The organism is Chryseobacterium sp. FW101-FHT12H09, assembly GCF_058790395.1.
Genome location: NZ_JBYTCP010000002.1, coordinates 173,015 through 230,685, shown reverse-complemented (window position 1 = coordinate 230,685; position 57,671 = coordinate 173,015). Strand labels below are relative to the sequence as shown.

The window sequence follows — 57,671 nt, the reverse complement described above, 5'->3', positions numbered from 1 at the left end:
TGTTTTCAGTAAGAACTTTAAATCTTTCACAACTTCTTGCTTCTATCATAGCCGCAAAAAGCATTTTGTCAACAATAAGATCTTCTCTTTTCCCCTGAACAATAAATTTGGCAAGCTCATTTACATAATCATCCTTTCTGGCTCTTCCGAAAGAATATCCTTTTTTCTTAATAATCTCATGAACCTGATTGAAATGATCAAGCTCTTCCTGAGCAATAGCAAGAAGTCCGGTTACAATTTCAGTTTGTTCAGGCATCATCGTGATAAGAGAGATAGCGTTTGTTGCTGCTTTCTGCTCACACCATGCATGATCCGTTAAAATTTCTTCAATGTTTTCCTCTGCAATATTTGCCCACCTTGGATCAGTAGGAAGTTTCAACTTAAACATGTTTTAAATTTTTTGTAAATTTAAAATAAATTGACATAACAAATCTTCTTTTATTTCAGTTATTTAAGAAGCTGTGTTTCTTCGAAGGAATTCCAGAATATTCCATCCCAGGCTATCTATTTTCTTCAGGCCTTTTGCTATTATTGTTGCTAAAGCGATATTAATGATATAGATGATGATCATTAAACTCCACCACGGTATTTTTTCATTTAAAGAAACCACCAGAAAATACACCAGAGAAGAACTTATTCCTTGAGCAAAATAAAAGAAAATGGCATTCTTACCGATATAGGTGATGAAATTCTCCTTTGTGATTTTTAACCGGTTATAGAAGACAAATAATGTTACTAAAGAGAATAATGTCCATATAATATAAGGGACTTGAGGTGGAAATTTATTTTTATTGATCTTATAAAATATTTCGGATCCGTAATACCAGAACATCCATAATAGTAAGGCTGCAACTATTGCATAAAGAATGGGGATTATTTTAGTCGGAATTTTTTTTCCTCTCATTCTATTGGCAATTAAAAATACGGCAAAATAAAATGCCACATAACCGACCTGTCCCGTTGGATAAAGCCAGGGAAAGAGATTAAATATTAATGTTAAAGCAATACATAATCCGATAAACCAATTGATGTGTTTTGGAAAAAATCTTAAAGTTAAAACTCCAAAAACGGTTAATATAAAATACACTTTTAAGTACCAGAAGCTTCCCATAACTACAGGAAACGTATCAGCATTAGTATACTGATGAAGATACCAGTTACCTAGATTTTGCCATTGAGGTTCCATTGATATACTCGTTGTTGCGTATTTTGAACCAAATGTTGAATAAAATTTTTGTAACCATTCCATGGAGAAGAAGGTTAGCCCGAAAACCTTAAAGAAGTAGTCGAGAAAGAAAAGAAACGTTACAAAAATCATGTAGGTGATCTGTAATTTCAGTAACCGATACAACGTTTTTTCAATATTAGCTCCTGAAGTAATCCCACTTAATGCGTAGAATAAGGCAACATCAAATACCAATGAAAAGACTCTTACTTCGGCAGGAATATAAAATTGGCCTGACCAGAAAGCAGTGTGAATAAATATAATTGAAATGGTTGCTAATCCTTTTGCAAAATCAATATAGAGATCCCTATTCATTGTATTGTATGATAAAGTTCAAAAGTAAATAAAGTTTATTAATTATTCTGAGTAAATAAAAAAGAGGTAAAGAATAACTTTACCTCCTTTCTAAATATGCAAAAATGAGTGTTTATAGATTTTTAAATTCTTCAGCAGAGATTTCTCCGGTTTGAATTTTTCTTAATTCATCCATATATTGACTCATATAAGCGTCAATTTCAGGATTTCTTGAATTTTTCCCCATTTTGTAGGTTCCGTTTAAAACACCTTGATAATAATAGAAGAAGTTATAATCGAAATCAGCTGCAGAAAGACTGTATTGTCCTAAAAGGAAACCTAAACGTACAGCAGATCTTCTTTGTGGTGGAGTTCCGTGGTGATTAGGACTGTTCGTCTGATTGTCTCCAATACTTTGTGCAAACTCGTAAGCAGAAGCGATTTCTGCGAAGGTGGTTTTGTTATACCCATTTGGTCTTCTTAAATAGTAACCTGCAAATCCATCTGCTTCTAATTCGTTAGGTCTCGCAGTAGATTCATTTACAGAAGGTAAATTAAAGATATACTGTAATTGATGACCATATTCATGAGCTAAAATCATCGCATTGACAATGTCTCCACCTTTATTTTTTGCATCAGCATAAATAGCATAGCCGTAATAAATTTTTCCGCTTGAATATGAAATTGCATTGTAAGTGGAATTGAAATTCGAAGGATCATTTACAAATCGTAGGGTAGGATTACTTCTTCCCCACATGCTTGCGATTTTGGTCATTTGACCATTCATGAAATTCGTATCAGCAGTGGTTTGTAAGCCAGTCATTAAAACGGATGATGAACTCCAGTTTTGATCTACATAGTAACAAATTTTTTCTTTGTCCCCCGGTTGCTCAATTTTTGCGTTTTCCGATTGTGATTTTGGTAAGACATTGTCTTCCATTTTGTCATCATTACATGCAGTTAAAGAGAATACAGCAACTGCTCCTGCTAGAAAGCAGAATTTAAAGTTTTTCATATAAAATATTTTTTTGGTGAAAACGAAGATATAAATTATTTTTTATTTACTAATACATAAATAGTTAAAATTATTCCTTATATAGTGAAAAAGCTTTTAAGTAAAAAAGATTGTTTTGATTGTAAGGTAATTAGAAAATAATTCTTATATTTGCACCTCGAAATAACTAAAAATTTATAAACAATGTTTGCAATTGTAGAAATAGCAGGGCTTCAATATAAAGTTGAGCAAGACCAGAAGTTGTTTGTACACCGTTTAAAAGGAGATAAAGGAGGGAAAGTTTCTTTCGATAAAGTTCTTCTTACTGTAAACGGTACAATCACTGTAGGCGCCCCAGCTGTAAGCGGGATCACTGTAGATGCAGAGATCTTAGACCATGTTAAAGCTGATAAAGTAATCGTTTTCAAAAAGAAAAGAAGAAAAGGTTACGAAGTTAAAAACGGTCACAGACAATCTTTAACTCAGATTAAAATTACAGGAATCACTGGATTTGAAGCTGGAGCAAAAAAGACTGCTAAAAAAGAAACAGTAAAGGCTGAAGTTCTTTCAGACAACGCAACTGTTAACTTTGGTGAAGATCATGAACTGAACTATCACTTAAAGAAAAACAACTTGTCTCAGTCTAAAGAAAACAGAGAAACTTTAATTACTTTAGGAAAAGCTGTTAAAGTTGAATTAGAGAAGAAAGTTCTTACTCACGAAGAAGTTGATGCTGCTATCGTTAAGAACATTGATCAATTTAAAGCTCTTAATAAATAATAATAATCTACAAATAAAATGGCACACAAGAAAGGAGTCGGTAGTTCCAAAAACGGTAGAGAATCTCACTCTAAGAGATTAGGTGTAAAGATTTTCGGTGGACAAGAAGCTATTGCCGGTAATATTATTATCAGACAGAGAGGTACTCAACATCACCCAGGTGAAAACGTGGGAATGGGTAAAGACCATACTTTGTTTGCATTAGTAGACGGTAAAGTAGTTTTCAGAAAGAAAGCAAATAACAGATCTTTTGTATCTGTAGAACCAAACGCTTAATCTAAGCGTTCTATAAAAATTAAAAGCCTCAACAGTGTTGAGGCTTTTTTTTGGCAAAATATTTTATAATATTCCAATTTTTGTGAAATATTTTTATATTTGTTAGCGTTCATATACAAATGATTGCGAAAGCCGAAAAGCATAAAGAGTAGGCAACAAACTAAAACTATTTATTATGAAAAATTTAAAAAAACTGACAAAAAGAGAGTTAAAAACGATTGATGGTGGCGCTGAAAGATGTCCGGTACCAGCTTCATGGTGTGCAGAATGGTGCTCATGGACAGCTTGGCAAAAAGCACATTGTATCAATGCTGTTATTGATACACCATGTGATTGTTAATTGAAAAGAATGAGTACAAATTTTTAAAACAAACTATTTTATGAAAAACCTAAAAAAACTTACGAAAAGAGAATTGAAATCAATTGATGGTGGTGCGGCAGCTTGTCCTCCTCCAGCAACTACCTGTTCAGCATGGTGCTCATGGACGCCACAACAAAGGCTTAGATGCCCAAATATGATTATAGATCCAGATCCATGTCCATGCTAGTCTGAATTTTATACTTACATATAGTGCCTCAACAATGTTGGGGCTTTTTTGGCAAATATTTTTTATAATATTCCAATTTTCGTGAAATATTTTATATTTATCATCGTTTATTTATTAAATAAAATGCGAATGCCGAAAAGCATAAAGAGTAGGCAACAAACTAAAACTATTTATTATGAAAAATTTGAAAAAATTGGGAAAGAAGGATTTGAAAAACATTAACGGAGGACTTGGTTCAGATTGTCCCGTACCGGCCACATGGTGTGCAGAGTGGTGCCAATGGACAGAACAGCAGAAGAGAAAATGTGTTAATATGGTTATCGATTTCTGTGAAACTTGCTAAATAATATAATAAAGAGGTCTCAATTATTTGAGACCTCTTTATGTTTATAATTAAAATGTATAAACAATTTTTTCGTTTTAGTTAATCTAAATTAAAAACCAACCTGGAAACCAGCTTTTATTCCAAATGTAGAAATATCAGGTCTGTTTAGATAGTTGCCCCGCCAGTTAAAATCTACTCTGAAGATCCTTAAATTTCCAAATCCTATATTCTCAATCCCAAATCCATATTCATAGTAGATGTGATCACTTGGTGCGGAGTATTTGAATCCTTCTACATTAATGTTCTTGGAAGCATCGCTTAATGTTCCGTATGCACTTCTTATAAATGCAATCTCTCTTAATTTCAGCTTCTTGATCAACGGAATATAAGAAAGGATTTTACCGTTAAAATGGTGTTCCAAATGCAAGGTAGTGTAGGTATCTGCTACAAATTCATAGTAATTAAGTTGAGCAAATGTGTTCCCTACTAAACTGTAGGATTGGTTTCCTGGGATCACATTTTGTAAAGCCAATGGAACTGTGTTGAAATTTTTTCCAGCTTCAAAATTGATTAATGTTTTTCCCCAGCTTCCAATTAAAACAGGTTTATAAAATAAGAATTGCAATTTATTGTAATTGAAATCTGCATTAAATAAACCTTCAAGTCCTCGGGTATATTTTAAGACAATTGTGGGTGCCAATGTTCCATGTTCATGCCTGTCAACTCCGGTTTGTGAAAATTTAGCTCCTGGTCTCGCTATTAAGCTAACAGTAACATGTGAGTCGTTAAGCGTTTGTCTTAAGTTTCCATTTCTATAGTACATAAGACTGAATCCATCAGGATTGGCAGATTTAATGCTTTGCATGGTTCCGTCAATTCTAACCTGAAAATTTTTCCAAGGCTCAATAGCCGCAAAAACATTGGTTTGATTTAAAGAACTTAAAGAGGCATTATCTCCCCTTGCGAAAACGGTTGAAGACGCAAATGATCTGGACATGATTCCATCGTCAGTTGTTAGCTGAACTCCCAGCTGCATAATGTCTCTTCTCGTCCCAGCTCCGATCATAAATCGGTTAACTCTGTTGAACATGTATTTTGCTTCGACACCATATTTAAATTGTTGATCTTTAAAACCATAAGCAGTGTAGAATTGTATTCTCCAAGGGTCGTTCATGGTAAAATAGCTTCTGGCTCCCAATCTTATTCTATCCCCTTCTACTTCGTTTACTCCATATACTGAGAATATGGGACCTAGATCTATCCCTTTTGTGACGTTGTAATATCCTGAGCCAAGGGTTTCATACAATTTTACAATTCGATTGAATTTTGGAACCTGTTGAAGCTTGTCAAGCATATCATACACACCTTGTTCAGATTTAGACAACGAGTCGGGTCTTGCTTTGGTCCAATAAGCTTCGTCTTTATCTACGAACTTATTATCATATTCTTCCTCTCTACGGGTGAAAACTGATGCAGCAAGAGGCTTGTTAAATACATAGTCTGAATAATCAACAGATCTTTTGGCAATTATGCTTTTAGAGGTTTTCTTTTTTGAAAATGGTGTTATTTCTACTTCTGTTACAAACTTTTTAGGCAAAAAAGTATTTTCGTCAGGATTATCATATTCTAATTCAGTGGAAATTCCATTCACGAAATTAACGTTCATTTTCTGTGTTGATTTCAATGTAGCTCCTATTACGGCATAGGTATCGGTGTCAATATAGAGGTAGCCCTGGAAAGCTAAAATATCTGTTCTTTTGGGTTGATATCTGATCTTATAAGCGTTCTCCCCACGTACACTGAGGGTGTCAACTAAATTGTAATCATATGTACTAAATCCGTCCGTTCCTACCGGGCTTGGAAAACCAATATCAAAATAATTCAATGTGTTATCATAAATATTAATATCCCGATAAAGGTTTTTTGCTGTTAAAGTAACGATTTGATTATCTTGAAATCCAGAAGTTTTTTGAGCAATTAATAGTCTCTTTGTTTTCTTTCCGGGTTTATTTTCTCCATAATTTTCATAAACTGCTTCATTTAAAAAAACGGGAAGTGCCATTTTACCACTCGCGGTTGAATCTGCATAATCAAAAATGAAATCCAGCTTGTTAAAGATCTTCCTCTTCATAAAGGCACTATCAAGATTGTTGGCGTCAAACTGGATCTTTTCGTATTCTTTATAAGTATATGTGTCAAACTTATTCAGTCCGTTGTTTCTTTTTCTTTTCCAGACTTCCTGCATAATAGCATAAGCAGGGTTTTCTTTTTTGTTTTTGTATTTTGTTTTTTCGTTGTGAATGACAACTTCCTGAATACTTTCTACTTTTTCTTTAGAAAGTTTTACAAAAATATTGTTGGCATTTTCAGGTGTTATATCAACGCTCTCTAATGCATAGCTTTTTCTTAGAAACTTTAGTTTATAAATAATGCTGTCCGACTGAACACTGAAATCCCCATTAGTTGTTGTTAAAAGGGGCTGGTTACTGTCATTGATAAAGATATCCACTCCGGTAACTTCTTTGTTGGTCTTAGCATCAACGATTTTGCCACTTGCTGTATTTTGTGCGCAGACAATGCCGGAAAATAAGAGGAAAAGGTAGAGGTAGTGGTATTTGGGGTTATTAATTAACATTCGTAGTTTCTTCAAGCATTTAGCATAAACAAAAAGTATGCTGTTTATTTTTAAAACGGATAAGATTATAAAAAATTTCGTGTTTATTTACAAAAGATGCAAATGTACCAAAAAATAATACCATCTCAATATGATATTTGGGGAGTTTCAATTTACTAACGAAGCAGTAATAGCTTGTTTAAGTATCATATAGGAATAGTTTTATGCAAAAAATAGCTGTATTGTTCTTCATTAAAATAAATAACTTATTTATGTATGAATACAAATTATAAAATTTTGCAAAATGAACTTATTGAGAAAAGAGTTTAAAGTTGAATAATACGGAATGTTAAGTTAAGGCAGATGTTTATTTAATAAATGATGAAAATACAAATAGAATGTAGAGTTTGGATTTAGTCAAATAAAAAAGAGTTACAAAATTGTAACTCTTTTTAAGCTCCTCCTGCTGGGCTCGAACCAGCGACCCTCTGATTAACAGTCAGATGCTCTAACCAACTGAGCTAAGGAGGAATTTTCCTTTGTTTTAAGTGGTGCAAATATAATATGAATATTAATATGAAGCAAATTTTTTTAGGGCAATTACCATAAAAAATTAAGAAAATTCAAAATTTGAGTAAAAGCAGGTTTATTCAGGTTTGATGCATGATAGAGAAGATTTTTTTATCAGTCTCTATTTCAATATTTTGGAATTGAAAATTACGAATAAGTCTATCTATTTAGTTGGAATTAGAAATTTAAAAAAATAGAATTGAAAGGTAGAAATAAAAAAAGAGTTGCAAAATTTGCAACTCTTTTTGGCTCCTCCTGCTGGGCTCGAACCAGCGACCCTCTGATTAACAGTTAGAGGCGATTTTATTTTTTATTATGTGTTTGTTTATCTAATGTCTTTATTTTGTTTGTTTTATATGTAGTTTTCAAATATTCTATTCCTTCTGTTAGAAAATTATAGTATTGATGTACTGAATTTTCAATATAAGCAGTGTGGGAATGAACCACATAGACCATTGAACCTATTTCTCCTTTAATGGGATAATATGAAGCATTTGAATTGTCATTTTTGCAAATCTGGGAAATAAATTAGAATATTCCTTTTGGAAAAGAGATTTTGGTTCTGATGCTAAAGAATTATATTAAGACTAAAAAGTTGGATAAAACCTTTATTTACCTTAAAAATATGATTATCCAAAAGTTTGATGAATTGTTTAAAGATTGTGATGAAAATTATCCAATTATTGTTGGGAATTAAATAAGAGTGGTTGGTTTTACTGTAGTGTAGTTGTAGTAAAACCAATCATTTTGTTATTGACTATTAGTATCTTGAATAAGCCTTACTTTAGAAGGAAATAGTGTATTTGAATTAAATATAATTTTTAATCATTTGTTTTTTTAAGTCTCTCTTTTATGGGAGGCTTTTTGTATAAGTTGTAATAAAAAACCTTTACCAAAATTGATAAAGGTTGATTTATAATTTGTTGATTTTATTGTTTAGTAAATATCAAACCTTTTGTTTCAGGCAAGTAGATATTTATGTCTGTTCCTTGAGGGCACTTACTGCTGTCAAGTATGATGTCATTAGGTTTGTATTCCCATGATAGCTGAGTAGTACTAATCTTTTTTAATTCAATAGCTCCCCAACCAACTCTGCAATTTGTTCCCCCATAATTGAACCATACAATATTCTGATTAGGATAAGTCCCATGACTGTAAATAGTATGTTCAAATTGATTTGGTTGAAAAGTCATGCTTTGTGTGTCTTGAAGAATAGCTCCTGCTGAATTTTTTACAACATATCTTATTGACAATGCGTCTTGATAAACCTTTAAGGCTTTAAAAAACTTTTGTACTTCTTTTGTAATATAGATTGTGATTTCCCTATTTTGAAAAGAAGATTTGTAGGTTCCTATATAAGGAGTTAATTCATTATTGGAATCCTTTAAATAGGAATTCTGAGGGACTTCATCAAAGTCTGTATTCAATGGATAAACTTGTTGTGAATAGCATGAACTTGAGAAAAGGAATACTGTTAAGAATAATATAATTTTCATTTTTTCGATTTAATTTAAAGATTATAGACATGGTATAGCTGTTGTTGTACCATTATCATTTTTAGTTACTGTTTTTATTGTTCCATCACTTTCTATTCTTTGTAGGGTTACTTTTCCATTTAGCCCCATATCATTAAGAGATTTAAAAAATAACTTTTCATACCCTTCAGAAGTTGATGGTTTGAACATTCCATACCTAGTTTGGTACCTAGTTACATGGTCATCTAAATCTTGTTGCGAAAAAGTTACTAATGCATCATTATAAGTTCCATTGAATAATATTACATAATGCATGCCATTTGGTGCTACCATTCCTAGGTAAGCATTACTTGCATTTGTAGGGTTTCCATTTCCTTGTGCTAATGCAAATTGCAAAAGCTGGTCAATATCTGGTGGGGAAAGCATTGGTATACCCGTTGGTGTATGATTATGATAACCTCCTTGATATCCAGTTTTATCACCAAAATTAACACTATGTGCACCACCGCTTATTGTTGGAGAAGGAGTACCATCTGCTTTAAACATTACCCCTTTTTCTCCTCCTTGTGTGGATTGGTTTTTAAGCTCATTAATTTTTGCTTGTATTTTCGGATTTACTAAACGTTCTTTAGCTTTATCGCAGGGATTCTCATATGAACCTTCTCCTCCACCTCCACCTCCAGAATTAGGATCAATACAATTTTGAAATTTAGAGCAACCACCACCAGGACCACCGCCTCCAGGACCACCTGCGCCACCGCCACTATTACTACCATTACCAGGATTTGGAATATTAATAATAACTTCGTCTATATCACAAGGGTTATTTAAATCAAAACCACAATCATTTCCTCCTTTATTAGAGGCTCGAGCTTTACGAGTACTCTTTTCATATTGTAACTTGAAAAGATCTATTATTTTCAAGTAATAGTTAGAGTTAGAATCCATTGGCAAGTATTCGACAAATGTTTCTTTATCTTTAAGAACAGCAATAGTGAGTCCAGATACGCTATTATTTTTAATTATTGGATAAATAATCCAATGATCTCCATTTTCAAGGATAATATCCTGAGAATGTACATTGAACTCAACATATTCATCATTAAGTTTGTTAACTCTTTTCTGACTAAAGAATCCTTCCTTACTTAATCCAGTATTATTAATACCATCGTAATTTTCTAAAAGCTTTTTAAAACCAGCCGAATAATTTACAGCCTCTCCATTTTTAGAAGTAAAGACTTGAAATTTTTTAGAGTACTTTTCCTCTTTGTTATTAAGGAGATCTCCTTCAGAACTACAGGAGTTCATCCAAGTAATTAATGCTATCATAAGCACAAGTCGAATAATTAAATTTTTCCTCATTGATTGTTTGTAATTTTTAGATTGCTAATTTATAAATATTTTTTAATTCACAGCTTGGAGGTTTACGTATTGTTTTGAATCAACTTTCTCATAGACAAATTTACTTTTGATAGGCGACAAAATATGTCGTATTTTATTTAGATACAAATAGTTACTTAATTTTTATTGGTCCAATTTTGAGCAAACTCCTTATTATCGAAGGCTTCAATAGGTTTAATTGCATAATAAAGGTTTTTGGAGTAATGTTATCTATTTCCAGATGGGGCTATATAATAAGTGTAATTCTCTCCAATTGCTAAGCTGCCCGTAAAAAATTCAACATACTTTAAATCTTCATGAACAAATACTCCTCCCCATGATGATGAATATTGATAACCTTTTTTTTGTTCATTATATACCTTATCTTTTAAATCTCTGTAAGATAATTCCCCATTAGCTTTTTTAAATTCAATGTGGTCATCAAAAATAATCAGATAGGAATTATTTAATATGGTTTCGTCTCTTACTCGTTTATTGTTATGGTCGAAAATAGCAATATTGTAGACAGGTAAAGTTTTACCATAATTAGCTTTTATTTTACTATCACTGCTGTAATCATTTGTGGAATTGGAACTAGAGGCTGTGATATTTTAATAATAGTGTTCAAGGAATCATATAACCATTGTATTAGACGATTAGTCTCATTTGCGGATGAGTAATTGATTGTTGTTTGATTTATCATGCTAATACAGTTCTTTTGAAAAGTATCAGAGATAAGTTTTCTTTGTTCATTGGTTACATCTAAATTATTTATTTGATTAGATATAGTATTTACTGCATTTTGAACCTGCTGGGCATTATTGTTATATCTATTTTGTAGAATACTTGTAGCATTTCCTAAACCTGAAATATCCAATTGCTGTGGATCACGGTATTGTGTAGGCTGACGTGTTTGTGAAGATTGTGTCAAACTGTAATATTCCCATTGTCTTGTCATGCTGTTATAAATCTCATAACCTGTCATGTTTCCCCTTGAATCAAAATATTCATATCTCCGATTCATTGAGTTGCATTTTTTTGTAGCGGTTTGGGAAAAGCAAGAAATTCCAAATAATAAGAATGCAGAAAAGATAATTTTTTTCATAAGTGATTTTGTTATATCACTCAGTCCCAAAGTGAAAGGTTTAATTAAACAGAAAGCGTGGGACTAAACTCAATCTGCAATAGGGGGCTCTGGTAAGCCTGTAACACAAACAAGAATAGCCCACGCCATATGACGTGAGCATCAACTGTTTATTCCGTGTTACATTTTGAATTTACCAGATTCCCTATAACAGAATAAAAGCTAACGCTTTATATTTTTTTTCGATAAAATTTGAAATGCTAAGATATGAATTTTTGTAATTGTGTTTGGTAGTTTGACTCTCCTCCCTCGATAATTTTTAAAAATATCAAATACAGTTGGAGAGGAAGTAGTGAATATATATCTGCCTAATTACCCCACACAAAAAGTTTGAAAAATCAAAGCAATCCCTTTATAGAAGAATTTACAGCAATTCCACACCAAAATTTTATTTATAGATGTAAAGACTGTACCTACTTTCTGCTTACCTCCTATGGGTTAGAATGTTTTTTTTCTCTCCGCCCCCTTTTTTCTATACAACTTTTTCAGACAGTTGTTTTTGATTTTGTGTGGTCTTGTGTGGTCGTTTGTATTTTGATCAGTGGTTATTTATGGGTTTTATTCTTACTTCTATCTAGGTTTGATGTAAGTTAGAGTTGTGGTGGTGTTTAAAGGTGTTTTTAGGCGGCTTGTGTTTGTTGTCTTGATGTTTTAAATTGATTTATAAGCCTTATTGCGCCTAGTGTTATGTCTGATATATTTTAATTCTTTTATTTTTTCAGGCGGAAATTTGGAGTTTGTGCAAGGTTTATGCAAATAGAATATTGAAAAAGATATTAAAATGCTGAATTTTTATGCAAATTTTGTGCAAATAAAAAAGAGTTACAATAAATGAATATCGTAACTCCTTGATAATATGGCTCCTCCTGCTGGGCTCGAACCAGCGACCCTCTGATTAACAGTCAGATGCTCTAACCAACTGAGCTAAGGAGGAATGTCCTTTGTTTTTTAAGTGGTGCAAATATAGGACGAATATTTATACCAGACAAATTTTTCTTTTGAAAATTTGAAAAATCTTATAATTTCCCTGTAAATATTTTAAAGATATCACTTCCGAAAATCAGTAACATCAAGCCTAACAGGAAGATAACGCCAATCATCTGTGCATTTTCTAATACTTTTTGAGGGACTGGTTTCCCGAAAATGATTTCATATAATGTGAAAATAACGTGTCCACCATCAAGTCCCGGGATTGGAATAAGGTTCAGGAATGCCAACCAGATCGAGAACATTGCCGTAAAACTCCAGAAAGCAGGCCAATTGATAGCAAAGCTACCATCTGCAGCCTTGTTTACAGGCATAGATTTCACGATTGCAATAGGACCACCTACATTTTTATATCCTTGAATTTTAGAGTTAAACATGATCTTGAATTGCTTAACCTGCATGGTCAAAGCTTCAATCGTTCTTTCTAAACCTCTGGGAATAGATTCTCCAAAAGAATATTTTTTATCAGTAACTACATTCGCAAGGCTTTTTTGGTCAACTGCAATTCCCAGTTTACCATTTTTGTCAACAGGTGCAGAAATTGTTTGTCTTTCAGCGCCACGGGTTACATCAATGCTAACTGTTTTTCCTTTGTTTTCTGCTAATGTTGAGCTTACTTCATCAAAGAAAGGAGTGGATTTACCATTAATCGCTACAATTCGGTCTCCTTTAGCCAATCCTGATGCTTTAGAGGAAGGTGTTGCCAAAGAATCAATGATCATAGGAATTCTTGGTGTGATATACAGTTTTGCTTCTCTTTGTTTGATAACATCTGCTACGCCATCTTCATTCACTTTAAATGTAGCCTCTTTCCCATTTCTTAAAACAGTAACCTGATCACTGAAAAGGATATTAATAGCTGAATTTTCTAATCTTTCTGCAGGTTTTCCATCAATGCTGATAATTTTGTCACCACTTTGGAATCCCATTTTTTTTCCAGCTTCCGTTACACCGATACCATTATCAAATTTTGTAAGGTCAGTGTACATTTCACCATTAAAAAGAGAAAGGCAGCTGTAAATTAACCAAGCCAGAAAAAAGTTAACTGTAACACCACCTAACATGATGATTAATCTCTGCCAAGCTGGTTTAGCGCGGAACTCCCACGGTTGTGCCGGTTGTTTTAGCTGTTCCGTATCCATGCTTTCATCCACCATTCCGGCAATTTTTACATATCCTCCAAAAGGAAGCCATCCAATACCGTATTCTGTTTCACCGATTTTTTTCTTAGCGATAGAAAACCAAGGATCGAAAAATAAGTAAAATTTTTCTACTTTGGTTTTAAACCATTTGGCTGGTAAAAAGTGACCAAGTTCATGAAGAACTACTAAAATAGAAATGCTTAATATAAATTGAAAAATTTTGATTGCTAATTCCATTAATGATTTTTAGATTTAATTTGCAAAGGTAACAATTATCAAAACTATGCCAAATAAAAAAGCTCCTCATATAGAGAAGCTTTGTCATATAATAAGACTTGTTTTATAAATTTAGAGAAACACCCAGACTGCCATTGTTTCCTACTTCGGCAAATACCCCGATTTTCTCAGTGAAAAAGTATCGCGCACCAATATGAGCCCCTATTCCAAAATCCTTTCCAAGAACACCCAGATCAACACCAGGATAGATGTCCAGTTTTTCAGGTAGCTGTAGAGCTTCTTTTAAATGGAAATTGACTCTTCCAAAAATGAAAACCCTGTTATCATTGTCATTGTTTTTATATCCGCTAAAGTAACCATTTAAACCCGCTCCTACTGATACAAGCTTATTAAGCCCATAATCATAGGTTCCGGTAATTCCTGTTCCATATCCCCAGGCACTGAAACCAAGCTGTATCTTTTGGTCTCCCTTTCCTGTCCATGCCTGAGCATTTACAGCAGTTCCCAAAAAGACAAGCATAAACATAAAAATCAATTTCTTCATAAATTCTAAACTTTTAATTGTGACTAATAAGAATTATCCGCTGCAAAAATAGAACCGAAATTAATTAAAAATCGTATTTTTATACAAGATTTTGAATGATTTTTATGAAAGTTATAGGGTTAAATTTAGATATTATCTGGAAAAATAAGAAAAGTAATTTTCAATTAATAGAAGAGCAGCTAAACAATCAGGAAGCCGATATTTTTTTATTGCCTGAAATGTTTTCAACTGGTTTTTGTATGGATGCTTCTGAAGTTTCAGATCGTAATGAAGAGTCATTAGAGTTTTTGAAAAAGATTTCGAAAGAAAAAAATTCTGCGTTTTGTGGAAGTGCTCCGGTAGAGCAGGGTGGAAATTTTTATAATAGAATGTTTTTTGTGCAGCCGGATTCATCCGTCATTTTTTATGATAAAAGGCATTTGTTCTCTTTCTCAGGGGAAGACAAAGTATACTCGCCAGGAAAAGAAAGGGTAATTGTTGAGTATAAGGGGATTCGATTTTTGTTACAGGTTTGTTATGATCTTCGTTTTCCTGTTTTTGCAAGAAATAATAATGATTATGATGCGATCTTATATGTTGCCAATTGGCCGGAAAAAAGAGTGGGTGCTTGGGAGCATCTTTTAAAAGCCCGTGCAATAGAGAATTTATCTTATGTTTTTGGTTTGAATAGAATTGGAACAGACGGGAATGATCTGTTTTATAAGGAAAGTTCACATTGTTTTTTTGCTGACGGAAAAGAGATTTCTCAAAAAAATGGTAACATTGTTTCTGCGGAATTAAATATAGAAGAACTAAAGGATTTTAGAAATCATTTCCAGTTTTTAAATGATAGGGATGATTTTTCAATTCAAATCTAATTTGTTAAATAAAAAAACTGTGAGGTTATCACAGTTTTATTCATATTGTTTTAAAAGTTGGGTCAATGTATTGACATCGTGAACGCCACTTTCTTTCCAAAGAAGCTCTCCTTCTTTAAATATGGCTAAAGTGGGAACACCACGCACTCCGTATTGCGAAGCAATAGCAGGATATTGATCTACATCTACTTTGATGATTCTTGCTCCTTCACCTACATTTTCTTTTACTGTGGTTAAGACCGAAGACTGCACTTTACAAGGCTGACACCATGTAGCGAAAAAATCAATCAATACGGGTCTTTCGGAATTAATGAGTTCTTGAAATTTTTGTGACATAGTTTTGGTTTTTAATTTTAAACTAATAATATGTTTGAAGGCATATAGCTCTTCATGATTCTATTCAAATTTATTATTTTGCGGTTGATTTCTCATCCTGAATAGCTTTTACATTTTTCCAGCTTGTTCCATCATATGCATCCACACCATTTTTCTTTAAAATTTCAATGGCCTGATCAGCCTGTATTCCTTTATTACAAAAGACAACTACTTTTTTACCTTTTAAAGAATCAATATTATTCTGAATTTCAGTTAATGGAATATTGATTGCATTTCTTGCCGTGCCTTCTTTATATTGTTCGGGAACTCTCACATCCACTAAAGTAACATCTGTACTGTTAATAACTTCTTTAATGTTGATAGTAGAGTTGTTTTGTGTAAGAGTAGCTGTTTTACATGAACTTACGATCAGTGATACAGCCATGGCATATCCCAAAAACTTACTTCTCATTCCCTTCTTTATAATGTTTAGACTGACAAACGAAATCTGAAGTAGGTAATTTTTCAGTTTTTTTAATTCCATTAAAGCCCCCTTCTATTTCTGTGAAGTTTCTGATTCCGTGTGAGTTGAGAATGCTTGCGGCAATCATGCTTCTGTATCCTCCTGCGCAATGAAGGAAAAAATGTTCGGAATCATCAATTGAGCTTACCCAGTCACTTATGTTATCTAATGGTTTACTAAACGCGTTATCTATATGTTCTGCTGAATATTCAGTCAGTTTTCTAACATCAATTACAGTAGACTCCTCATTAAATTGTTCTACAAATTCAGAAGGTGAAATTCTTTTAATTTCATCGGTTTCTTTATTTGCATTCTGCCATGATTTAAAACCTCCTTCTAAGTATCCTAAGACATTATCAAATCCAACTCTGCTTAATCTGGTGATCACCTCCTCTTCAGTCCCTTCATCGGTAATCAGTAATAACGGATGTTTTACATCTACGATCAGAGTTCCTACCCAAGGAGCAAAATCTCCTTTCAAACCTATGTTTATTGAATTTGGAATAAATCCCTTGTGAAAATCAGCAGCACCTCTGGTGTCTAAAATTAAGGCTCCTGAATCTTCTGCGAAAGTTTCGAAATCTTCTACAGGAATAGGATTGAGGCCTTTATCCATAACGGTATCGATGCTTTCATAGCCCTTTTTGTTTAAGGCAACATTCATCCCGAAATATTTTGGTGGTGCAGTTAAACCATCCAGAACTTCTTTAATGAAAGATTCTTTATCAGGCTGATTTAAAGCATAATTTGTTCTTTTTTGATTTCCAAGAGTATCCACTGTTTCTTTCTGCATATTTTTACCACAGGCAGAACCTGCTCCATGTGCCGGATAAACAGTAATAGAGTCATCTAAAGGAATGATTTTACTATGAAGGCTTTCATATAGAATTCCTGCAAGATCTTCCTGGGTAAGATTGGTTGCCTTTTGAGCAAGATCAGGTCTGCCAACATCTCCTAAAAATAAGGTGTCACCAGTAAAAATTGCTTTTTCAGTACCCTCTTCATCTATTAAAAGATAGGTCGTGCTTTCCATGGTATGACCAGGAGTATGTAAAACCTTTATTTTTATTTTTCCAATTTCAAAAATCTGATGGTCTTCAGCTATTAATGCTTCGAATTCAGGATTGGCAGTAGGTCCGTAAATAATAGGAGCACCCGTCTTTTTACTTAAATCTAAATGTCCCGAAACAAAATCTGCATGGAAATGAGTTTCAAAAATATATTTTAAAGTAACATCGTCTTTTTCAAGGCGATCCAAGTATGGTTTTACCTCTCGTAGAGGATCTATAATTGCAGCTTCGTTTTCTGATACAATATAATAGGCTCCCTGAGCCAGACAGCCCGTATATATTTGTTCAACTTTCATTGGCTCTGTTTTAAATTTTAGATAAAGATACAAAGTATTAGATGAATTGTAAACGAAATGTTAAATCTGAATGATAGTTTCTTTCAATTTAAATGGTTTCAGGTGCTGGTAGAGAACGAAAGTTGTTTATTTTCAAACAGAAAGGATTCAGTATAAAAATACCAAATTAGTAGACTGTTTTTTGTCATGTTTAAATTTAAAAAACAAAAATAATTACGTAGGAGAATTTGATTGTAAGGATCTTATGTTTATAAAGGACAATTATAATTGTATTGATTAAAAATAGTATGGATAAAGAAGTTCTTAAGAATACAATAATAATGACTCAATATTTTGCAAAAAATTTTATATTTATAAGTTAAAAAAAATCAAATGGCAGATAAAAAACAATTTATTGACGAATTAAGTGCAAGATACACTCCGAAAGGAGATCATATAATATTAGGAAAAGGAATGTTAGATGGGGAAGTGGTTACAGAAGTTAATGTGACAATTCCTCTGAAAACAATAAACCGACATGGGCTTATTGCTGGAGCGACAGGAACAGGAAAGACCAAAACGCTGCAGGTTTTTGCTGAACAGCTATCTCATGCAGGAATCCCATCTTTAGTTTTAGATATTAAGGGTGATTTTTCTGGAATAGCGGAAGCTGGTGAAATGAATTCTATTATAGAAGAAAGATACGCAAAAACTCAACTTCCTTACAATCCGCAGGCATTCCCGGTAGAACTGATGAGTATTTCTGGTGGCCAAGGGGTGAAATTAAGGGCAACAGTAACTGAATTTGGACCGGTATTATTAAGCAAGATTTTAGAATTAAATGATACACAACAGAGTATCATGTCGATTGTATTTAAATATTGTGATGATAAAGGACTTCCTTTAATTGATCTTAATGACCTGAAGAAAGTTTTACAATATGTGACTGATAATGCTCAAGGTAAAGCAGAAATGTCAGCAAATTATGGTTCGATAGCATCGGCATCTTTGGGTACTATTCTACGATCGATAGTTGCTTTGGAACAGCAAGGAGCAGCAAGTTTTTTTGGAGAATTGAGTTTTGATGTTCAGGATCTGCTTGAAACAAGGGATGGAAAAGGAGTAGTAAATATTTTAAGAGTTGCAGATATTCAAAACAAACCACAACTGTTTTCAACCTTCATGCTTTCTCTTTTTGCGGAGATCTATATGACGTTTCCTGAAGAAGGGGATAGTGGTAAGCCAAAATTGGTTTTATTTATTGATGAAGCCCATTTAATTTTCAATGAAGCTTCTAAAGCATTGCTTTCACAAATTGAAACAATGGTAAAATTAATTCGTTCAAAAGGTGTGGGAATTTATTTTATCACACAAATTCCGGGAGATGTTCCTGAAAATGTTCTTTCTCAATTAGGATTGAAAATCCAGCATGCATTAAGAGGTTTTACAGCAAAAGATAAAAAAGAAATTTCAAAAGCTGTTGAAAATTATCCTACAACAGAATTTTATAATGCTTCAAGTTTAATTCAGAATTTGGGAATTGGAGAAGCTTTTGTAACTGCATTGGACGAAAAGGGAATTCCTACACCTTTGGTGCATACGTACTTAATTTCTCCTGAGTCCAGAATGGATGTTTTAAACGATGCTGAGGTTTCGGAGCTTACGGGAAAATCGGCCTTAGTTGCTAAATATCAAGAAGATATAAATAAAGAATCAGCCTATGAGATGCTGACCAACAGAATGGAACAAGCAGCTCAAAATCCATTACCAACCCAAAAAGCAAGACCGGTAAAAGAAGAGCCAGGTATGTTTGAGCAGGTTTTACAGAGTAAAGCAGGAAGAACATTCACCTCTACTTTAATGAGGGAAGGAGCGAAAGCTGTGCTGGGAATGTTTGGACTGGGTGGAAGAAAAAGATAAAGAGAAGTAATTTCAAACTCTAATAACCATGAAAAATTTATCATCATTTTATTTTATTGGACTTGCGGTTCTTAATCTGATTATGGATGTTATTAATAGTCACTTTGTTTTTTTTGATGTAATTTTTATTATTTTAGCAGGATTGCCTTTATTGATCAATAGAAAGTGGGTCTATCAATTGTTTGGAGGAACGGTATCTCTTATAAGTTTATACATTCTTTTTGCTGTTTTTATTTCGACAGTTAAAGACGTTCAAACTGAGCAGTTACAACCACTGTGGACTTATGGCATGGGTTATGTACTAGGTCTCCTAACATTGAGTTTCGGACTCATAATGACTGGTATTATTAACGGCAGTCAGAAAAAAAATATTATTATAACATCAAGTTAAATGTATTCGATTATAGATATAGAAAGTAATGGTGCAGGTTATAGACATGAATGCATTATAGATATTGCCATCTACAGATATGATGGACAAAAAATCGTTGACCAATTCATTTCATTGGTTAACCCTGAAAGTGATATAACACCTTTTGTGCAAAAATTGACCAGTATTACACCTAATATGGTCAAAACAGCTCCGAAATTTCATGAAATAGCAAAAAGAGTAATCGAAATTACCCAGAATACTACTTTGGTTGGTCATAATATAGATTTTGACTACAGAATGTTACGTCAATCGTTTAAAGGTCTTGGTTATGATTTTAAAATCAATACTTTAGATACCATTCCACTGGCTAAAAAACTAATTCCAAACGAGGTAAGTTATTCGTTGGGTAAACTGGTGAAATCTTTGGGAATTCCCTTAACAAATCACCATAGGGCAGATGGAGATGCACGTGCAACTTTAGAATTGTTTAGACTTCTGGTTTCAAAAGATACCGAGAATGAGATTATTCAAAAGCAGCATGATGAAAGCAACGCTAAAACTTATATAAATAAAATCAAACTGTTAACACAGGATCTACCTAACGAAAAAGGATTTGTCTATTTTCAGAATGGGGATGGAAGAATTATTTTGTCTGAGTATGTTCAGGATATCAATAAGTTTTCGAAGAAAGTTTTTAATTCAAAATCAAAAAAGTGGGAATCTGTACAAAGAGACGTTGAACAGATTAATTTTGAATTAACAGGAAATGATATTATTGCAAGGCTGATCTTAAACTCAAAAAAAATAAAGAAAAGAGAAGCATTGCCTTTTGGTCTCTATGTAAGAAATAACAAATACATTGTTGAAAAGAATACTTTGAACAAAGAAGATAGACCAATATTAAAATTTAGATCCTTTACGCAAGGAGCTAAAGCAATTCAGTTTATTGGTACTCAAAGGGAATATGATGATGTGAGTTTTTTCAAGAATAAGATTGATTTCAGAAAACGCAACGAACTTTGGTTAGGTTCTGGAAGAAAATTAGGAGAAAAATTATTCCTTATCATTGAAAACGGGAAAGTTATTTCTTATGGTTTTTATGAGCTATTTACGCAGATCCAGACGCTAAGCAGACTTTCCAAACTTAAAATAGATTTGCCTTTATCTGCGGTTGATTTAAATAATGACTTACAATTAGCACTTCTTCGCGGTGATTTTGAGACATTACCATTGCCGAAATGATAAAAAAGAAGAGGATGCTTTTCAAATCAATTTTCTTAAAATAAAAAATAAGTAGTATTTTTACAAAAAATAAAAAGAAGCAATGCAATACTTTAAACAAATAAAAACTGGAAAAAAGGGAACTGTAAAGTTTTCTAAGGTTTGGAATATTTAAAAGAGTTGTCTTGCATAAAAATAATTAATGTGGCAGACTCTTGAGCAAAGAATCTGCCTTTTTTTATGTTAAAATTAAATTATGAATTCAAAAGAATTATTAAAGATTGCCAATGAATATGGCACGCCGGTGTATGTTTATGATGCTGAATCTATCAAAACGCAATACGAGAAACTTACATCTTCTTTTTTAAAACACACAAAGTTCTTTTATGCTGCCAAGGCGTTAACTAATATCAATATTTTAAAGTATGTCAAGAACTTGGGTGCTTCTTTGGATTGTGTATCTATTAATGAAGTAAAGCTTGGCTTAAAAGCAGGATTTACAAAAGAAAAAATCTTATTTACTCCCAATTGTGTTGATCTTGCTGAAATTGAAGAGGCAATGCTGCATGGGGTTCATATCAATATTGATAATATCTCTATTCTTGAGCAGTTTGGCAACAAATACGGAAACACTTACCCAATTCTTGTAAGAATCAACCCTCATATTTTTGCAGGAGGGAATTATAAAATATCGACAGGACATATCGATAGTAAATTCGGTATTTCCATTCATCAGGTGCGTCACATCGAAAGGGTAATGAAAAGCACCAATCTTAATGTAGAAGGCCTTCACATGCACACAGGAAGTGAGATCAAGGATCCAGATGTTTTCTTACAGGCGCTAGATATTATGTTAGAGCTTTCTGAGCATTTTCCTAACTTAAAGTATCTTGATATGGGAAGTGGTTTCAAGATTCCGTATCAGGAGAGTGAAATGGAAACTGATGTAAAAACATTAGGTAAAAAAGTTGAGAAAGTGATTTCTGAATTTTCTAAAAATACAGGTAAGAAGTTTGAATTATGGTTTGAGCCTGGAAAATTTCTGGTTGGAAAAAGCGGATACCTTTTAGTGAAAGCTAATGTCATCAAGCAAACAACAGCTACGGTTTTTGTTGGAGTGAATTCTGGATTCAATCATTTAATACGTCCTATGTTTTATGATTCTTACCATACGATCGAAAACTTATCAAACCAAAAAGGACCGGAAAGAATTTATACTGTGGTAGGAAATATCTGTGAGACTGATACTTTTGCCTGGGACAGAAAATTAAATGAAGTAAAAGAAGGAGATATTCTTGCCTTCCACACTGCAGGGGCATACGGATTTGAAATGAGTTCTAATTTCAATTCCAGATTGAAGCCTGCAGAGGTGTTATTCTTAGATGGAAAGGCTCATCTCATTCGTAAGAGAGATGAGTTCGAGGATTTATTGAGAAATCAGATTGAAGTGATCTAATCGAAATATTAATTACTCTGCAAGAAATTGCGGAGTATTTTTTTGATGTTAATTAAAGAAAATTAACAAGCCATTTGAATGGGAATCCTAAAATAAATAATTAAATTTGATAGGATATGAATTTTCAAATATTGAAAAAAGGCTTAGTCAGTCGATATCCATTTCTATATTTCCAGATATAAAAAACGATCACAAAAATATTAATTATGGCAAAGAATATAGCAGAGCAAATTGTTGAAATGCTTGAAAGCGCAAATGTAAAAAGGATTTATGCAGTAACAGGTGACAGCCTTAATCATTTAAATGCTGCAGTAAAAAAAAGCAGTATCAAATGGATCCATGTTCGACATGAGGAAGTCGGAGCTTATGCGGCGGCGGCGGAAGCAGAGCTGGATGGCTTTGCGGTATGTGCCGGAAGCAGTGGTCCTGGCCATGTTCATCTTATCAATGGAGTATATGAAGCACATCGGTCCCATGTTCCTATGTTGGTTATTGCCTCTACAATTCCAAGTGATGAGATGGGGACAGATTACTTCCAGGAAACAAACACGATAAAATTATTTGATGATTGCAGCTATTACAATCAAATGATTACAAGACCTGAACAGGTTCAGAGAACTGTTCAAACGGCAATTCAGCATGCAATATCTAAAAAAGGGGTAGCTGTTATTGGTCTTCCTGGCGATGTCTCAGAAATGAATGCAGAAGAGGGAACAACATCCACTCAAATATTCAAAACAAATCCAATCGTTCGTCCTTCAGATGAAGAATTAACTCATTTAGCAAAGATCATCAATGAAAGTGAGAAGGTAACCATCTATTGTGGGATTGGAGCCGAAAATGCCAATCCTGAAGTGGTAGGATTATCAAAATTTTTAAAGGCACCTGTAGGATATTCATTTAGAGGTAAGATGGCTATTCAGCCTAATAATCCCAATGAAGTTGGTCTGACAGGTTTATTAGGTTTTCCTTCAGCTTATCATGCAATGCACGATGCCGATCTTGTTATTCTTTTAGGGACTGATTTTCCTTACCAGAAATTTATGCCGGTAAAAAATAAAATTGTTCAGATTGATGAAAGTCCTGAGAGATTAGGGAGAAGAGCCAAGCTGGAACTTGGATTAACGGGAGATGTAAGAGAAACAATTAAAGCATTATTACCTTTATTAAAAGAAAAGACAGATGCTCATTTCTTAAATCAGCAAATTGAGTTTTATGGAAAAGTAAAAGAAAATCAGCTTGCTTATGTAAAGGATTTTGGAAAAGAGGATGCTATTCAACCGGAATACGTGGCACATACTTTAGATCGTATCGCCAAGAAAGATGCTATTTTTACGGTAGATACAGGAATGTGTTGTGTTTGGGGAGCTAGATTTATAACAGGAACCGGGGAGCGCAAAATGTTAGGCTCCTTTAATCATGGCTCGATGGCGAATGCAATGCCGATGGCTATTGGTGCTTCACTGGCTTATCCCGATCGACAGGTGATCGCGATGTGTGGAGATGGAGGATTATCGATGCTATTGGGTGATATGGCAACTATTTTTCAATATAAACTTCCTGTGAAACTAATCGTTTTCAATAACCGGACTTTAGGTATGGTAAAATTGGAAATGGAAGTTGGTGGAATGCCGGATAATGAAACGGATATGATTAATCCTGATTTTGCGATGGTGGCCCAGGCAATGGGGTATCCGGGAAAAAATGTTCATAAGCCTGAAGAAGTAGAAGCGGCTATTGAAGAATGCTTGAATTACAATGGTCCCTATCTTCTCAATATTTTTACAAATCCAAATGCTCTGGCGTTACCTCCAAAAATAGATTTTGATCAGGTAATAGGAATGACTAAATCTATGGCACAGCTTATGTTAGGTGGAAAAATGGAAGAGGTTTTGGAAACGGTGAAGAGTAATTACAAACATATTAAGGGATTGTTGTAAAAGAAGTGCGGGTTGAAATTTAAAATTACTTGGGAACTTCATGTAAAATGTGAAGTTTCTTTGTTTATAGGATTTAATGTAATGCTACACTTATTTTAAGTTTTGGAGTCCTTAAATAATTCGGCCATTCTGTCACAATATTTTGTATCTTTGCAAATTAATTATTTAAAGTTTAGCGTTTAAAATTCAAAGTTGTGAATAGAACGCTTGAAACTTTGTAATTTAAAACTTAAATTGATTATCGTGCAGGAAAAATATATAGACGAAACAAAACAGGGAGAAGCTTTTGCTATTGCTGAAAGAGACGGGAATTCTAAAAAATTGTTTTTGGAAAGCTACGGCTGTCAGATGAATTTCTCTGATTCTGAAATTGTTGCTTCTATTCTAAATGATCAAGGTTATAATACAACATTGAAAGTAGAAGAAGCTGATTTAATCCTTTTAAATACTTGCTCCATTCGTGAGAAAGCTGAACAAACTGTAAGAATGCGTCTTGCTCAGTTCAAAAATCTTAAAAAAGAAAGACCTCATATGACTGTTGGGGTTTTAGGATGTATGGCGGAGAGATTAAAGACCAAATTTCTGGAAGAGGAACAACTAGTGGATCTGGTTGTTGGTCCGGATGCTTATAGAGACTTACCCAACTTACTAAAGGAAACAGAGGATGGTAGAGATGCTATTAATGTTATACTTTCCAAAGAAGAAACGTATGCGGATATCAACCCGGTTCGGTTAGGTGGAAATGGTGTTACTGCCTTTGTTACCATAACAAGAGGTTGCGATAATATGTGTACTTTCTGTGTCGTTCCTTTTACAAGAGGACGAGAAAGAAGTCGTGATCCACATTCAATTCTTGAAGAATGTAAAAACCTTTGGAATAGTGGATATAAAGAAATTACTCTTTTAGGGCAAAACGTTGACTCTTATCTTTGGTATGGTGGAGGACCTAAGAAAGATTTTGCTAAAGCTTCTGAAATGCAGAAAGCTACAGCAGTTGATTTCGCTCAGTTACTTGATCAGGTCGCTAAAGCTGTTCCTCAAATGAGAATAAGATTCTCAACATCCAATCCTCAGGATATGAGCCTGAATGTATTCAGAGTTATGGCGAAGCATGATAATATTTGCAAATATGTTCACCTTCCGGTTCAAAGTGGAAGCAATAAGATGTTGGCAGCAATGAACAGACAACATACCCGTGAAGAATATTTAGAGCTGATTAAAAAAGCTAAAGAAATAGTTCCCGACATCTCTTTTTCTCAGGATATGATCATTGGTTTCTGCAACGAGACAGAAGAAGATCATCAGGATACTTTAAGTCTGATGAAAGAAGTAGAATATGATTACGGTTATATGTTTGCTTATTCAGAAAGGCCGGGAACACCAGCGCATAAAAAACTGGAGGATAATATTCCTGCAGATGTTAAACAAAGACGTTTAGCAGAAGTAATCGCTTTACAGGGAGACCTTTCCAGACAGCGTATGAAGACTTATGTTGGAAGAGTTCATCAGATTTTAATTGAAGGAATTTCTAAAAAGAATAAAAATCAGTGGAAAGGAAGGAATTCTCAAAATGCTGTTTGTGTGTTTGATATGCTGGAAGGACAAAAAATGGGTGACATTGTGGATGTTTTTGTTTTTGACAATACACAAGGCACACTTTTAGGGGAAACGGTAAAGTAGAACGTTCTTTCAAGAAAAAGAATCATTATAATAAAATAAATTATCATCAATAAACTTAAATTAGACAATGGAGAAATTTCATAAATATTGCCTGAGTGTTTTATTGGTTATAATTTGCAGCAATATTTCAGCACAAAATACTAATGATCTTGCAGGAAATGATGATTACAAAACGCTTTGTGAATTATACAGCAAGTTTCTAAGCTCTGGTGACAGCAAAGAAGTTCCTGAATTTTCTTTAAATAAAAAGATTACTCATTTTAATACAATAAATCAAAAGCAAAACGCTGGCGATATTATTGAATCTATATCTGTTAAACAACAGAGTTTCGGATTTTATTATAAGCTTGGAACTAATGGTTTAAAGAGCGGAAAATATGATAAGATCTTAGATAATTATAAGAACAAAGAAAAAGAATGTGATTTTATTGAAACAATATCTTTTAAAAATAAAGTTTCAAAAATCCGAAATAAAGATTATTTGGATTTGATAAGTTAGAATTAAGAATTTAAAACAACTATTTAAACAAATTAATGAGGTCTACTGTAAAATATTTTAACAATAGGGTAGACTAAACTTAAATCAATAATCTTTAATTTATGAGCGTCGAGTTACAAAATATAAAAAACCGTTTCGGGATCATTGGGAATTTTCCCGCATTGAATCGTGCTTTAGAAAAATCTATTCAGGTAGCACCCACCGATATTTCAGTATTGGTTATTGGAGAAAGTGGGGTAGGAAAAGAATTTATTCCAAAAATTATCCATTCAGAGTCCAGAAGAAAACATCAACCTTACATCGTTGTGAACTGTGGAGCAATTCCGGAAGGGACGATTGATTCCGAATTATTCGGACATGAAAAAGGAGCCTTTACAGGAGCAACTGCAACAAGAAAAGGGTATTTTGAAGTTGCGGATGGTGGAACGATCTTTCTGGATGAGGTTGGTGAACTTCCTTTACAGACGCAGGTTCGTTTATTGAGAGTCCTGGAGAGCGGGGAATTTATGAAAGTAGGTTCTTCACAGGTGCAGAAAACGAATGTGAGAATTGTTGCCGCAACAAACGTCAATATGATGAAGGCTATTCAGGATGGAAGATTTAGAGAGGATTTATTCTATCGTTTAAACACCGTACAGATTGATATGCCGCCTTTGAGAGAGCGAAAAGGAGATATTCATTTGTTATTTAGAAAATTTGCTATAGATTTTGCTGAAAAATATAGAATGCCAGAGCTCGTATTAGAGCCAAGTGCGGTTCATTATGTTGAAAATTATAGTTTCCCAGGAAATGTTCGTCAGTTGAGGAATTTGGTAGAGCAGATGACTGTTGTTGAAAGGGAAAGAAGTGTTAGTGTTGAAAAACTGGCAGAGTATATCCCAATGGAAACTCATTTGCCAATGGTAGTTAATGCACCAAATTCACAAAAGCAAAATGATTTCGGGAATGAAAGAGAGATTATGTATAAGATTCTCTTCGATATGAGAAATGATATCAATGATTTAAAATCCTTAACTTCAGAACTCATAAAAAATAGAGGGGCAGGTGATTTAAGTTCTCAGGAAAAAACATTGATTAACAGGCTTTACACTCCGGAATCTCAACAAAATGTAAATTCCAATTCTTTGTTGTATTTTGAAGACAGTCATCCTGTTGTTCAGACACCAACCATCATTTCAAATTCGGATGACAGCTATGAAGACATTGAAGATATAGAAATTGAAGAAAATAAACCAGAATCACTTTCTCTTCAAAATAATGAAAAAGATTTGATTATCAAAGCTTTAGAAAAGCATAAGGGACGTAGGAATAAAGCAGCCGATGAATTGGGAATTTCACAAAGAACATTATACAGAAAAATAAAACAATATAACTTAGAAGACTAATTATGATGAATATTAAGGCCAAGCCTATTGAATTTAAATTAAGTGAATATCTAAATAAAGGCTTTGAGCTTCTAAAGAAAGATTTCGGAAATTTTATGGTCGCTTACATTTTGTGTATAGTGATGTCAATTATACCTTTTTGTGGATTATTGGCAATGGGGAATTTTTACAAGTACTGCAGAAAAGTAAATAAGGCGGAACCAGCTAGTGTAGGGGACATTTTTAATTTTGATGATTTTTTACCTTATTTTATTGTACAGTTGATTATTTTGGCTGGAGTATTCGTGTTATATATTCCACTATTTGCTTTGATTCCATTAACAGCCATGACAGGAGGTGAAGATCCTTCTCCGGTTTTTGCAATCTTTATGGTACCTTATATATTCATCATTGTGATCGCTGTTTTTATTGTAGCTTTACTAGGATTTTATATTCCAGCATTAATATCTCTTAAAAAGATTTATGATATAAAGACAGCTTGGAGTATGTCCAGAATAATGACAAAAAATAATTTGCTGTCCATTTTTTTATTTGCTATTGTTGTGGGATTTCTTTCTCAGATTGGAATCCTGGCATGCGGTATTGGTATTTTGATCACAATGCCTTATTTTTATACAACCCACTACTTTGCGTTTGAAGATGCCATTCAGCAAATAGAATATGACGAAATAAAAGAAATAGGATCTAAAAATGAATTTTAAAATTAAAAATATTAATATAATGCAGTCGAGAGTTTTTTGGCTTTTGTTGATAGGTCTAAGTGTTTTAAACTCGTGTTACAGTTTTACGGGATCATCTTTAAAAGATGAAAAAACAATTCAGATCAATGAATTTCCAAACAATGCAGCTCTGGTAAATCCTACTTTGTCTCAACAGTTTTCAACAGATATTCAGAACCGTTTCTTGCAAAGAACAACATTAAAAGGGACAAAAGAAAACGCTGATATATTGGTGGAAGGAGAAATTACAGATTATTCTATTACTCCGACAACAATCAGTTCCAATACGCAAACGACATCTACAGGTGGAACGGTGCAGGAATCACAAAATAAACTAACCATCACCGTTAAGGTGCATTATGAGAATAAATTACACCCTGATTTAAGTTTTGACAGAACCTATTCAGATGAGGCTGTATTTAACAGCAGCTTGTCTCAGAGTGACATAGAAGCTTCACAGGTGAAAATTGTAAACGAAAGAATCATTAATAAGATATTTAACGATATTGTAGCGAACTGGTAAGATGAATAATAGAGTTTTAGAATTATTAAAGAACCCCAAAAATATTCAATCAGAAGATCTTAATCTCCTGAAAGAGGAGATTAATTCTTTTCCCTATATTCAAAATATCAGAGCTTTACATTTGTATGGTATCCATCTTTATGATCAGGAAAATTATCAAAAAGAGCTTTCTATCACTGCAGCTTATACTACAGATAAAAAGATTCTTTATCAACTGATTAATGGCAAAATTAAGGAAAAGACTAAACCTGAAGTCTTGGAAAATAATAATGTAAAGGGTCTTGAAAAAGGATCCAGATATTTTCCAAAAAGCAAAAACTTCCCTCTTAAAAGAGAGGAACTTCCTGAAAAAGCTCAGATTAAGGAAGAAGTTGTCCGTCAGTTTCCAGCGCCGCTTCCTGAAATCAAGCATATTTATGTAAATGGAGAACGAAACAGAATTTTGTTTGAAGGAGAAGAAAACTTTCTTGAAGAGAGTAATCATGAAACCATTGATATAGAGTCTACTTTAGAATCAGGGACACTGGTTACTCAAAAACAAAAAGAAGTATTTTCAGAAGAGCCTATTCAAGCAACAGAAACTATTGAACAGGAAATAGCTTTGAAAGAGATAGAGGGGACTGATAATAACCAAGATCAGCATGATACTCCTGTCAATGGAACAGAAACTTCTAAAGATGAAACTGAAATAGCAAATACTATTTTGAAACCGACTTTGGATAATGATGCCCTTCCTGTAGAAGAAAAGGTAAATGAAACAGAATTAAAGGAGATTGAAATCTCTAAGAAAACAGAATTTACTCCTGAAGAGATTATTAATGAAGATGAGATTACTTCTGAATCTGAGAAAGAAAAAGTTTCAAATGATTCTGAATTAAGCTTCCATGGTACAGATTCATTTATGCCTGAAGTTAAGATTGAGTCCAAAAACAGTGACGAGATTACTGTTTCTGAAATTTCCCAGCCAAGTGTCAATAAGCACGAAGATGAAATGAGGAGATTGATTGAAGAGGTTGAGAGAAGAATGAAGGCGAATAAAGTAGTAGCAGAAGATAAAAAAGAGAGTGAGCCTGAAACGCAAAGTCACGATATCAACTTTGCAGAAACACAAGGGTTTCATGCTGTGGAAACAAAGATAGAAGATGTAAAGCCAGTAGCTGTTGATGATACTGCGAGGCCTGTTGAGATTTCAGAAGCAAAGAATGAAGAAATTAATACCGAAGAGATTGTTTCTGAAGAAAAAACAGAATTAAAATCCAGCTGGAAACCAATGAGTTTTGAATCTCATGTTCCAGATTCATTAATTAGTAAGCCTGCTCAGATTTCTCAGCCAAAAGAAGAAACTACAAAGGCCCAAATTTTAAAAGAGAAAGACATATTACCTGAGGAAGAAGTAACTTATGAGTTCACTGAAGGTAGTAAAGAAGATATTAAACCAGAGGAAAGCATTCAAGAAGAGACAGAAGTTCACAATACAGATGCAGATGTCGTAATAGAAAAGAAAGAAGAAGCCCCTGTGATGAATGTTTCTTTCTTTAGTTCTGATATTTCAAGCTGGAGTATGTCAGATAAAAAAGAGGAGCAACAAGATCATCTTGAAGAAGATACGATACCGAAAGGAGAGAGTGTAGATGATCCTGCTGATAGTAATATTCCAGGATTTATCAATACTTGGCAAAGTTGGTTAAAAATAGACCGTACTGAAAAAGAACCTGAAAAGATTAAGGCTGAAGTTAAAAGTAAGGTCATTGAATCTTTCATTGAAAATAACCCGAAAATAAGCCAGCTGAAAGACGAGAGCAGTTTCGTAGTGAAAGAAAAGAATGATGATATCTCACATTTAATGACCGAAACACTGGCGAAATTATATTTTGAACAAAAATTATACACTAAAGCAATAAAAGCTTTTGAAATATTAGCGGATAAGCACCCTGAAAAAAAATCTTATTTTGAAGAGAAAATTCAGGAAGTAAAAGATATCAGAGGGAAGAATTAAGTTTGAAAACCTCTATACATCACCACTTATTTCTTTTTGCTTTTGAAATCAATAAAACATTGAGTTCTTATAAGAAGAACATTGGAAAAGGTTGAGTCTAGACTCAGCCTTTTATTTTTATATTTTATCAATTACTTCTTTATTGCCACGCAATTTTCGAATGGCTTTACGTCCCATTACTATGACGAGGACAACCAGTATAATGGCTAAAATAGCTGCGATAACGGGAAGTGCCATTGCTAAAACAGACATGATTCCGGCACCTGCGGTTTCTGTAGTTCCTACAATAGAATTGCCCAACCCACCTGTAGTTGCTGTTGAAGCGGCCCTGATTCCAGCAAATCCGGAGCTTATTGTTGCAGCGGTTCCACCACCGGCAATTATTGCTAATGCCCATTGTGGAAATGTTCCAAAATCTGCAAATTGACTGGCAAATAAAATAGATCCGGCAACAGTAGCCATCGGAACAGAAATGGTATCCAATAAATGATCAACAAATGGAATGTAATAGGCTAAGATCTCCGCAATAGTGGCGATACCTGTAGTGATAAGTGCCGGGAGTCCTGCAAGCCATTCAAACTGTCCGCTCATTGGAATCCAATGCAAATAAGAAGCTAAGCTTACAGCGAACATAGGGAGAAATACCCTAAAGCCTGTAGCAGCAGAAAGTCCGATACCAATAAATGCACTCAGTATATAAGGGAAATAGGGAATGTTATCTAACATATTAATTTTCAGATTAATTGTGTTCCCTAAAGTTACAAAAACTATTTTAAGCTTTTATTTAAATTCTTAATCTCATAAGTTTAAGATTATTTTTTCTGAGCCTGGCAAAGTTTTATAAATTGAGCCTCTACATCCTGAAATTTTTCAGGCATTTCAGGCGATATCCAAAAAAGCATAGCAATTGTTTTTTCTCCAAAAGACTCTTTAAATAAATCCTTATGTAAACGGTAGCATTCTCTTAAGAGTCTTTTAACACGGTTTCTGTTTACCGCTTTCTTGAAATACCTCTTAGATACTGAAACTCCAAACTTAGAGCTTTCTATAGGTAAATTTGGTTTGTCTTTTAGTAGGATAATTCTTAAATTTTCACTGGTTCTCCATTTGCCCTTTTCGAAAAGCAGTGTAATTTCATTTGTTTTTTTAAGCTTTTCCTCTTTTGGATATTTGAAGTTTCCCATTAATTCTTTTTTACTAAATAATTAATAACTTCAGCTGCTGCATACAAACCAAAGATAGCTGGAATGTAGCTTATTGTACCATAAAAGGATCTTTTATAATTTGCCCCATCTGTCATTTTCAGGCTTTCTTCATTCTGCAGTTCATTAGAAAAGACACATCTGATTCCTTTATCTATCTTTTCCTTTTTTAGTCTTTTTCTTACTTCCTTTGCTAAATAACAGTTTTGAGTTTTACTGATATCTCTTACCAAGACTTTGCTAGGATCCATTTTACCACCTGCACCCATTGAGCTTACCATCTTTATTTTTCTTCTTCTGGCAGCGATCATTAAACACACTTTAGGGGTTACGCTGTCAATACAATCCAGGACAAAATCAAATTTTGCGGAATCTAGTACTTCATCCATCCTGTCGGGATTTAGAAACTCATTGATTTTTACCAGATTGAGGTTAGGATTGATATCTAAAAGTCTTTCAGCAACCACTTCTACTTTATGTTTTCCAACTGTAGAATGTAAAGCGGGAAGCTGCCGGTTGATATTCGTAATATCTACTGTATCACCGTCTACGATGGTCATACTTCCAACACCAGCCCTGGCTAGGAATTCTGCTGCAAAAGAACCAACACCGCCCAAACCAACAATAAGAACAGTTGCCTTATTTAGTTTTTCCAATCCATTTTCCTTAATAAGAAGCTCTGTTCTCTCCAACCAGTATTTATCCATTTTTTATCGTCTCTAAATTTTCTTTAATCTGTTCATTAATTTTTTCCAAAGTAATACCCTTTATTTCTGAAACTTTCTGATATAATTCTTGGATATTAAAATCGTCATTATCAGTTTCTAAAAAGATCTTATTTAAAGGAACTTTTTTCAAAGTATTTTGCAAAGATAAATTATACAAAACAGCTTTTCCAAAACTCAAATAGAAATTATTTTTCAAAAGATCTTCAGCAATACTTTGTTTTTTATTAAAACCATGAATAATCATGGGTTGTTCTGCTATTTTTCCAATTGATATGATCTCGTAAAATTTTCTTACACAATGAATAACAAGAGGTTTCTTCAATTCATTTGACAGTTTAATTTGTCTTAAAAAAATATCTTCCTGAATTTTCATTTCTACAGAAATTAATCCATCAAGACCACATTCTCCAATGGTAAAGCAATTTTCATCAATTACTGACTCTAGCCAGTTAAACTGTTTTTCAATAGTATTGGGATTTATGTCCTGGGGATGGATGCCCACAGAATAGAAACTGTCTGGTACGGAGCTTTCAATATCTACATTGTAAATACCATAAGTCACATTTTTTTTATGATGATGAAAATCAAAAAATTCCATATTCAAAAATACTACAATTTAGAATTAATTTGAGATTCTTAAACAAACGTTTATAAATATGTTAAAAATTTCTTAACTTTACTGAAAGCGACACTTTATGAAAAAAAAATTTACAGAAAAACAAATCCATATTCTGGATATTGCAGAGGAGCTGATTGCGAAAAAAGGGTATGAAGGGACATCAGTAAGGGATATATGCTCCAAGGCAAATATTAATGTAGCAATGATTTCTTATTACTTTGGTTCCAAAGAAAAAATGATGTCTTACCTTTATCAGTACAGGGTTTTGAAAACCAGAGAAAATTTTTCAGAATTTGCAGATACGATTAAAGAAGGAAAGCCAGAGATGCAAATGAAAGAGATTATAAAGTATATTGTATCTCAGTTATTTAAATATAATTATTTTCATGGATTTGTTACTCAGGAGTTACGACATACAGATAATCTGAAAGTGGAGCTGTTGGATTTTTACCAGCTATTTGTAAAAAAATTAGATGAGGTGATCAAGAAAGGGGTAGCATCAGGAGTCTTTACATTTACTCCTAAACCTGAAGATATACTTACAACAATCATTGGATCTACCTTGTTCGTAATTCGAAATAAAAATTTTTATGAATTGTATGTTCCAAGTAAAAATGAAGAAGCTTATGCTAAAGAAGCCGAAAAAAAAGTAAGAATGAATCTCTTACTCAGTGTTTTTGCAATATTGGGATACGCAGCTGACTAAAATTACGTTAAATAATCATAAAAAAAAATCTATTGATAAAAAAGTTATATTTTTGCAAATTAATAGATCGGTATAATCCGGTAACGGTTGAATTTTTATATGAAAAAATATATTTTAGGTCTTTTTGCCATAGCTGTAATTTCATCATGTGCAAGCCAGCAAGAAAAAGCATTGAAAAGTGCTGATAAAGCTTTCATCTTAAAAGCAGCTAATGAAAATTTTGCTAAAAAGAAATGGAAAAATGCTTTAGCTCTTTACGACAGATTAGCTAATCTTGTTGCAGGAACAGATGATTTCCCTAATGTTGGGTTTAATACAGCCTATGCAAACTATTATGATAAAAATTATAAGCTAGCAGGGCATCAGTTTAAAAACTTTTCTGTGAGCTTTCCAAAAGATCCAAGAGCAGAAGAAGCAGCGTATATGTCTGCCCTATGTTACTATGAAGGATCTATGGACTATAACTTAGATCAAACCAGTACTGAATTAGCAGTAAATGAATTACAGGATTTCTTAAATAACTACCCTAATTCTGAAAGATCGAAAAATATCAACCAGCTTATTGATGAGCTGACTTATAAACTGGAGTTTAAGTCTTACGAGAATGCAAGACAATACTACAAAATGGGGGATTATAAATCCGCAACTGTTGCTTTGGAAAATGTATTAGAAGATTTTCCAAGTACAAAACTTCGTCCGAAGATCTATGATTATATGATGAAGTCCCGTTATTTGCTTGCTCAAAATTCAATCTATGGTCTTAAAGAAGAACGTATAGAAAGTGCTTTGGCTTTCACAAGACAAGTTGAGAAAGAACTTCCAAACACGGAATATTCCAAAACAGCATTAGATCTTAGAGAAAAACTTGAAAAGGAAAAACAAAATTTTGCAGTTGTTAAAAAGCAGACAGAAGCCAGAATGGCAACGTTAACGGCAAGACAAAAGAAGGAAGTAGACAAGCTGGAAGCAAGAAATAAAACGGAGCAGCAGATCAAAGATCAGGTTGCTACAGAGAAGAAAGCAATGCAAATGCAAAGAGATAGTGCTGCGTTACAGACACCTCCTCCTGCTGCCACTTTCAAAATCCAAAGATAATTCGTAAATTTGCCATCTTATAAATAAATAAATTTCTCAAAATGAGCGTAAAAGATACAAAAGCAGAAGTAAATACTATTACTTACGATAAAGATAAGATTGAAGATAAAGTGGGTTCAATCTATGAAGCTATTGTTATCATGGGAAAAAGAGCTGAGCAGATTAATGCAGAAATTCGTACTGAATTGCATAACAAATTAGATGAATTTGCTGTTCACAACTCTACATTGGAAGAAGTTTTCGAAAACAGAGAACAGATCGAGATCTCTAAACATTATGAAAAACTTCCAAAGCCAACTTCTATTGCTATTGAAGAATGGTTAAATGGAGATGTTTACTTCAGAAAGACTGAAGAGAGAAAATAAAAATCATTTGTATTTTATACATGAAGGTCATAAGGGAATAATTTCTTTATGACCTTTGTCGTTTGTAAACCTGTTGTCGTAAAAATTAAGTAATTTAGTATTTTAAAAAATTAAAACTAAATGAGTGTTTCCGGAAAAAAGATTCTTATTGCCGTTTCTGGAGGAATTGCTGCTTACAAAATTCATTTTTTGATAAGAGAGTTTATAAAAAAAGATGCAGAAGTTCAGGTTATTATGACCCCTGATGCGGAGCATTTTGTGACCAAGCTAAGTCTTTCAACATTGTCAAAGAAACCTGTTTATACCGATTTTTATAATGAAAATGGGAGCTGGAACAGTCATGTAGAATTGGGTTTATGGGCAGATGTGATTATTATTGCTCCGTGTACTGCTAATACTTTAGCTAAGATGACACACGGAATGTGTGATAATTTAGTATTAGCAACCTATATGTCGGCGAAATGTCCTGTTTTCATAGCACCTGCAATGGATCTGGATATGTATGATCATCCTACCACAAAACAGAACTTAGAATTGGCAGAGGATTTCGGACATTTTATTATTCCTGCAGAAAGTGGTGAACTGGCGAGTGGTCTAGTAGGTCAGGGAAGGATGGCCGAACCTGAAACAATATTTAAAGCTGTTGAGCATTTTTTTAGCGAAAGTAAAAGCGAAACAGTTTTAAAAGGAAAAACTATCTTAATCACTGCCGGACCAACGTACGAGGCCATTGATCCTGTTCGGTTTATAGGAAATCATTCCTCTGGGAAAATGGGATTTTCATTGGCAGAAGAAGCTGCAAAAAGAGGAGCTAAAGTTATTCTCATTTCCGGTCCAAGTTCTCAAACTATTGAAAATAAAAATATTGATTTACATAAAGTAACCTCGGCAAAAGAGATGTTAGATAAAGTATTTCAATACTATGAAAACGTTGATATTGCTATTGCAAGTGCTGCAGTCGCTGATTATGCTCCAAAAGAAGTGGCCAAAGAGAAAATTAAAAAGAACGATGATAATCTTACGATAGAATTGGTTAAAAATCCGGATATTCTCAAAACAATGGGAGAGAGGAAGGTGCATCAGTTTTTAGTTGGATTTGCTTTGGAAACTCAGAATGAAGAGGAAAATGCAAAGGGGAAATTGGAAAAGAAAAACCTGGATATGATTATCTTGAATTCTCTTCGCGATGAAGGAGCTGGATTTAAAAATGACACCAACAAAATAAGGATATTCACCAAAACCGAAAAGAAAGAATTTGAGCTTAAATCTAAAGATGATGTAGCAAAGGATATTTTGAATTTCGTTGAGTATCAACTTTTAAAATAATTTTAATAAATTTCCGTTCTCAATTTTTAATAGATAATGAAAAAACTTATAAGTTTATTTTTACTGCTTTTCATATATAATACCAGCTTTTCGCAAGAGTTGTTGTGTACAGTTCAGGTAAATGCCCAGCAGTTGGGAGGAAGTAACCAACAGGTTTTTAAAACCTTGGAAAAAAGCCTTAAGGACTTTATAAATAACACGAGCTGGACTGGTAAAAAACTTCAGAACTTTGAAAAAATAAAATCTAACTTCGCTATTGTAATTTCTAAAAGCGAAGGGAATAATAAATATTCCGGGAATATTGTAATTCAGGCAGTTCGCCCTGTTTATAGTTCAAATTATGAATCTCCATTAATTAACCTACAGGATACCAAATTCGCTTTTGAGTATGTAGAAAACGAAAATCTTATATTTAATGAGCGACAGTTTTCTGGTAAAAACTTAATTGATGTCATCAGCTTCTATGTGTATCTTGTTTTAGGATACGATGCGGATAGTTTTCAATCGATGGGTGGAACTCCATGGTTTGCAAAGGCACAACAGATCGGGCAAAATGCACAAAACCGAGGATATGAGGGCTGGGCACAAATTGGAAGTGAAGGGCCAAGAACAAGAGGGGTTTTAATCAACCAGTTAACAAGTCCTAATTTAAGTCAGTTACGTTCGATATTTTATACTTACCACAGAGCAGGATTAGATAATCTGTTCAATCAGGATCAGACTCAGCCAAAGAAAGTTATTTATGATGCTTTACTACAAATGAAAACGTATGAAAACAGCTTTCAGCAGAATTATGCATTGAATTTGTTTATTGAAACAAAGAACGATGAAATTTTTAATATTTTCAATTCCAACAATAACGGCGGTATCGTCTTAAATGATCTGAAGCAAATGATGATGGTTTTCGCGCCGAAGTTTAATGATAAATGGGATAAGTGGAAATAGAAAATAGATTTTAAGGAGATAAATATCTTGAATTCTGAATTCTAAAATTTTATATTTGCAGTCTAATCTGCCGGAAATTTATGCTTTCTAAAATCTTCATTAAAAATTTTGCCCTTATTGATACTCTTGAAGTGTCATTGCAAAACGGTTTACAGGTAATTACTGGTGAAACGGGAGCAGGAAAGTCTATTATTTTAGGGGCTTTAAGACTTATTTTAGGCGAAAGAGCAGATTTAAAATCTATTTCAAATACTGAAGAAAAAAGTATTGTTGAAACAGAGTTCTCTTTAAATAATCAGTTTAAAAAATTCTTTATAGAAAATGATCTGGATTATGAACATCAGACCATTATCAGAAGAGAGATTTTACCATCTGGAAAATCGAGAGCTTTTATAAATGATGTGCCGGTTACATTAGATATTTTAAAAGAACTTTCTTCACAACTTATCGATATCCATTCTCAATTTGAAACTTCAAATCTTTTCACCTCAGAATATCAGTTTAAAATTATTGACGGGCTCTCTGGAAATAAACAGCTCATCACAGATTATCAGCATGAATTTTTAGAATTTCAAAGTTTAAAAACTCAACTTAAAAAATTGCAGACTCAACTTTCAGAAAACAATAAAGAAAGTGATTACAAACAGTTTTTATTAAGTGAATTAGATGATCTGAGGCTGGATGATGTTGACTACGAGGAATTGCAGAACCAACTTTCTATTCAGGAAAATGCAGAGATGATTTCTGAAAATCTAGCTCAGGTTTTATCAAGATTTCATCAGGAAGAAATTGGAATTCTCTCTTTTTTTAATGAGGCTAAACATAAACTTTCAAAAATAGCAGAGGTTTCGCACAGCTTTTCAGAAGTTGATAAAAGATTGGAAGAGTCTTTTGTTGAATTAAAAGACATCATTTCTGAATTAGAGGATGAGGCAGAGAAAATTGAAGCTAATCCCGAAAATTTAGCTTTGCTTTCCGAGCTTAGTAATAAACTCAATGCTTTGTTATTAAAGCATAATGTTTCAAATGTTAATGACCTGAAAGAAATCAGAGATCAATTATCGAGCGAACAGGAAGGAGCTTCCGAACTGGAGTCTCACATTGTTGAAATCCAGGAAAATATTACCAAGAAAGAAAAATCACTTCAGTCACTTTCTGAAAAACTTTCTAAAAACAGAAAAAAAAGTGTTCCTGTATTTATAAAAAAAGCTGAAGAATTATTAAAAAAATTAGGGCTTGAAAAAGCGAAGGTAGATATAGAGCTACAGGATGCTTCGGAATTTAATGCTTTTGGTAAGGAAAATATTCAGCTTTTATTTCAGGCAAATTCAGGATTCCCATTAAAACCTATTCAAACAGCTATCTCAGGAGGTGAACGATCAAGGGTAATGCTGGCAGTTAAAAAGATTATTGCTGAAAGCGATGAGCTGCCAACACTTATTTTAGATGAGATCGATACCGGAGTTTCCGGTAAGGTAGCTGAAGAAATAGGAAACCTGATGCGTGAAATGTCAGAAGATATGCAGCTTATTGTTATTTCCCACCTGGCTCAAGTGGCAGCGAAAGGGAATAATAATTATAAAGTGGTAAAGCATGATGTTTCAGGAAAAACCCAGTCTACAATCATTCCACTCAATGAAGCTGAAAAGCTTAACGAAATTGCCCAATTACTTTCCGGAAGTAAGATTACTGAAGCTGCATTAGCACAAGCAAAAGAGCTTATAGGTTAATTTTTGTAACATTTTTTACATTATATTTACTAATGTAAAAAAGTATGATATGTTTTTAAGATTCCTTAGGTTAGAAATCAAGAGTTTTTTTCGTGGTACTTCCGTTGGGATTAATATGGCAATGAAGATTCTCCGTTTTATGGGGATTCTTTATTTTATGGCATGTTTAGCCGGTGGGGCATTTGCCGCTTTTTTCTATGTACAGGAAGAACTCCATCAGGATCCTTTAAAAATAGTTTCCAGATTTTTAATTATAGGATGGGTTGTTGATCTTATTGCCAAATATATCTGGCAGGAAATGCCGACACAAAATATAAAACCTTTTCTTACTCTTAATATTCCAAAGAAAACATTGGTCAACTATATGTTGATAAAAACCTTTTTATCTGCTTTCAGTTGGTTAAATTCCCTTTTCTTCATTACATTTTCTATTATAGCCTTATTCAACGGATATGGATTCTTAGAGATCTTTGCATGGTTTGTAGGAATTTCCTCACTTTTTTATCTTAATAATTTCATCAATATTTTTTTCAATGATAAAGAAACAGTTGCCATTGTAGTGGCGGCTATCTTTGGAATAGTTGGTGTATTGGGTTATTATCAGATTATTCCGGTATTATCTTACTCGGAAATGGTGTTTTACAGCTTTTTTGAAAAACCTTACTTTGCTGTAATTGCTCTGGCTTTGTTTTTGGGACTATGGTGGATTTGTTTTAAACACGTTCGTAAGGAATTTTATCTTGATCAGGGTCTAGAGGCAAAAAAGACCGTTGGTAAGACCGAAAATATAGCGTTTCTTAATAAATATGGGGCTTTGGGGACATTTATCAATAATGATATTAAAATGCTCAGACGAAACAAAGTAACGAAAGGTATTTTATTAGGCAGTTTCTTTTTTGTTTTTTATGGACTCTTAATGTTTGTCGCCACGGTGTATAAAACTCCTGCTATGATGATGTTTATGGGATTATTTGTAACCGGAGGTTTTCAGTTTTTATTTGGACAGAGAGTTCCTGCTTTCGACAGCTCTTATTATCCTCTGATGATGACACTTAATGTTCCCTACAAAGAATATCTCAAGGCAAAATGGTGGTTGATGAATATTGTGACTTGTCTCTCAATGGTGCTTGCTTTATTTTATGCCTATTTCGGTTGGGAAATATACATTACTTTTTTGGCCGCTGGTTTATATAATATGGGAGTGAATTCTCAATTTACACTTTGGTCGGGTGCATTTAATAAAACGCAGATCGATTTAAATTCAAAAGAAAAGAGAATGGGGCAGAAAAACAGTTTTAATTTAAAAGCAATGCTATTGCTTATTCCTAAAATGCTGCTGCCAATGGCCGTATTTGCCGCTTCAAAACACTTCTTTGGGATGACCGGAGGGGTAATTAGTATTGCCATTTTAGGATTAATTGGTTTCTTGTTCAGGGAGAAAATCTTTGATATCATCGTAAGACATTACAAAAGAGAAAAATACAGTACACTGGACGCATTCAAAAATAAAGATTAATACAATGATTACTATAAATAACTTATCTAAAACATACGGAACTGCTACTGTTCTTAGCATCGAAAATCTTGAGATTCCTAAGGGAGAAACCTTTGGGCTGGTTGGAAATAACGGTGCCGGAAAGACTACACTATTTAGTTTAATGCTGGATCTGATTCAGCCTACTACTGGTTTTGTAAGCATTGATGATATTAAAGTGAATGAATCTGAAGCATGGAAAAGTAAGGTTTCAGCATTCGTAGATGATACATTTTTGATAGGCTATCTGACACCAGAGGAATATTTCTATTTCATTGGAGAGTTAAGAGGACAAAATAAGGCTTCTGTAGATGAGTTCCTGAAGCCGTTCCATGATCTGTTTAATGGAGAAATATTGAATTCCGGAAAGTATGTACGTGATCTGTCAAAAGGGAATCAAAAGAAAGTAGGAATTGTAGGAGCTATTATTGGTAATCCTGAGATCATTATTTTGGATGAGCCTTTTGCTAACCTGGATCCTTCAACACAGATAAAGCTTAAAAATATGATCAAAGAATTATCTAAACAGGATGGTGTAACATTTCTTATATCAAGTCACGATCTATCACATACAACTGAAGTATGTAATAGAATTGTAGTTGTTAATAAAGGGAAAATGGTTAAAGATATTCAGACTAATCCTGAGACTCTGCAAGATCTGGAGCAGTATTTTGCTGATCAGGTTTCTCTACAATCTTAATTTAAACAAAAATACAAATGGGTCTAGAATCGCAAAATGTTACTGACTACCCCAACAGTAATACCATTTTTATGGTCTGGAAACTGAATGACAACCCGCAGTTGAAAAGTATATTTCAACAACTTTGTGCATTGGTTTTAAATCTTAATAATTCTGCCTTTAACAGGTTTCCGGATAGCAGAGCAAGCTGCGTCATGGCAATAGGATATGAAGCATGGAAAAAACTGGAGCTGCCAACGCCTCTTCCAAAAGAATTAACCAATTTTAAAGAAATAAAAGGCATTAAGCATACTGCTGTAGCTACTTCAGGGGATCTGCACTTTCATCTTAGAGCGGATAATAACAGTATCTGTTTTGACATGGCAATTGAGATTTCAAAACTGTTGAGTTCTGTAGCTGAAAGTATTCTGGAAATTCATGGGTTTAAATATTGGGATGCCCGATCAATTTTAGGTTTTGTAGATGGTACCGAGAATCCTCATGGAGAAGATCGGGATTATTTTGCTAAAATTGGAGATGAAGATTTGAAATATAAAGGAGGAAGTTACCTTTTTGTTCAGAAATACCTTCATAATATGGATGCCTGGAAAGGACTTTCAACAGACGAACAGGAAAAAGTGATCGGAAGGTCAAAGGAGAATGATATTGAAATGTCAGACGATGTAAAACCAGCAAACTCCCATATTGCCTTGGCAAATGTCGAAGGAGAAAACGGAGAAGAATTAAAAATTGTCAGAGATAATATGCCCTTTGGAAATCCATCAACAAATGAATTTGGAACCTATTTTATTGCTTACGCAAGCACATTTACAACAGTACAAAAAATGCTGACCAATATGTTTATTGGAGATCCTGTTGGAAATTATGATAGGATTTTGGATTTCAGTACTGCAGAAACGGGAACTCTTTTCTTTACTCCAACAAGGGATATGTTAGATGATTTTGCCGGATAATTTTAGTGTAGAAAAATAAAAAAATATTTTTTGTGTAACCTTTTTAAATTTCTGTTGTCTTTATATTAGAAACTAATCAAAAATGAAACTTTTGTTCGGAAATAAAAAAGATGATTTGTTAAGCCGCCTGAAGAAACAGGATGCGGCTGCGCAAAAATTCTTTTATGACCAGAATGTAAAAAAATTACTGAGCGTAAGTAAGAGCTATATCAGTGATTTGTATCAGGCAGAAGATTGTGTTATCAGAGCATTTTGTAAAATATTTAAACATATCGAAGGCTTTAGAGGAGATGGTAACCTCGAAGGCTGGGCAAGAAGGATTGTTGTCAATGAATGTTTAAACTTTATTAAAAGTCACAAAACAGTTTTTTACCTTGATGACATCAGTCAGTCTTTTATGGAAGAGATTCAGGATGAAGAAGTAGTATTTGATTTTAATGCACAAGAACTTTTGGATCAATTGCCAGATGCTTATAAGATGGTTTTCAACTTATATGTTTTGGAAGGGTATTCCCATCAAGAAATTGCTGATACCCTGAAGATTTCAATTGCCGTTAGTAAAACGCAATTATTCAGAGCAAAAGAAAAGCTAAGAAAGATCTACTTTCAACAACAGAAAACACTAAGAAATGAACACAATTAAAAATAATTTTGAAAATCAGATTAAAAAACAAATCGAGGAAAGAGAAATAACTCCTTCGAGAGATCTATGGTCTGAAATTGAAAGTCAAACGCAAAATGATCGTCCAAAATCAAAACTAAACTTGTTATTGGTGGCTGCTTGTCTTATTCTTATATTTAGTCTGGGTTTTGTACTGGTATTTTACAATAAACCGAGTGAATCAGAGCTGCAGGTTGTAAAAAAAGATAAGCCGACTATTGATGTTAAAAAGGATACGAATGCAGTGGAAATAATAAAAGAATCTCCTGTGTTAGTGACTCAAGATCAAAAAAACACTGTTGAAATAAAGAACACTGAACCGATTAAGAAAACCGAAATACAAGAAACAAAAGTTTTCCCTGAAACTAAGAAACTTCCTATAATCAAAGATGATGCTTCAGAATTGGCATCCCATATTACAGACGTTATCCCTGCGAAAATTATTGCACAAACTGATTCTTCAAAAACGTCTGAAAAGAGGAAAAAATATGTTGATCCTTCAACCTTACTTTTTTCGGTCGAACATAAAGATGTCATTGAAAAGACCAAAGACAAAACTAATGTAGCGAAAATCGATTTGAACGGGAAATAATAAATTTTAAACAATAAAAAAATAATACTATGATCAAGAAATTTATCCTGATAGGATTCGTGTGCCTTTTTTCTGCCTCAGCATACGCACAAAAAACACCGACATTTAATTTCCCTTCAAAAGAGGAATCTGATGTAAGTCCTATGGTAAAGGAAAAGGTAGAAGAATATGCTACAAAGATTAATACAATTATTCAGGAAGAGAAAAAACTTATGGAAGCAGAACTTTTGGATCTTCAGACTAAAGGTTTAGATAAAGCTGAATTTAATAAACAGAAAGCTGAAATTGCAGATCGTTTTTCGGAAAAAATAGATCAGAGAATAGAAGACTTAGGTTTTGATCTGGATACAGTAGTTCAGAAACAGGTAAGATACTCTCTTCTAAATACTGATATTACGTCAAAGGAAGAGTTGAAGGCAAAGCTCTTGAAAAAGTTTCGTGCAACAAAAAATATTGGGGCTTATATTTCTTATGGAGCTATGGCGCTTACCAATAACCTTTCTGATAATGCCCTTGATAAAAATCTGGGTTATGCTAATAATCTTGAGTTTGGTTTGAAATTTAATTATCAGTTTGGCAGAACAAGTCCCTGGGGGCTTATCTCGGGAGTAGGATTTTCATGGAGAACTGTTCGTTTGGATCATAATATGGTTTTTGCAAAAGATACTAACGGGAATGTTCATGTAGAATCAGGTGGCGGAAATGTAGATAAAAGTAAACTTAGAACAGGTTATATTATTATTCCTCTTGGATTGCAATATAATTTTTCAAAACTGAAAAGTGCTGGAATGGATATTCAGTACAGAGATTATAATAAAGGATTCAAGGTTGGAGCTAATGTTTATGGAGGGGTAAGAATGTCCAGCAACAATATTGTCAAAGCAGATGATATCAATTCAAGAAATAGAGGGGATTACCAGGTAAATCCTTTTGTATATGGTGGACAGATTACACTTTCTTATAATGACTATAGTATTTTTGTGAAAAAAGATTTCAGTAACTTCTTTAAAGATGATACTTTCAAAAATGACAAAGCATTAATTATTGGCGTAGCCTTATGGTGGTAAAACACAATTATTTATTAAAAGACTCCGGAAATATTCCGGAGTCTTTTTAATATCTAACTTTTAAAAAATCTTAATTATTTTAAACTTCCTACCATATCTTCAGGTTTTACCCATTCGTCAAACTGTTCAGCAGTAAGTAATCCAAGATTTACCGCTTCTTCTTTTAAGGTTGTTCCATTTTTATGAGCTGTTTTAGCAATTTTAGCTGCATTTTCATAACCGATATGTGTATTTAACGCAGTAACAAGCATTAAAGATTTGTTTACCAATTCTTTTATTCTTTCATAATTAGGCTCAATTCCAATGGCACAATGGTCATTAAAAGATGTACATGCATCGGCGATAAGTTGTGCAGATTGCAAAAAGTTATAAGCCATTACCGGTTTGAAAACATTCAGTTCATAATTTCCCTGAGTTCCGGCAAATGAAATTGTAGTGTCATTTCCTAGAACCTGAGCACAAACCATTGTTAATGCTTCATTTTGGGTAGGATTTACTTTTCCCGGCATAATAGAAGATCCAGGTTCATTTTCAGGGATATGAATTTCACCAATTCCAGAACGGGGTCCAGAAGCCAATAACCTTATATCCTGAGCTATTTTAAATAATGAAACGGCCAATTGTTTTAATGCGCCATGAGATTCTACAATAGCATCATGAGCAGCAAGAGCTTCAAATTTATTTTCGGCAGTTATAAAAGGGTGATTGGTGAATTTCGCTATGTATTCTGCAACAGTTACGTCATATCCTTTTGGTGTGTTTAGCCCTGTTCCCACAGCTGTTCCCCCTAATGCTAATTCAGAAAGATGGGGAAGGGTGTTTCTTAAGGCTCTAAGACCAAATTCCAATTGAGCAACATATCCTGAGAATTCCTGTCCTAAAGTTAAAGGAGTAGCATCCATCAGATGGGTTCTTCCTATTTTTACAACATCCTTAAAAGCATTTGATTTTTCCGCTAACGTATTTTTTAGTTTTTCAACGGCAGGAATAGTTACTTCTACTACTTTTTTATAAGCAGCAATATGCATGGCAGTAGGATAAGTATCATTGGAAGACTGGGATTTATTGACATCATCGTTTGGATGAATTTCGGATTTGTCTCCTAAAGTTCCACCATTATTGACATGAGCTCTATTCGAAACGACCTCATTGATATTCATATTTGACTGTGTTCCGGAACCTGTTTGCCAGATAACCAATGGAAACTGGTCGTTTAATTTTCCCTCTAAGATCTCATCACAAACTTTAGCAATCATATCTCTTTTTTCAGAAGGAAGAGCTCCCAAATCGGTGTTTGCATAAGCCGCAGCTTTCTTTAAATAAGCAAAAGCTTCAATAATTTCATGTGGCATTGAACCTTCGGGACCGATCTTGAAATTATTCCTTGAACGTTCCGTTTGTGCACCCCAAAACTTATCAGCAGGAACCTGCACCTCACCCATGGTGTCTTTTTCTATTCTGTAATTCATTGTGATTGAAATTTTTATAAAGTTAATCATTAACTGGAAAATCCGCAATTTATAATCGTTATAAATATCAACGGATGTTGGTGATTTTACTCATGTTTTTTAGACTATGTTTATTTTTGCACAAAGAAAAAATTGAATGGAATTTAGATATCAGGATCCGTATCCTATTCAGAAAGATGATACGGTATATAAGAAACTTACGTCAGACTATGTAAAAGTTGAAAAACTTGGAGAAAGAGAGATTCTAACTGTTGATCCAAAAGGATTGGAGTTGTTGGCTGAAGAAGCAATGGCTGATGTTTCTTTTATGCTTCGTTCTTCTCATTTAGAAAGTCTTAGGAGAATTATCGATGATCCTGAAGCTACGGATAACGACCGGTTTGTTGCTTATAATTTACTGCAAAATGCAGCAGTAGCGGTAGAAGGAGCTCTCCCTTCTTGCCAGGATACAGGAACAGCTATCGTTATGGGTAAGAAGGGTGAAAATGTTTATACTGGCGTAGATGATGGAGAATATTTAAGCAAAGGAATTTATAATACATATCAGAAAAGAAACCTTAGATATTCTCAGATCGTTCCTTTAACGATGTTTGATGAAAAGAACTCCGGTTCAAACCTGCCTGCTCAGATTGATTTATATGCAAAGAAAGGAGACTCTTATGAATTTTTATTTCTAACCAAAGGCGGAGGTTCCGCTAATAAGACATTTTTATACCAAAAGACAAAATCTTTATTAAATGAAAAGTCTTTAGAGGAATTTATTAAAGAGAGAATTTCGGATCTAGGTACTGCTGCCTGTCCTCCTTATCACCTGGCTTTAGTTATTGGAGGGACTTCTGCGGAAGCTAATTTAGCGGCAGTGAAAAAGGCATCCGCAAAATATTACGATAATCTTCCAACCTCAGGAAATGAAGGTGGACAGGCTTTTAGAGATCTTGAATGGGAGGCTAAAGTTCAAAAAATGTGTCAGGAAAGTGCTATCGGAGCCCAGTTTGGAGGAAAGTATTTAACACATGATGTAAGAGTAATAAGATTACCCCGTCATGCAGCATCTTGTCCTGTAGGCATGGGAGTTTCTTGCTCAGCAGACAGAAATATCAAAGGTAAAATTACCAAAGAAGGAATCTTCCTTGAGCAGCTGGAAGAAAATCCAAAGAGATTTTTACCCGATACTGCTCCACATTTGGAAGAAGCTGTTGATATTGATTTGAATAAGCCAATGCCTGAAATTTTGGCTGAACTTTCTAAATATCCAATCAAAACCAGACTAAAACTGAATGGAACTTTGATCGTTGCGAGAGATATTGCTCATGCAAAAATTAAAGAACTGATCGACAGTGGTAAACCGATGCCGGAATATTTTAAAAACCACCCTGTCTATTATGCAGGCCCTGCAAAGACTCCGGAAGGAATGGCTTCTGGAAGTTTTGGACCGACTACAGCAGGAAGAATGGATGTTTATGTTGATGAATTCCAAAGCCATGGTGGAAGCATGATTATGTTGGCAAAAGGGAATAGAAGTAAAGATGTGACGAATGCTTGTAATAAGTATGGTGGATTCTATCTTGGTTCTATCGGAGGCCCCGCCGCAATTCTTGCGAAAGACAATATTCTGTCAGTTGATATTGTCGATTTTCCTGAGCTCGGAATGGAGGCTGTAAGAAAAATTGAGATCAAAGATTTCCCGGCATTTATCATTACAGATGATAAAGGGAATGATTTCTTTGCAGACCTTGCGCATTAATTAGTTTAAAATTAAAATAAATAATGAAAATAGAGCTTCTATCTTTTGTGTAAAAAATAAAAAAGTTCTATTTTTGCCTAAAATATATAAGAAAAATGATGTTATCAGCATTTTGGCCGTTTTATCAGTTCCTTTGGACAATCTATTTTATTACAATGTTCCTGGTAGGATTCTGGTGTATCTTTATGTTTTTTGGATTAGTAATCCCAATGTGGTTAAGTGAAGGTTTGATGGAATACTTCGGTAAAGTGAAGCCTTTTGATCCAGAAGATATTAGAAGAAAGAAAGTATATGAGCAAGAAGGAGTAACAGTGATCTTCAGCGAGCCTAAAGGTAACGGTCCTTTCTTACATGATAGTCACCACGGACATCATCATTAATTGATTTTGTCATTGCTTTTTCACCTTAATTCTGAAAAAGTAATATCAAAGCAAAACAACATATATAAACCACTTAATTTATTAGGTGGTTTTTTTATTTATTCATTTCTCAGTTTCTCCGGAGATAATCCGAATTTCTTTTTAAAAGCTCTTGTGAAATTCTGAACATATTCGTAACCACATTCAATGGCGATCTCTTTGATCATAATTTCCTTATTGATGATCATTTTTTTTGCCTTAAGCATTCTCAGTTCTGAAATATAATCTGTTATTGTGGTATGGTATTGTGCTTTAAACTCTTTCCGGATACTGTTCTGATTAATTCCAATCAGTTTTCCTATTTCTTCAACTTTAATATTTTTATGAAAATTTTCATCAACAAATTTCTTGATCATTGAAGCTGTTTTAGGTAGAATTTCATCCGTGGTTTTTTCATCAAACTGTTCGAAGATTAAAATGAGAAGTTTGATGATCTTAGCCTCAACAAGCAGTTTTTGCATCACCCCTTTTTTAGAATTACTAACAATCTCTTTCAAAATCATATGCATTTCAACAGTCATAGAAGGTGGAGTTTCTTTATGAAGGAAAATATAATTGTTATTCATCATGTTCTCCAGTATGTCAATGCTTTCCTTTGTAGATCCGGGATTTATTAAATTGAATATATATTGATAATTGACTTGAATTTGAAGATATTTCAAAATTTCGTGATTTTCTGTCCAAAGCTCGGCAGTACTTTCTTGGGGAGAATAGTGAAGAATGTATTGATTTTTTTTAAATAAAAAACTTGTGCCAGAGTCTTGAGCCTCCAAATGGATGTTGGGACTTAATAAAAAGATGAGATTAAAGCTTGATCTCTCTTCAATCATTCTTGATTTTGGAAATTTTTCGGAGCATAATTCTTCCTGCATTATTATTTTAATGTCCTCGGATCTGAATAATAATCCCTTTCTAGATTGGTCTTTCATGTGACAATCTTTTTACAATCATGGTACAATTTGAAGTTAAAGCAAAGGATCAGATAACAAAAAGTTTGAAAATGATAACTCAAGGTTAATAGAGTCCAGTACTTTTGCGCAAAGTTAAATTAAATTTAGAATAATTAAAAATAATATTCATTATGTTCAAAAATTTACATTTTGCGATGCGAAAATTGGGAGTAGGATTAGGGTTGCTCAGCATTGCCAGTAGTTTTTTATATGCCCAGCAGTGGGAGGATGTTGGCGGAATTCAAATTGTTTCAGCAGGAGGAAGTAGTAATAACAACTTGGTTGTAGATAATTCGGGAAAATATTATTTATCATACTATGATACTTCTGTGGGTAAAGGTTCTGTTCAGAAATTTGACGGAACAGCATGGTCTTATGTAGGTGGAGCTGCGGGAATTACAACAGGAACTGCTCTCTATAACTCATTGACTTTGGACAATGCAGGAAATCCTTATTATACTAATCAAATTGGTTATCCGGGGTCTGGATTGGAGGTCAGACAATTTACGGGAATAGCATGGGCACAATTGGCTAATGTAACATCAGGTCCGGTCAACTACCAGGCTTCTGCCGTTTCTCCTTCTGATGTTTTATTTACTTACAGCAATTATGATTCAGGAACGGTAAAACGTTATGTAAACGGAAGTTGGGAACAGGTCGGAAACTCAGGTTTTTCCGATGGAGCAGCCTTTGCTGAAATGGTGATTGGGACTAATGATAAGGTTTATACCTGTAATGTGGCAAATGGAGTAAACGTATATCAAAACTCTACTACAGCTACTGCTTCTGATAACTGGACTCTGGTCGGTGGAAGTATTGTTGATGCTTCTTCTTCGGGAGAACAATATTATTCTGATATTGCAATTGATGCTAATAACAATTTATATGTTGCTTATGTTTCAAATGTAGCTAACGGGAGAAAAGTGAACGTTAAAAAATTTAACGGAACGACCTGGGAGCAATTAGGGAACGCTTATTTTTCTTCTGGAGCAGTACAATACACTGCTGTAGCAGTGACCCCTACTGGTGATCCTTATGTTGTTGTAAGTCGTTGGGAAAATGACAACCAGTTAAGAAATACAGTTTATAAATTGGATGCTGCCACTCAGACATGGGGAAGTTTTGGAGGAGATTTTGTTTCCGACAACGCGGCAACTTATAATGATCTGGCTATAGATAAACTAAATAAATATCTTGTATTGGCTTATTCCCAAGATGGAACAAGAGTAAAAAGGATTTCAATTGCCAATTCAGCCCAAACTTGTACAAATACGGATCCCGGAAATAATCCTGGAGATATTGGTTGTGTTTCCTTTACTTATAAAGGACAACAGGTTTCTTATAATACAGTAAGAGGGAAAGATGGTAAGGTATGGCTTCAGCAAAATTTGGGAAGTACTCAAGTGGCAACATCAATGACGGATGAAGATTCTTATGGAGATTTATTCCAATGGGGAAGATGGGATGATGGCCATCAGAAAAGAAATTCATTAACGAGTGGACTTCCAACTCCAAATTCTCCGGACGGATTGACGGGGATAACATCATTTATTACCGGATCTTGGTGGTCAGCTAACTCTTTAACGGATCAATGGTCCGCGAATACTGTTGCTGGAGTAAACTCTACCAACGGATATGATCCTTGTAAGGTTATTGACCAAGATTGGAAAATGCCAACCCAGGCAGATTGGGCAGCTTTACAAAATGCTGAAGTAATCAATAACCCAACTACCGCATATAGTAGTACTCTAAAATTACCTGCAGCTGGGTACAGAGGATCGTCAGCGGGAGATTTTACATTTGTCGGACAAAGAGGTTATTATTGGAGTTCTACTCCGTCATCTTTCGGAGCTAAGTACTTCTACATTGGAACTACAATTGGAAATCCTAATGCCGGAGGACCTAGAGGTCAGGGGCAGTCTGTAAGATGTGTCAAAGAAGCATCTTCATTAAGCACCTCAGAGATCAGACTGAATACTTTGGGTGTTTATCCAAATCCTACAAATGGCATTCTTAATATCAAAACTGATTCTATAATAGAAAATGTACAGGTAACCAATGTTGTAGGACAAATAATAAATGTGCCATTCTTTAATAACCAAATTAATATGCATGGAGTTCCAAACGGAGTTTATATGGTGCAGTTAAAATTAAAGAATGGGCAAACATTCTTAAAAAAGATCATTAAAAATTAATGTTCGCATATTGATTGATTATTTGCAAAAGGCTTTAGAAAGAGCCTTTTGTTTTTTCAAATTTTGATATAGAGAAAAATAAAGATTGTTCATTTTTTAGTTAAATAAACCCACGGTGTATCCTATGTAGCACATCGTGGGTTTTGTTTTTTGATCATATTAAAATTGTCCCATGGATTATTTTGAATAACCATCAGCTTCAATAATTGCATCAGCGAATTCCCTTGGTGCTTCTTGTGGTACATTGTGACCGATCCCATTCAGGACCCTATGTGAATATTTACCAGTAAATTTATTAGCATAAGCTTTACCATCTGCAGCAGAACCATCAAAATCACTTGCTATGGTAATGGTAGGAACTTGAATAACAGGTCGCTTAGCAAGGCGGGTTTCAAGATCTTCATACTTGGGTTCTCCTTTGGCAAGGGAAAGTCTCCAGCGGTAGTTGTGGATTACAATTGCAGCATGATCAGGATTGTTGAAAGATTGAGCTGTCTGATCAAATGTAGTTGTATCAAAATTCCATTTAGGAGAAGCAAGTTTCCATATTAATTTGTTGAACTCATAAGTGTTTCCGGTGTAACCTTTCTCACCGCGTTCAGTAGAAAAATAATACTGATACCACCAACCATACTCAGCAGTAGGATTTAACGGATTTTTGTTCGCTTCAAGATTTGTAATTAAATAACCACTTACAGAAACCAATGCTTTTACGCGTTCAGGCCATAACGCTGCCATAATATCTGCTGTTCTTGCTCCCCAGTCAAATCCTCCCAAAACTGCTTTATCTATTTTCAGAGCATCCATCAATGCAATAATATCACTGGCAACGGCAGACTGTTGTCCATTTCTCATCGTATCCTCGGAAAGAAATCGGGTGGTTCCAAATCCTCTTAGATAAGGAGTGATGACTCTGTATCCCTTTGATACCAATATAGGAACTACTTCGTTATAACTATGAATATCATATGGCCATCCATGAAGTAAAATGACAGGAGTCCCATCAGCTGGTCCAGCTTCTGCATATCCAATACTAAGGACACCGGCATTAATTTGTTTTAATGCCCCTAAGCTTTCCAGAGCTTGATTGTCAGTAGGTATTTTTTTTACTTTCTGTTGGGCATTTGCCAGTCCAATATTGAAAAGCACCAGGAGGACTGCACTTATGGCAAATTTTTCAATGATATACTGAAACTTAAATGTTGTTTTTTGAAACATAGCTTTAGGTTTTTAAATTGTTTTGAAATCACTTTAATTTCTGGTCAAAAGTAGTAAGGTAGCTTAAGTAAGGCAATCACTAAAAGTGTGAGCAAGACAATATTGACCTTGAACCTGACATTTTTAAACCTGAAGGATCTCGCTTTTAAAGAAAGAGGCTTACCTTATAAATTTGAAATCTAATACAAAGAGTAGGTGGTAATACTAAACATGAAATTATTGCTTTTAGAGGTATTCTCTTTTCTTAGACCGAAGACTTTCTAAATCAGAAAACTAAAGGACTTTTAAATTGAATTAATAATTCATATCTTTGCAGCCACAAAATTTCTACAATGTCTAAGTCATTAATTCCAAAATTAGAAGCTATTAAACAAAGATATAATGAGGTTGCAGACCTTATTATACAGCCTGATGTCATTTCAGATCAGAAAAAATATTCTTCATTGAACAAAGAGTATAGTGATTTAGGTAAAATTGTTAAAGTTTATGATCAGTATAAAGGGGCTTTAGACAATATTGCAGAATCTGAAGAAATTATTGCTGATGGTTCAGACAAAGACTTGGTAGATCTGGCGAAGGAAGAAAAAATGGAGGCTCAGGCTAAACTTCCAGGATTGGAAGAAGAGCTAAAAGTTTTACTGATTCCTAAAGATCCTGCAGATGATAAAAACATCATTGTAGAATTACGTGCCGGAACCGGAGGTGATGAAGCAGCAATTTTTGTAGAAGATATTTATAGAATGTATTCTATGTATTTCAAAACGAAAGGCTGGAAACATGAAGTAACAGATTCTAATGAAGCGGCGAAAGGGTACAAAGAACTGATCATGAAAGTGGAGGGTGAAGGTGTTTATGGAATCATGAAATTCGAATCCGGAGTTCACCGTGTTCAGCGTGTTCCTGAAACTGAATCTCAAGGTAGAGTTCATACTTCCGCGATCACTATTGCTGTTTTACCAGAAGCAGAAGAGGTAGATTTCGAACTTAATCCTGCAGATATCGAAATGCAGACTTCACGTTCAGGAGGAGCCGGAGGTCAGAATGTAAACAAGGTTGAAACTAAAGTTCAGCTTACTCACAAGCCTTCAGGTATGGTAGTTGTCTGTCAACAGGCACGTTCTCAGTTGGCTAACCGTGAATTGGCAATGGAAATGCTTAGAACGAAATTATACGATATCGAATTACAGAAAGTTCAGGGTGACATTGCAGCACAACGTAAATCAATGGTTTCTACCGGTGACCGTTCTGCAAAGATTAAAACATACAACTACCCGCAAGGTAGAGTTACAGACCATAGAATCAATAAATCAATGTACAATCTTGATGCTTATATGAACGGGGATATTTCTGAAATGATTGATGCTGTTATCATGGCAGAAAACGCAGAAAAAATGAAAGGCGAAGAAGATAATTACTAAAGCTTTTAAAAAATAAAAAGTAAAGCCTCTGATTTTTCGGGGGCTTTCTTATTTCAAATTATTAATTTAGATGCATTAAATCCAGAGTTGACTATGAAAAATTATAAAGTTTTTTTCTTTTTAATATTAACATTGTTTTTACAGATTGTAAAAGCCCAGGAAGTTAAAAAGCCAGCAGAAGTTTTTGGCCTTTACTTTGACACTTTTCTCAGGTATAATAATGAGGGAGTTGCAAAACTTAATGATTATTTAAGACCAACAGTAGAAGGTAAAGATTCTTATCAGGCTAATATAAAGGAGATTTCAGAAGGAGTGATAAAAACTAGTGCTGAGAATTTCTTGTTGCCGTATCCAAAAAATGTGGCGATTGCATGTAAAAAAGAAAGTGAAGATTATTTCAAGGTATTATATGAAAACTTCCAGAATGCAAAGATGTCAGTTAAAAAAGTAGAACTGGTACAAAATGAGTATGTTCCGGATCAGAAAATTGCCAGAATTCAGTATTCGGTAACTTTTAAGGTTCCATCAAAAATATCTGAAATTATTATTCCCGATTCTGATAAGGTAAAACCTGAAGAGCTGAAAGCTTTTTTAACAGATATTATAGAAAAATTTAAAAATGCGGATAAAATAGTAACAACGGAACAGGAATTTAGTCTGTACGAGCTTAAACATAATGGGAAGATCTATTATTGGAATGGGAGCCCGGACCAAATTGTTTCAACACTTACAGATTTTTATTTTGAAAGTTTTGGAGTTAAATAATATTCTGTAAAGCTCTTGTTTAAATAGAACCTTCGATTGTTGGAGGTTTTTTTTATTAAATGAGATTATGTATTTTTGATAAAATCCTTCAAAATGAATTTTAAACCTATCTTATTAACGGCTGGAGTTTTATTTTCAGCATCTTTTTATTCACAAAAAATGACTTATCCTAAAGCATTAAAAGGTACTCAAACTGATACATACTTCGGAACTGCTGTGGCAGATCCATATAGAGATTTAGAGAATGATTCGGAGCCTACGAAAAAATGGGTGGATGAAGAAGTGGCTTTCAGCCAGAATTATCTTTCAAAAATACCTTTCAGAGAAAAGATTAAGAGTCAACTAAGGGATATCTGGAATTATGAGAAAATTTCAGCACCTTTCAAGGAAGGAGATTATACATATTATTCTAAAAATGATGGATTGCAGGCACAATCTGTTTTATATAGAACGAACAATGCGACAAAAGCGACAGAAGTATTTCTGGATCCTAATAAATTTTCAGAAAAAGGAACGACTTCACTTTCGCAGCTATCATTCAATAAAAAGGGGAATTTAGCAGCCTATTCTATTTCTGAGGGTGGAAGTGACTGGAATAAAATTATCATCATCGACGCGATTACCAAAAAGCAGATTGATGAAACACTGGTAGATGTGAAATTCAGTGGAATTTCATGGCAGGGAGATGAAGGTTTCTATTATTCCAGCTACGATAAACCAAAAGAAGGGACTGTGCTTTCAGGAATGACAGATAAGCATAAAGTGTTTTTCCACAAACTAGGAACAAAGCAATCTTCAGATCAATTAATATTTGGTGGTGATAAAACACCAAGAAGATACTTGGGAGCTGGAGTTTCTGAAGATCAAAGATATCTTATTATTTCTGCTGCTAATGCTACAAATGGGAATGAATTATATATAAAAGATTTAAAGAATGGCGGCGACTTTGTACAAATTAACACCGGATTTGATATTAATGCTAGTATTGTAGATACTGAAGGTGATGATCTGTTTATTGCTACAGATAAAGATGCTCCGAATATGCGTTTGGTAAAAACAAACATCAGAAATCCTTCTCCGGATAATTGGAAAGATGTAATTCCTCAGACTGAAAATGTGTTAGGAATTTCTACGGGTGGTGGATACTTCTTTGCAACCTATATGGTTGATGCTGTTGATCAGGTAAAGCAATATGATAAAACGGGTAAATTAGTTAGAGAGATTTCACTTCCGGGAAAAGGAAATGTTTCAGGCTTCGGAGGTAAAGAAAAAGAAAAAGAGCTTTATTTTTCTTTTACCAATTACATTACCCCTGGAACGACCTATAAATTCAATGCAGATTCTGGTAAATCGGAGGTTTACGAAAAACCAAAAGTGAAGTTTAACCCGGAAGATTATATTTCAGAGCAGGTATTTTATACATCAAAGGATGGAACAAAAATCCCGATGATGATCAATTATAAAAAAGGAACAAAGCTGGATGGTAAAAATCCCACGATTCTTTACTCTTATGGAGGTTTTAATATTAGTTTGCAGCCTTCATTTTCAGTCGTAAATGCGATTTGGATGGAAAATGGTGGTATTTATGCTGTTCCAAACATTCGTGGTGGTGGTGAGTATGGAAAGAAATGGCACGATGCAGGAACTAAAATGCAAAAGAAAAATGTTTTTGAAGATTTTATTGCTGCAGGAGAATATCTTCAAAGTAAGAAATATACTTCAAAAGAATATATGGCACTTTCTGGAAGATCAAATGGTGGATTATTGGTTGGAGCCACAATGACCATGAGACCGGATCTTGCAAAAGTTGCGTTTCCGGGAGTTGGAGTACTTGATATGTTGAGGTATAATAAATTTACAGCTGGAGCGGGATGGTCTTACGATTATGGAACAGCAGAAGACAACAAAGAAATGTTTGATTATTTAAAGTCCTACTCACCTGTTCATAATGTAAAAGCAGGAACATGCTATCCCTCAACAATG

At 34.0% G+C, this 57,671-nt stretch carries 54 protein-coding genes and 2 tRNA genes (2 of these 56 running past the window's edge); 35 read left to right on the top strand and 21 right to left on the bottom strand.

Features of this window, described 5'->3' with window-relative positions:
* From AC3WRL_RS06720 to AC3WRL_RS06710, 3 genes are all read right to left on the bottom strand, one after another.
* Window positions 1–388, bottom strand: the 5' portion of a protein-coding gene (locus tag AC3WRL_RS06720; RefSeq protein ID WP_214829480.1) for a MiaE family protein. It extends 191 nt beyond the left edge of the window; only the first 388 of its 579 coding nucleotides appear in the window; its start codon is at window positions 386–388; the stop codon falls past the left edge of the window.
* Between the two features lie 63 nt (window positions 389–451).
* Entirely contained in the window at window positions 452–1,540 is a 1,089-nt protein-coding gene (locus tag AC3WRL_RS06715) for an acyltransferase family protein (RefSeq protein WP_214829478.1), read from the bottom strand.
* 112 nt (window positions 1,541–1,652) lie between these two features.
* A complete protein-coding gene (locus tag AC3WRL_RS06710) occupies window positions 1,653–2,534 on the bottom strand; it encodes a neutral zinc metallopeptidase (protein ID WP_261510380.1) in 882 nt (293 codons plus the stop codon).
* A gap of 183 nt (window positions 2,535–2,717) precedes the next feature.
* Between AC3WRL_RS06710 and rplU the strand changes: the two genes are divergently transcribed.
* The 5 genes from rplU (at window position 2,718) to AC3WRL_RS06685 (ending at window position 4,460) form a co-directional block, all read left to right on the top strand.
* Window positions 2,718–3,293 carry a 50S ribosomal protein L21 gene (rplU, locus tag AC3WRL_RS06705; protein WP_261510379.1) on the top strand — a complete coding sequence of 192 codons (576 nt, stop codon included), beginning with the start codon at window positions 2,718–2,720 and terminating at the stop codon, window positions 3,291–3,293.
* Window positions 3,294–3,311: 18 nt separating this feature from the next.
* Entirely contained in the window at window positions 3,312–3,569 is a 258-nt protein-coding gene (gene rpmA, locus AC3WRL_RS06700) for a 50S ribosomal protein L27 (protein ID WP_007842221.1), read from the top strand.
* Window positions 3,570–3,744: 175 nt separating this feature from the next.
* On the top strand, window positions 3,745–3,909 hold the full coding sequence (locus AC3WRL_RS06695; protein ID WP_261510378.1) for a bacteriocin-like protein: 165 nt from the start codon (window positions 3,745–3,747) through the stop codon (window positions 3,907–3,909).
* A gap of 40 nt (window positions 3,910–3,949) precedes the next feature.
* Window positions 3,950–4,117, top strand: a complete 168-nt coding sequence (locus AC3WRL_RS06690; protein WP_214829461.1) for a bacteriocin-like protein — start codon at window positions 3,950–3,952, stop codon at window positions 4,115–4,117.
* 175 nt (window positions 4,118–4,292) lie between these two features.
* Window positions 4,293–4,460 (top strand): bacteriocin-like protein, encoded by a 168-nt coding sequence (locus AC3WRL_RS06685; protein WP_261510377.1) that lies wholly within the window; start codon window positions 4,293–4,295, stop codon window positions 4,458–4,460.
* A gap of 91 nt (window positions 4,461–4,551) precedes the next feature.
* On the opposite strand, the gene AC3WRL_RS06680 is transcribed toward AC3WRL_RS06685, so the two are convergent.
* From AC3WRL_RS06680 to AC3WRL_RS06645, 8 genes are all read right to left on the bottom strand, one after another.
* On the bottom strand, window positions 4,552–7,077 hold the full coding sequence (locus AC3WRL_RS06680; protein ID WP_261510376.1) for a DUF5686 and carboxypeptidase regulatory-like domain-containing protein: 2,526 nt from the start codon (window positions 7,075–7,077) through the stop codon (window positions 4,552–4,554).
* Between the two features lie 436 nt (window positions 7,078–7,513).
* Window positions 7,514–7,587: transfer RNA gene (locus AC3WRL_RS06675), tRNA-Asn, on the bottom strand.
* Between the two features lie 968 nt (window positions 7,588–8,555).
* Window positions 8,556–9,122 (bottom strand): DUF6705 family protein, encoded by a 567-nt coding sequence (locus tag AC3WRL_RS06670; protein WP_261510375.1) that lies wholly within the window; start codon window positions 9,120–9,122, stop codon window positions 8,556–8,558.
* A gap of 21 nt (window positions 9,123–9,143) precedes the next feature.
* Window positions 9,144–10,463 carry a hypothetical protein gene (locus AC3WRL_RS06665; RefSeq protein WP_492329984.1) on the bottom strand — a complete coding sequence of 440 codons (1,320 nt, stop codon included), beginning with the start codon at window positions 10,461–10,463 and terminating at the stop codon, window positions 9,144–9,146.
* A gap of 571 nt (window positions 10,464–11,034) precedes the next feature.
* Window positions 11,035–11,586 carry a hypothetical protein gene (locus tag AC3WRL_RS06660; RefSeq protein WP_492329983.1) on the bottom strand — a complete coding sequence of 184 codons (552 nt, stop codon included), beginning with the start codon at window positions 11,584–11,586 and terminating at the stop codon, window positions 11,035–11,037.
* 896 nt (window positions 11,587–12,482) lie between these two features.
* Window positions 12,483–12,559: transfer RNA gene (locus AC3WRL_RS06655), tRNA-Asn, on the bottom strand.
* A gap of 82 nt (window positions 12,560–12,641) precedes the next feature.
* Complete coding sequence (rseP, locus tag AC3WRL_RS06650) at window positions 12,642–13,991, bottom strand: RIP metalloprotease RseP (protein WP_492329982.1); 1,350 nt, start codon at window positions 13,989–13,991, stop codon at window positions 12,642–12,644.
* 103 nt (window positions 13,992–14,094) lie between these two features.
* On the bottom strand, window positions 14,095–14,535 hold the full coding sequence (locus tag AC3WRL_RS06645) for a DUF6646 family protein (protein ID WP_261510371.1): 441 nt from the start codon (window positions 14,533–14,535) through the stop codon (window positions 14,095–14,097).
* A gap of 104 nt (window positions 14,536–14,639) precedes the next feature.
* Here AC3WRL_RS06645 and AC3WRL_RS06640 point away from each other — a divergent pair, with 104 nt between their 5' ends.
* A complete protein-coding gene (locus AC3WRL_RS06640) occupies window positions 14,640–15,392 on the top strand; it encodes a nitrilase-related carbon-nitrogen hydrolase (protein ID WP_492329981.1) in 753 nt (250 codons plus the stop codon).
* A gap of 36 nt (window positions 15,393–15,428) precedes the next feature.
* On the opposite strand, the gene AC3WRL_RS06635 is transcribed toward AC3WRL_RS06640, so the two are convergent.
* The 3 genes from AC3WRL_RS06635 to AC3WRL_RS06625 form a co-directional block, all read right to left on the bottom strand.
* Entirely contained in the window at window positions 15,429–15,728 is a 300-nt protein-coding gene (locus AC3WRL_RS06635) for a thioredoxin family protein (protein WP_261510369.1), read from the bottom strand.
* 73 nt (window positions 15,729–15,801) lie between these two features.
* Window positions 15,802–16,179: a rhodanese-like domain-containing protein gene (locus AC3WRL_RS06630; RefSeq protein WP_492329980.1), complete on the bottom strand. Its 378-nt coding sequence runs from the start codon at window positions 16,177–16,179 to the stop codon at window positions 15,802–15,804.
* Window positions 16,169–17,596 carry an MBL fold metallo-hydrolase gene (locus AC3WRL_RS06625; RefSeq protein WP_492329979.1) on the bottom strand — a complete coding sequence of 476 codons (1,428 nt, stop codon included), beginning with the start codon at window positions 17,594–17,596 and terminating at the stop codon, window positions 16,169–16,171. The genes AC3WRL_RS06630 and AC3WRL_RS06625 overlap by 11 nt, the downstream gene beginning before the upstream one ends.
* Window positions 17,597–17,968: 372 nt before the next feature.
* On the opposite strand from AC3WRL_RS06625, the gene AC3WRL_RS06620 reads away from it, so the two are divergent.
* The 11 genes from AC3WRL_RS06620 to AC3WRL_RS06570 all read left to right on the top strand — a co-directional run bounded on the left by AC3WRL_RS06620 (window position 17,969) and on the right by AC3WRL_RS06570 (window position 31,287).
* Window positions 17,969–19,495: a DUF853 domain-containing protein gene (locus AC3WRL_RS06620; protein ID WP_261510366.1), complete on the top strand. Its 1,527-nt coding sequence runs from the start codon at window positions 17,969–17,971 to the stop codon at window positions 19,493–19,495.
* A 28-nt stretch (window positions 19,496–19,523) separates the two neighbouring features.
* On the top strand, window positions 19,524–19,886 hold the full coding sequence (locus AC3WRL_RS06615; RefSeq protein WP_261510365.1) for a hypothetical protein: 363 nt from the start codon (window positions 19,524–19,526) through the stop codon (window positions 19,884–19,886).
* Entirely contained in the window at window positions 19,887–21,110 is a 1,224-nt protein-coding gene (locus AC3WRL_RS06610) for a 3'-5' exonuclease (RefSeq protein WP_261510364.1), read from the top strand. It abuts the gene before it with no gap.
* A 235-nt stretch (window positions 21,111–21,345) separates the two neighbouring features.
* Window positions 21,346–22,545, top strand: a complete 1,200-nt coding sequence (gene lysA, locus AC3WRL_RS06605) for a diaminopimelate decarboxylase (RefSeq protein ID WP_261510363.1) — start codon at window positions 21,346–21,348, stop codon at window positions 22,543–22,545.
* A gap of 206 nt (window positions 22,546–22,751) precedes the next feature.
* Entirely contained in the window at window positions 22,752–24,485 is a 1,734-nt protein-coding gene (locus tag AC3WRL_RS06600) for a thiamine pyrophosphate-dependent enzyme (RefSeq protein WP_261510362.1), read from the top strand.
* A gap of 243 nt (window positions 24,486–24,728) precedes the next feature.
* Entirely contained in the window at window positions 24,729–26,165 is a 1,437-nt protein-coding gene (gene miaB / locus AC3WRL_RS06595; protein WP_492329978.1) for a tRNA (N6-isopentenyl adenosine(37)-C2)-methylthiotransferase MiaB, read from the top strand.
* A 67-nt stretch (window positions 26,166–26,232) separates the two neighbouring features.
* Entirely contained in the window at window positions 26,233–26,664 is a 432-nt protein-coding gene (locus AC3WRL_RS06590) for a hypothetical protein (protein ID WP_261510360.1), read from the top strand.
* A gap of 101 nt (window positions 26,665–26,765) precedes the next feature.
* Window positions 26,766–28,049 carry a sigma-54 interaction domain-containing protein gene (locus tag AC3WRL_RS06585; RefSeq protein ID WP_261510359.1) on the top strand — a complete coding sequence of 428 codons (1,284 nt, stop codon included), beginning with the start codon at window positions 26,766–26,768 and terminating at the stop codon, window positions 28,047–28,049.
* Between the two features lie 2 nt (window positions 28,050–28,051).
* A complete protein-coding gene (locus AC3WRL_RS06580) occupies window positions 28,052–28,750 on the top strand; it encodes a hypothetical protein (protein ID WP_261510358.1) in 699 nt (232 codons plus the stop codon).
* Entirely contained in the window at window positions 28,740–29,291 is a 552-nt protein-coding gene (locus tag AC3WRL_RS06575; protein WP_261510357.1) for an LptE family protein, read from the top strand. Before AC3WRL_RS06580 ends, AC3WRL_RS06575 begins: the two co-directional genes overlap by 11 nt.
* Window position 29,292: 1 nt before the next feature.
* Window positions 29,293–31,287, top strand: a complete 1,995-nt coding sequence (locus AC3WRL_RS06570) for a DUF8458 domain-containing protein (protein ID WP_492329977.1) — start codon at window positions 29,293–29,295, stop codon at window positions 31,285–31,287.
* Window positions 31,288–31,404: 117 nt separating this feature from the next.
* On the opposite strand, the gene AC3WRL_RS06565 is transcribed toward AC3WRL_RS06570, so the two are convergent.
* The 4 genes from AC3WRL_RS06565 to AC3WRL_RS06550 form a co-directional block, all read right to left on the bottom strand.
* A complete protein-coding gene (locus AC3WRL_RS06565; protein ID WP_261510355.1) occupies window positions 31,405–32,013 on the bottom strand; it encodes a DUF4126 domain-containing protein in 609 nt (202 codons plus the stop codon).
* 86 nt (window positions 32,014–32,099) lie between these two features.
* Window positions 32,100–32,471: a ribonuclease P protein component gene (gene rnpA, locus AC3WRL_RS06560; protein WP_261510354.1), complete on the bottom strand. Its 372-nt coding sequence runs from the start codon at window positions 32,469–32,471 to the stop codon at window positions 32,100–32,102.
* Window positions 32,471–33,196 (bottom strand): tRNA threonylcarbamoyladenosine dehydratase, encoded by a 726-nt coding sequence (locus tag AC3WRL_RS06555; RefSeq protein ID WP_492329976.1) that lies wholly within the window; start codon window positions 33,194–33,196, stop codon window positions 32,471–32,473. The genes rnpA and AC3WRL_RS06555 overlap by 1 nt, the downstream gene beginning before the upstream one ends.
* Window positions 33,189–33,815, bottom strand: coding sequence for a TatD family hydrolase (locus tag AC3WRL_RS06550; RefSeq protein WP_492329975.1), 627 nt, complete (start codon window positions 33,813–33,815; stop codon window positions 33,189–33,191). Before AC3WRL_RS06550 ends, AC3WRL_RS06555 begins: the two co-directional genes overlap by 8 nt.
* A 97-nt stretch (window positions 33,816–33,912) precedes the next feature.
* Between AC3WRL_RS06550 and AC3WRL_RS06545 the strand changes: the two genes are divergently transcribed.
* The 12 genes from AC3WRL_RS06545 to AC3WRL_RS06490 all read left to right on the top strand — a co-directional run bounded on the left by AC3WRL_RS06545 (window position 33,913) and on the right by AC3WRL_RS06490 (window position 45,510).
* On the top strand, window positions 33,913–34,542 hold the full coding sequence (locus AC3WRL_RS06545) for a TetR/AcrR family transcriptional regulator (RefSeq protein ID WP_261510351.1): 630 nt from the start codon (window positions 33,913–33,915) through the stop codon (window positions 34,540–34,542).
* Window positions 34,543–34,641: 99 nt separating this feature from the next.
* Window positions 34,642–35,637 carry an outer membrane protein assembly factor BamD gene (locus tag AC3WRL_RS06540; protein ID WP_261510350.1) on the top strand — a complete coding sequence of 332 codons (996 nt, stop codon included), beginning with the start codon at window positions 34,642–34,644 and terminating at the stop codon, window positions 35,635–35,637.
* A 41-nt stretch (window positions 35,638–35,678) separates the two neighbouring features.
* Window positions 35,679–36,002 (top strand): DNA-directed RNA polymerase subunit omega, encoded by a 324-nt coding sequence (locus AC3WRL_RS06535; RefSeq protein ID WP_029298198.1) that lies wholly within the window; start codon window positions 35,679–35,681, stop codon window positions 36,000–36,002.
* A gap of 120 nt (window positions 36,003–36,122) precedes the next feature.
* Window positions 36,123–37,328: a bifunctional phosphopantothenoylcysteine decarboxylase/phosphopantothenate--cysteine ligase CoaBC gene (coaBC, locus tag AC3WRL_RS06530; RefSeq protein ID WP_492329974.1), complete on the top strand. Its 1,206-nt coding sequence runs from the start codon at window positions 36,123–36,125 to the stop codon at window positions 37,326–37,328.
* A 36-nt stretch (window positions 37,329–37,364) separates the two neighbouring features.
* Window positions 37,365–38,273 carry a type IX secretion system protein PorD gene (gene porD / locus AC3WRL_RS06525; RefSeq protein ID WP_261510348.1) on the top strand — a complete coding sequence of 303 codons (909 nt, stop codon included), beginning with the start codon at window positions 37,365–37,367 and terminating at the stop codon, window positions 38,271–38,273.
* Window positions 38,274–38,353: 80 nt separating this feature from the next.
* Window positions 38,354–40,003: a DNA repair protein RecN gene (locus AC3WRL_RS06520; protein ID WP_492329973.1), complete on the top strand. Its 1,650-nt coding sequence runs from the start codon at window positions 38,354–38,356 to the stop codon at window positions 40,001–40,003.
* 49 nt (window positions 40,004–40,052) lie between these two features.
* Window positions 40,053–41,519 carry a DUF5687 family protein gene (locus tag AC3WRL_RS06515; RefSeq protein WP_261510346.1) on the top strand — a complete coding sequence of 489 codons (1,467 nt, stop codon included), beginning with the start codon at window positions 40,053–40,055 and terminating at the stop codon, window positions 41,517–41,519.
* Window positions 41,520–41,523: 4 nt separating this feature from the next.
* Window positions 41,524–42,237 carry an ABC transporter ATP-binding protein gene (locus AC3WRL_RS06510; protein WP_261510345.1) on the top strand — a complete coding sequence of 238 codons (714 nt, stop codon included), beginning with the start codon at window positions 41,524–41,526 and terminating at the stop codon, window positions 42,235–42,237.
* A 17-nt stretch (window positions 42,238–42,254) separates the two neighbouring features.
* A complete protein-coding gene (locus AC3WRL_RS06505; protein ID WP_492329972.1) occupies window positions 42,255–43,190 on the top strand; it encodes a Dyp-type peroxidase in 936 nt (311 codons plus the stop codon).
* 82 nt (window positions 43,191–43,272) lie between these two features.
* On the top strand, window positions 43,273–43,833 hold the full coding sequence (locus AC3WRL_RS06500) for an RNA polymerase sigma factor (RefSeq protein ID WP_261510343.1): 561 nt from the start codon (window positions 43,273–43,275) through the stop codon (window positions 43,831–43,833).
* Complete coding sequence (locus tag AC3WRL_RS06495; RefSeq protein WP_492329971.1) at window positions 43,820–44,443, top strand: hypothetical protein; 624 nt, start codon at window positions 43,820–43,822, stop codon at window positions 44,441–44,443. The genes AC3WRL_RS06500 and AC3WRL_RS06495 overlap by 14 nt, the downstream gene beginning before the upstream one ends.
* A 29-nt stretch (window positions 44,444–44,472) precedes the next feature.
* Window positions 44,473–45,510 carry an outer membrane beta-barrel protein gene (locus tag AC3WRL_RS06490; RefSeq protein ID WP_261510341.1) on the top strand — a complete coding sequence of 346 codons (1,038 nt, stop codon included), beginning with the start codon at window positions 44,473–44,475 and terminating at the stop codon, window positions 45,508–45,510.
* A gap of 74 nt (window positions 45,511–45,584) precedes the next feature.
* Here the strand turns inward: AC3WRL_RS06490 and fumC are convergent, their stop codons facing one another.
* Window positions 45,585–46,979: a class II fumarate hydratase gene (fumC, locus tag AC3WRL_RS06485; RefSeq protein ID WP_492329970.1), complete on the bottom strand. Its 1,395-nt coding sequence runs from the start codon at window positions 46,977–46,979 to the stop codon at window positions 45,585–45,587.
* Window positions 46,980–47,115: 136 nt separating this feature from the next.
* Between fumC and AC3WRL_RS06480 the strand changes: the two genes are divergently transcribed.
* A complete protein-coding gene (locus AC3WRL_RS06480) occupies window positions 47,116–48,723 on the top strand; it encodes a fumarate hydratase (protein ID WP_261510339.1) in 1,608 nt (535 codons plus the stop codon).
* Window positions 48,724–48,818: 95 nt separating this feature from the next.
* On the top strand, window positions 48,819–49,103 hold the full coding sequence (locus tag AC3WRL_RS06475; protein ID WP_492329969.1) for a hypothetical protein: 285 nt from the start codon (window positions 48,819–48,821) through the stop codon (window positions 49,101–49,103).
* A gap of 98 nt (window positions 49,104–49,201) precedes the next feature.
* Here the strand turns inward: AC3WRL_RS06475 and AC3WRL_RS06470 are convergent, their stop codons facing one another.
* A complete protein-coding gene (locus AC3WRL_RS06470) occupies window positions 49,202–50,071 on the bottom strand; it encodes a helix-turn-helix domain-containing protein (protein ID WP_261510337.1) in 870 nt (289 codons plus the stop codon).
* Window positions 50,072–50,223: 152 nt separating this feature from the next.
* Here AC3WRL_RS06470 and AC3WRL_RS06465 point away from each other — a divergent pair, with 152 nt between their 5' ends.
* On the top strand, window positions 50,224–52,287 hold the full coding sequence (locus AC3WRL_RS06465) for a T9SS type A sorting domain-containing protein (RefSeq protein WP_492329968.1): 2,064 nt from the start codon (window positions 50,224–50,226) through the stop codon (window positions 52,285–52,287).
* A 177-nt stretch (window positions 52,288–52,464) separates the two neighbouring features.
* Here the strand turns inward: AC3WRL_RS06465 and AC3WRL_RS06460 are convergent, their stop codons facing one another.
* Window positions 52,465–53,505 carry an alpha/beta fold hydrolase gene (locus AC3WRL_RS06460; protein ID WP_261510335.1) on the bottom strand — a complete coding sequence of 347 codons (1,041 nt, stop codon included), beginning with the start codon at window positions 53,503–53,505 and terminating at the stop codon, window positions 52,465–52,467.
* 332 nt (window positions 53,506–53,837) lie between these two features.
* Between AC3WRL_RS06460 and prfA the strand changes: the two genes are divergently transcribed.
* The 3 genes from prfA to AC3WRL_RS06445 form a co-directional block, all read left to right on the top strand.
* Window positions 53,838–54,923: a peptide chain release factor 1 gene (prfA, locus tag AC3WRL_RS06455; protein WP_261510334.1), complete on the top strand. Its 1,086-nt coding sequence runs from the start codon at window positions 53,838–53,840 to the stop codon at window positions 54,921–54,923.
* A 93-nt stretch (window positions 54,924–55,016) separates the two neighbouring features.
* Window positions 55,017–55,688: a hypothetical protein gene (locus AC3WRL_RS06450; RefSeq protein ID WP_492329967.1), complete on the top strand. Its 672-nt coding sequence runs from the start codon at window positions 55,017–55,019 to the stop codon at window positions 55,686–55,688.
* Window positions 55,689–55,781: 93 nt separating this feature from the next.
* Window positions 55,782–57,671, top strand: the 5' portion of a protein-coding gene (locus tag AC3WRL_RS06445) for a prolyl oligopeptidase family serine peptidase (RefSeq protein WP_492329966.1). The gene runs 219 nt beyond the window's last position; only the first 1,890 of its 2,109 coding nucleotides appear in the window; the start codon lies at window positions 55,782–55,784; the stop codon falls past the right edge of the window.

What these genes read in the sequence shown, in the direction of transcription:
- AC3WRL_RS06715 (WP_214829478.1), bottom strand. Translation starts at nt 1,540, where the DNA reads ATGAATAGGGATCTCTATATTGATTTTGCAAAAGGATTAGCAACCATT.
- AC3WRL_RS06710 (WP_261510380.1), bottom strand. Translation starts at nt 2,534, where the DNA reads ATGAAAAACTTTAAATTCTGCTTTCTAGCAGGAGCAGTTGCTGTATTC.
- rplU (WP_261510379.1), top strand. Translation starts at nt 2,718, where the DNA reads ATGTTTGCAATTGTAGAAATAGCAGGGCTTCAATATAAAGTTGAGCAA.
- rpmA (WP_007842221.1), top strand. Translation starts at nt 3,312, where the DNA reads ATGGCACACAAGAAAGGAGTCGGTAGTTCCAAAAACGGTAGAGAATCT.
- AC3WRL_RS06695 (WP_261510378.1), top strand. Translation starts at nt 3,745, where the DNA reads ATGAAAAATTTAAAAAAACTGACAAAAAGAGAGTTAAAAACGATTGAT.
- AC3WRL_RS06690 (WP_214829461.1), top strand. Translation starts at nt 3,950, where the DNA reads ATGAAAAACCTAAAAAAACTTACGAAAAGAGAATTGAAATCAATTGAT.
- AC3WRL_RS06685 (WP_261510377.1), top strand. Translation starts at nt 4,293, where the DNA reads ATGAAAAATTTGAAAAAATTGGGAAAGAAGGATTTGAAAAACATTAAC.
- AC3WRL_RS06680 (WP_261510376.1), bottom strand. Translation starts at nt 7,077, where the DNA reads ATGTTAATTAATAACCCCAAATACCACTACCTCTACCTTTTCCTCTTA.
- AC3WRL_RS06670 (WP_261510375.1), bottom strand. Translation starts at nt 9,122, where the DNA reads ATGAAAATTATATTATTCTTAACAGTATTCCTTTTCTCAAGTTCATGC.
- AC3WRL_RS06665 (WP_492329984.1), bottom strand. Translation starts at nt 10,463, where the DNA reads ATGAGGAAAAATTTAATTATTCGACTTGTGCTTATGATAGCATTAATT.
- AC3WRL_RS06660 (WP_492329983.1), bottom strand. Translation starts at nt 11,586, where the DNA reads ATGAAAAAAATTATCTTTTCTGCATTCTTATTATTTGGAATTTCTTGC.
- rseP (WP_492329982.1), bottom strand. Translation starts at nt 13,991, where the DNA reads ATGGAATTAGCAATCAAAATTTTTCAATTTATATTAAGCATTTCTATT.
- AC3WRL_RS06645 (WP_261510371.1), bottom strand. Translation starts at nt 14,535, where the DNA reads ATGAAGAAATTGATTTTTATGTTTATGCTTGTCTTTTTGGGAACTGCT.
- AC3WRL_RS06640 (WP_492329981.1), top strand. Translation starts at nt 14,640, where the DNA reads ATGAAAGTTATAGGGTTAAATTTAGATATTATCTGGAAAAATAAGAAA.
- AC3WRL_RS06635 (WP_261510369.1), bottom strand. Translation starts at nt 15,728, where the DNA reads ATGTCACAAAAATTTCAAGAACTCATTAATTCCGAAAGACCCGTATTG.
- AC3WRL_RS06630 (WP_492329980.1), bottom strand. Translation starts at nt 16,179, where the DNA reads ATGAGAAGTAAGTTTTTGGGATATGCCATGGCTGTATCACTGATCGTA.
- AC3WRL_RS06625 (WP_492329979.1), bottom strand. Translation starts at nt 17,596, where the DNA reads ATGAAAGTTGAACAAATATATACGGGCTGTCTGGCTCAGGGAGCCTAT.
- AC3WRL_RS06620 (WP_261510366.1), top strand. Translation starts at nt 17,969, where the DNA reads ATGGCAGATAAAAAACAATTTATTGACGAATTAAGTGCAAGATACACT.
- AC3WRL_RS06615 (WP_261510365.1), top strand. Translation starts at nt 19,524, where the DNA reads ATGAAAAATTTATCATCATTTTATTTTATTGGACTTGCGGTTCTTAAT.
- AC3WRL_RS06610 (WP_261510364.1), top strand. Translation starts at nt 19,887, where the DNA reads ATGTATTCGATTATAGATATAGAAAGTAATGGTGCAGGTTATAGACAT.
- lysA (WP_261510363.1), top strand. Translation starts at nt 21,346, where the DNA reads ATGAATTCAAAAGAATTATTAAAGATTGCCAATGAATATGGCACGCCG.
- AC3WRL_RS06600 (WP_261510362.1), top strand. Translation starts at nt 22,752, where the DNA reads ATGGCAAAGAATATAGCAGAGCAAATTGTTGAAATGCTTGAAAGCGCA.
- AC3WRL_RS06590 (WP_261510360.1), top strand. Translation starts at nt 26,233, where the DNA reads ATGGAGAAATTTCATAAATATTGCCTGAGTGTTTTATTGGTTATAATT.
- AC3WRL_RS06585 (WP_261510359.1), top strand. Translation starts at nt 26,766, where the DNA reads ATGAGCGTCGAGTTACAAAATATAAAAAACCGTTTCGGGATCATTGGG.
- AC3WRL_RS06580 (WP_261510358.1), top strand. Translation starts at nt 28,052, where the DNA reads ATGATGAATATTAAGGCCAAGCCTATTGAATTTAAATTAAGTGAATAT.
- AC3WRL_RS06575 (WP_261510357.1), top strand. Translation starts at nt 28,740, where the DNA reads ATGAATTTTAAAATTAAAAATATTAATATAATGCAGTCGAGAGTTTTT.
- AC3WRL_RS06570 (WP_492329977.1), top strand. Translation starts at nt 29,293, where the DNA reads ATGAATAATAGAGTTTTAGAATTATTAAAGAACCCCAAAAATATTCAA.
- AC3WRL_RS06565 (WP_261510355.1), bottom strand. Translation starts at nt 32,013, where the DNA reads ATGTTAGATAACATTCCCTATTTCCCTTATATACTGAGTGCATTTATT.
- rnpA (WP_261510354.1), bottom strand. Translation starts at nt 32,471, where the DNA reads ATGGGAAACTTCAAATATCCAAAAGAGGAAAAGCTTAAAAAAACAAAT.
- AC3WRL_RS06555 (WP_492329976.1), bottom strand. Translation starts at nt 33,196, where the DNA reads ATGGATAAATACTGGTTGGAGAGAACAGAGCTTCTTATTAAGGAAAAT.
- AC3WRL_RS06550 (WP_492329975.1), bottom strand. Translation starts at nt 33,815, where the DNA reads ATGGAATTTTTTGATTTTCATCATCATAAAAAAAATGTGACTTATGGT.
- AC3WRL_RS06545 (WP_261510351.1), top strand. Translation starts at nt 33,913, where the DNA reads ATGAAAAAAAAATTTACAGAAAAACAAATCCATATTCTGGATATTGCA.
- AC3WRL_RS06540 (WP_261510350.1), top strand. Translation starts at nt 34,642, where the DNA reads ATGAAAAAATATATTTTAGGTCTTTTTGCCATAGCTGTAATTTCATCA.
- AC3WRL_RS06535 (WP_029298198.1), top strand. Translation starts at nt 35,679, where the DNA reads ATGAGCGTAAAAGATACAAAAGCAGAAGTAAATACTATTACTTACGAT.
- coaBC (WP_492329974.1), top strand. Translation starts at nt 36,123, where the DNA reads ATGAGTGTTTCCGGAAAAAAGATTCTTATTGCCGTTTCTGGAGGAATT.
- porD (WP_261510348.1), top strand. Translation starts at nt 37,365, where the DNA reads ATGAAAAAACTTATAAGTTTATTTTTACTGCTTTTCATATATAATACC.
- AC3WRL_RS06520 (WP_492329973.1), top strand. Translation starts at nt 38,354, where the DNA reads ATGCTTTCTAAAATCTTCATTAAAAATTTTGCCCTTATTGATACTCTT.
- AC3WRL_RS06515 (WP_261510346.1), top strand. Translation starts at nt 40,053, where the DNA reads ATGTTTTTAAGATTCCTTAGGTTAGAAATCAAGAGTTTTTTTCGTGGT.
- AC3WRL_RS06510 (WP_261510345.1), top strand. Translation starts at nt 41,524, where the DNA reads ATGATTACTATAAATAACTTATCTAAAACATACGGAACTGCTACTGTT.
- AC3WRL_RS06505 (WP_492329972.1), top strand. Translation starts at nt 42,255, where the DNA reads ATGGGTCTAGAATCGCAAAATGTTACTGACTACCCCAACAGTAATACC.
- AC3WRL_RS06500 (WP_261510343.1), top strand. Translation starts at nt 43,273, where the DNA reads ATGAAACTTTTGTTCGGAAATAAAAAAGATGATTTGTTAAGCCGCCTG.
- AC3WRL_RS06495 (WP_492329971.1), top strand. Translation starts at nt 43,820, where the DNA reads ATGAACACAATTAAAAATAATTTTGAAAATCAGATTAAAAAACAAATC.
- AC3WRL_RS06490 (WP_261510341.1), top strand. Translation starts at nt 44,473, where the DNA reads ATGATCAAGAAATTTATCCTGATAGGATTCGTGTGCCTTTTTTCTGCC.
- fumC (WP_492329970.1), bottom strand. Translation starts at nt 46,979, where the DNA reads ATGAATTACAGAATAGAAAAAGACACCATGGGTGAGGTGCAGGTTCCT.
- AC3WRL_RS06480 (WP_261510339.1), top strand. Translation starts at nt 47,116, where the DNA reads ATGGAATTTAGATATCAGGATCCGTATCCTATTCAGAAAGATGATACG.
- AC3WRL_RS06475 (WP_492329969.1), top strand. Translation starts at nt 48,819, where the DNA reads ATGATGTTATCAGCATTTTGGCCGTTTTATCAGTTCCTTTGGACAATC.
- AC3WRL_RS06470 (WP_261510337.1), bottom strand. Translation starts at nt 50,071, where the DNA reads ATGAAAGACCAATCTAGAAAGGGATTATTATTCAGATCCGAGGACATT.
- AC3WRL_RS06465 (WP_492329968.1), top strand. Translation starts at nt 50,224, where the DNA reads ATGTTCAAAAATTTACATTTTGCGATGCGAAAATTGGGAGTAGGATTA.
- AC3WRL_RS06460 (WP_261510335.1), bottom strand. Translation starts at nt 53,505, where the DNA reads ATGTTTCAAAAAACAACATTTAAGTTTCAGTATATCATTGAAAAATTT.
- prfA (WP_261510334.1), top strand. Translation starts at nt 53,838, where the DNA reads ATGTCTAAGTCATTAATTCCAAAATTAGAAGCTATTAAACAAAGATAT.
- AC3WRL_RS06450 (WP_492329967.1), top strand. Translation starts at nt 55,017, where the DNA reads ATGAAAAATTATAAAGTTTTTTTCTTTTTAATATTAACATTGTTTTTA.